Raw genomic sequence first — 56,797 nt, 5'->3', positions numbered from 1 at the left:
GACGGCTTCAGCCCCTCCGCACGCATCGCCCATTGCTGGAATGGCAGATAAGGCCTGTCGGACGGCGACACCGCGCGTGCCCCGAATCTTTCGGCCACCGCGCCGATCACTTCGCGAGACCATCTGTCGAGCGGATCGTCGATCGGCTGTGACTGTCTCTCCAGCCAGCGCAGGAAGTGCGGCCAAGGTGCGGCGCCCGCCTGCCCCACCAGCAGAACGGATCTGGCGGCAGCGCCGGAGAGACCGGAAGGTGTTTCCTCACCGCCCGCAAAATCGAAGCCGCCGCGAAGCATAAGGCCGTGGGCGGAAAGCGCAGCCGCGATGGTTTCGATCATGCTGCGCTCGGGATCATCCCTTCTTGTCCGGGTCGGAGAAGGCACTCCGCCAGACTTCCTTGTGGATGATGTTGGCGACTTTAGCCCCGCCTGATTCGGGCTCCTTTCAGGTGAAGGCGTCGGCCATCGACGCCTTCTTCCTGGCAATGAAGTCCTTCAGCCCGTCGTCGATACCCTGATCGAGATGCGGCGCCTCGTAGCTTTCCAGCCAGCGGCGGGCGAGCTCGTTGGCGCGCTGCGGCGCGGTTTTTTCGCCTTCCGCCAGCCATTGCTCGTAAGAATTGTTGTCGGCAATGTTGGAACGGTAGAACGCGGTCTGGAAATTGGCCTGGGTGTGGTCGCAGCCGAGATAGTGGCTGCCCGGGCCGACCTGGCGGATGGCATCCATCGCCTGGCCGTTTTCCGACAGGTCGACACCCTCGGAGAACTTCTGCGTCATGCCGAGCTGGTCGATGTCCATCATGAACTTTTCGTAGCAGGAGGCGAGACCGCCCTCGAGCCAGCCGGCCGAATGCAGCACGAAGTTGGTGCCGGCGAGGATCGTCGAGTTCAGCGTGTTGGCGCTCTCGTAGGCGGCCTGCGCATCGGGGATTTTTGAAGCACAGAGCGAACCGCCGGTGCGAAACGGCAGGCCGAGCCGACGGGCAAGCTGTGCGGCGCCATACGAGACCAGCGACGGCTCCGGCGTGCCGAAGGTCGGCGCGCCCGACTGCATCGAGATCGACGAGGCGAAGGTGCCGAACAGCACCGGCGCACCCGGCCGGATCAGCTGCGTGAACGACGCGCCGGCCAGCACTTCGGCCAAAACCTGCGTCAGTGTACCGGCGACCGTCACCGGGCTCATCGCACCGGCAAGGATGAACGGCGTGACGATGCAGGCTTGGTTGTGGCGCGAATAGACCTTCAGCGCTCCCAGCATGGTCTCGTCGAAAACCATCGGCGAGTTGGCGTTGATCAGGCTGGTCAGCACCGTGTTGTTCTCGACGAAATCGTCACCGAACACGATCTTGGCCATTGCCACCGTATCTTCAGCGCGCTCGGGCGCGGTCACCGAGCCCATGAACGGCTTGTCTGAATATTTGATATGGCTGTAGACCATGTCGAGATGGCGCTTGTTGACCGGCACGTCGACCGGCTCGCAGACCGTGCCGCCGGAATGGTGGATCGACGGCGCCATATAGGCGAGTTTCACGAAATTCCGGAAATCCTCGATCGTTGCATAGCGCCTGACGCCGTCGAGATCGCGCACGAAGGGCGGTCCATAGACCGGCGCGAACACTGTCGCGTTGCCGCCGATCTGCACCGAGCGCTCGCCGTTGCGGGCGTGCTGGGTATAGACGGACGGAGCGGTCTTCAACAGCGAGCGGCAGAGGCCCTTGGGGAAATGCACCCGCTCGCCCTTGACGTCGGCGCCCGCCTCTTTCCAAAGCTGCAGCGCCTCGGCGTCGTCGCGGAAGATGATGCCGATCTCCTCCAGCACGGTGTCGGTGTTCTTTTCGATCAGCGCCAGCCCTTCCTCGTCCAGCACTTCATAGACGTTGATCTTGCGCTTGATATAGGTGAGCTGTGTGCCGGGGCCGCCGCCCGAACGCGCAGCCCGTCGGGCTGCGGCGCCACCGCTGGCAGCGCGCCCGCGCCGTGCGTTTGACGCTTCCTGATCGACCGGCGCGTTCTCACTCATAATCGTTCTTCCCTGGCTTTCGTTCTGGCCTGATTTACTCCGGCCTGGCTCTTGCACCGGCCTGAAATCCGTTTGCGGCCGCATATTGCGGTCTCTGGCCGGATCGTAGCCATGCACCCTATTCGAAACGGCCCGCCAGCGCCAACGCCTGTCGCAAAATCGACAAGAATTCCAAGAGATTTACGGTCGCTTTCGTTTTGCGGGAAGTCGCAAATCAGCTATGGACAACCGGCCCGTGCGGGTTAGGTATTGACGCGATATTTTTAAGCTGCCGCAACAGTTGTAGCCGGCAAGGAGCCTGAGAAAAAATGGCCGACGACGAGATCATCCTTTCGGAACTCTCCGACGACGAGTTGGTGCAGCAGATGCACGACGATCTTTATGACGGGTTGAAGGAAGAAATCGAGGAAGGCACCAATATCCTTCTCGAGCGCGGCTGGGCGCCTTACAAGGTGTTAACCGAGGCTCTGGTCGAGGGCATGCGCATCGTCGGCGAGGACTTCCGCGACGGCATCCTGTTCGTTCCCGAAGTGCTGCTGTCGGCCAACGCGATGAAGGCCGGCATGTTCATCCTGCGTCCGCTGCTTGTCGCCACCGGCGCGCCGAAGCAGGGCAAGATGGTGATCGGCACCGTCAAGGGCGACATCCATGACATCGGCAAGAATCTGGTCGGCATGATGATGGAAGGCGCCGGCTTCGATGTCATCGACCTGGGCATCAACAATGCGGTCGAAAAATATCTCGATGCCATCGAAAAGCACCAGCCCGACATCATCGGCATGTCGGCGCTGCTGACGACGACCATGCCTTACATGAAAGTCGTCATCGATACGATGAAGGAAAAGGGCATTCGCGATGACTATGTCGTGCTGGTCGGCGGCGCACCGCTCAACGAGGAATTCGGCAAAGCCGTCGGCGCCGACGCCTATTGCCGCGACGCCGCGGTGGCGGTCGAGACCGCCAAGGACTTCATGAAGCGCAAGCACAACGTCCGCGCTTCGGCCTGAGCCAATAAGTCCGGCACCAACGAGAAAAGCCGCGCCTTGCAGTGCGGCTTTTTTATTCCCAAATGTTTAGAGCCGTGCGGATCAGGGTTTCTTGACGGTATCGTCAACAGCCTTCGCAGTGGATTTGATATCCTTACCGACGCCGCGCACCGTGTTGGCGCAGGCCGAAACAGCCAAGGCGCAGGCGAGAATAGCGATTGGCGCGACGCGGAACAATTTCATGAATGGTGTCTCCCTCAGGATATAAATTCGCTGGACAGCAACGAAGATGGATTAGACTGGTTCCATGACTACCGCGCGAAAACAACAATCCGATCAAGGCGACAGGCTGCTCGTCATCGCCTGCGGGATGATTGCGCGCGAAGTTTTGGCGGTCAAGGAGCAGCTCGGGCTCGACCATCTCGACCTGACCTGCCTGCCGGCGGAGTTCCATTTCTATCCGGACCGCATCGCGCCGGCCATGGACAAGGCTATCGAGAAGGCCAAGACCGACGGCTACAGCCACATATTCGTCGGCTATGCCGATTGCGGCACGGGTGGCTTGCTCGATCGGATCTGCGAGAAGCATGGCGTCGAGCGCATGGCCGGGCCGCATTGCTTTGCTTTCTACCAGGGCATGGATGCCTATGCGAAGGTCGCCGATGACGACATGATGTCGTTCTACATGACCGATTTCCTCTGCCGGCAATTCGATGCCTTCTTCATGAAGCCGCTCGGTCTGGACAAGCACCCGGAGCTGATCAAGGACTATTTCGGCAACTACGAGAAGCTGATCTATATCGCTCAGACCGACGACCCGGAACTCGACAAGGTCGCCGAAAAGGCGGCGAAAATGCTCGGCCTCGCCTATGAGCGGCGCTCGACCGGCTATGGTGACCTGACGAAGGAACTGGCCAGCGCTGCAATCCTGGCTTGACGATATTTCTAGGCAAAGCGTTCTTCAGCTTCAAGCCCGGCGAGCACATCTGCAAAGCTCGTCTTGCAGACGAAACCCAGCCGGTCCCTAGCCCGCGACGCATCATAGACCCGGTCGATCGACGAAAACATCGTCCAGCCTTTCTTCGTGTAGAGTGCCGGATAATCCGGAAAATAGCGCGCGACGACCGACGGCGCGTCGGCGATCAAGGCCGCGCAATCTTCGGGCTGGAAAGGCGTCGGTGCCGAGATGATGAAAGTCTCGAAGCCCAATTGCGGCCCTTTCTCCAGGGCAGCGATGTGGGCGTCGGCTGCGTCCTCCACCGTCAGCCGGCGGAACAACAGCTCATTGGCCTTGGTGTTGGCATCCGACTGTTCGATCACGTGCGCCGTGTCGTCCGCCTCGGGAAAAAACCGGGCGGTGCGCAACACGATCACCGGCAGGCCGAACTGCAAATGATAGAGCCGGCAGAGCTGTTCGGCTGAAAGCTTGGTGACGCCGTAGATGTTGCGCGGTTCAGGCGACATGTCTTCCGTCAGCCATGCCGCCTTGCGCGCCCCGCCGGTGAAGCCGGTGGTGCGTATGGACTCGGAAATCATCAGCGATGTCGTCGACGTAAACACGAAGCGCTGAACGCCAAAAGCTGCTGCCGCATCGAGCAGGTTGAGCGTGCCGCGCACATTCGTCTCGACGAAATCCTCGTTGCGATGACGTTCGATGTCAGGCTTGTGCAGCGCGCCGCTATGGATGATGGCCTCGATGCGGTTCTCCTCGACCGCCCTCATGACCAGGTCGCGATCGGCGACAGAGCCGACGATTCGCGTTTCCGAGGATGGGACGGGATCGAGGCCGGTGACGTCATGACCAAGAGCCCGCAGCCGCGGCGCCAAGGCGCTGCCCAGCCAACCGGACGATCCCGTCAGCAAGATCCGCATTCTTTCCACCTCGTTTCTGCTGTCGATGCTCAGCCACGGATGACAGAACGCGGCGAAACATTAAGGTATGCGCCAGACAAGAAAACAGCCTGCTCCAGCCATCAAAAGGGAAACGCCACCGATGATCGCTCGCCTCATGTTTGCCGCAGCAACTGTCCTCTGCTTGACGATGCCCGCGTTCGCCGATGGCGAGGTGCAGAAGCTGATAACGGCTGCCGACAAGGCGCGGCTCAACAAATATGGCGAGACGCGCAAGGCAGCGCTTGACGAGGCGAAGGCCGGCGATCCCGCCGAGGTCAAGCAGCTCGACGCCTTGCTGGCAAAGCCGCTGGTTCCCTTCTCTGACAAGGACCTGACCGGCAAATGGCAATGCCGCACCATCAAGGCCGGCGGATTGGGCCCGCTCGTCATCTATGGCTGGTTCAAATGCAAGGTGAGCGACGACGGTTCCGGCTGGAGACTGGAAAAGATCACCGGCTCGCAGCGCACCAAGGGCCGCTTCTTCGACGATGGCGAGAAACGCGCGATCTATCTCGGTTCCTTCCACGTCAACGACGATCCGGCAAAGCCCTACGGCAGCGGGCCGGAAAGCGATCAGGTCGGCTATGCCTTCCGCAACAGCGCCAGTGAATGGCGCATCGAGTTCCCGGCGCCCTATTACGAATCGAAGCTCGATATCCTCGAATTCAAGCGCTGAGCCCCGATCACCAGGGGTTAACCCGGTCAGCCTAGCATTCGCGCGCAAAGAACAGGTTCTTTGCGGGGGGTCGCAGAGCATGGCACTGTCGAAAACAAACCAACGGCCGATCGTCGTCGTCACCGAAGGCGGCCCGCATATCTGGGCGATCGTCAACGCCCTCGCCGATCAACTCGGCCCGGTCAGCGTCATCCTCGAAGCTCCTGAATCCAAAAAGCAATTGCTTCTCGCGCGGGCGCGGCGGCAAGGCTGGACCTCGGCCATCGGTCAACTCGGCACGATGGTGCTGACGCGCCTCGGCAAGCGCTTCTTCGCCGGCCACGCAGCACGGCTTGCCGCCGGGCAGAAGCTGCAAACCGAACCGAAGCCTGGGCAAAAGATCATTTATGTCTCGTCGGCCAACGCGCCGGAGTGCCTGCAGGCGATTGCGGAAATCCAGCCGGGTGTGGTGCTGCTCGCCGGCTGCCGCTTGCTGTCGCTGCAGACGCTGGCGAAAATCCCTTGCCCGGTCCTCAACTACCATGCCGGCATCGCCCCGAAATATCGTGGCATGAACGGCGGCTACTGGGCGCTGGCTTCAGGCGATGCGGAGAACTTCGGCACCACCGTGCATCTGGTCGACGCCGGCGTCGATACTGGCGGCGTGCTGCGGCAGACGCGTGGCAAACCGCAGCCGGGCGACACAATTTCAAGCTACGCGTTGCGGCAGGCGGCCTTCTCGCGCGACATCTGCGTCGAAGCGGTCAGGGATGCGCTGGCTGGCAAGGTCGGCACGGTGGATCCCGGCCTGCCTTCGAAACAATGGTATCATCCGACGGTATGGTTTTATCTCTGGACGGGGATAAGGAACGGCGTCTGGTGACGCGCCGATTTACCGGACAGCCACCCGCCACTAACATTGCATCATGAGCGACATCGACCACCGCACCATCATTGCCGGCCTTTCGGTCGAGGACCGTCGCGACCTCACCGCCAGGCTTGACCGGCCAGGCATTGTCCGGCTGGCGGTCCATGCCGGGCTGGTTATCCTGCTGGGCGCGCTGATCGCCGCCCGCATCCCGTTCTGGCCGCTGCTCGTCTTGCCGCAGGGAGTCCTGATCGTCTTCTTCTTCACGCCGTTGCACGAGACCATCCATGAAACCGCGTTCAGGACGGCGTGGCTCAATCGCGCTGTTGCTGCCGTGGCCGGCTTCCTGATCCTGCTGCCGCCGGCATGGTTCCGCTATTTCCATTTCGCCCATCACCGCCACACGCACGACCGGAGAAACGACCCCGAACTGATGGCGCCGAAGCCGGAGACCGTCAGCCAATATCTGCGCTATCTGTCCGGCAGCCCCTATTGGATCGCCATGGGCCGCGTGATCGTAACCAATGCGGCTGGCCGCAATCGCGACGGCTTCGTGCCGGAAAAGGGCCGCGGCAAGGTGGTTGCCGAAGCACGGCTGTTCCTGATCGGCTATGCGGCATTGCTGGCCGCATCGCTCGCCGCGCAGTCGGCGCTGCTGTTGTGGGTCTGGATCGTGCCGGTGCTGGTCGGACAGCCGTTTTTGCGTGCCTACCTGCTGGCCGAGCACGCGTTGTGCCCGCATGTCGCCAACATGCTCGAGAACACCCGCACCACCTTCACCACAAGGCTGGTGCGGTTCGTGGCTTGGAACATGCCGTACCATTCCGAGCACCATTCCTATCCGGCCGTTCCCTTCCACCGCCTGCCGCGCTTCCATGACATCGTCGCGGAGCATTTACGCACGACCGAACGAGGTTACGTGCGCTTCCACAGGAAGCTGGTCGGCAGCTACGATGGCCGCGCCGGCTGACCAGTGCTGGAAGAAACTCCGCTTTCAACCGCGGCCGTCGATTGCGTCGCTTTTGAAGGCCCCCGCGTCGTCCCATAACAAGCAGCCCAACAGCGCTTCCGGCAATGCTCGAAACCACTGCATTGGCCAAAAGATCGGAATCGATCTTCGGAGAGCACGATGCAGCGGAGTTAAATGGTAGAGCATCGTTTGTGCGTCCGATTGGACGCACGGCGCTCTGCAGGAGCAGGAAATTATGGCCGATCTGATCGTCGTCTACTGGCGCGACATCCCCGCCCAGGTCATCGTCAAGAAGGGCCGGCAGAACGCCAAGCGCGAACTGCCGCTGCGCTTCACCGAGGCGATCGACATGTGCGCCATGCGCACCGGCGCTGGCGGCACCGACGACTATCTTGCCGAATGGCGCAAGGCAGAACCCCTCCCGGTCAGTGACGATCTTGAAGCCGAGGCCGAGAAGGCTCTTCAGGAACTTGATGCGAAATACGACCGTGAGCGGCTGGTCGCTCTGGTCAAGGCGGGGGGCAAAGAAAATGTCTGATCCCCAATCAATGCCGGCGACGACGGCTCGAGCCGGCGTAACCCAGGCGACCATCGTCAAGAAGGCGGCGCCGAAATCCGACTACAAGCCGGCCGACGTGTCGCCACAGCGGCGTGTGCAGCGCTCTTTCGCGGTGCGCCTTTGGTCTGTGCGGCATTCGCGGCTGCTCGAATGGTTCTACGGCAAATTCGCCGACATGTTCCTGCTCCTCCATCCGCTGTGGAAGGGCATCGGCTACAGCCGTGTCGAAGGGCCCGTGAAATTCGTCGAAAAGCGCGTCAAGGGCTTCATGTTCGACTGCCGCATGTGCGGCCAGTGCATTCTTTCCTCGACCGGCATGTCGTGCCCGATGAACTGCCCCAAACAATTGCGCAACGGCCCTTGCGGCGGTGTCCGCGCCAACGGCAATTGCGAGGTCGAGCCTGATATGCCTTGCGTCTGGGTCAAAGCTTGGGAAGGCTCGCAGAACATGGCGCATGGCGACAAGATTTTTGACGTGCAGAAGCCGGTGGATCAGTCCTTGCGCGAAACCTCCGCCTGGCTGCGGGTCACCGCGCAGGCCGCGGCCGCCCGCAATGCGGCCCGGAATACTACGAAGACCGGAGCGTCGGCATGATCGGCCGTCAGCCAGACGAGAATCCGGCCGGCATCCATTTGCCGCTCGATCCCCTGCCCGGCCACACCTCGCGTGGCCGGCTGGAACGCGTCCTCAGGCGCGGCGAGTTCGCAGTGACGACCGAGCTCAATCCGCCTGACAGCGCCGATCCGGAAGACGTCTACAACCGCGCCAGGATTTTCGACGGTTGGGTCGACGCCATCAATGCCGTCGACGCTTCCGGCGCCAACTGCCACATGTCGTCGGTCGGCATCTGCGCGCTGCTGACCCGCATGGGCTATGCCCCGATCATGCAGATCGCCTGCCGCGACCGGAACCGCATCGCCATCCAGGGCGACGTGCTTGGGGGTGCTGCGATGGGCGTCGCCAACATGCTCTGCCTGACCGGCGATGGCGTGCAGGCCGGCGACCAGCCCGGCGCCAAGCCGGTGTTCGATCTCGACTGCATGTCGCTGCTCGAAACTTGCCGCGTTATGCGCGATAACGGCAAATTCCTGTCCGGCCGAAAACTCACGACGCCGCCGCAGCTTTTCCTTGGCGCGGCCATCAACCCGTTCGCGCCGCCGATCGATTTCCGGCCCTATCGGCTGGGCAAGAAGATCGCCGCCGGGGCACAATTCGTGCAGAGCCAGTACTGCTTCGACGTACCGATGTTCCGCACCTACATGCAGAAGGTCCGCGATCTCGGCTATACCGAGAAATGTTTCATCCTGTGCGGCGTCGGGCCGCTGGCCTCGGCCAAGACGGCCAAATGGATCCGCTCCAACGTACCGGGCATTCACATTCCCGATCAGATCGTCAAGCGCCTGGAAGGCGCCCAGGATCAGAAGAAGGAAGGCAAGCAGCTCTGCATCGACATTATCAATGAGGTGAAGGAAATTCCCGGTGTATCCGGCGTCCATGTGATGGCCTACCGCCAGGAAGAATACGTCGCCGAGATCGTCGACGAATCCGGCGTGCTGAAGGGTCGCCGGCCGTGGAAACGCGAAATCCGCCGCGACGACCAGCTCGTTGCCGACCGGCTCGACCACATACTGCATGACGACCTCACTGAAACCCAGGTCGACATGGTCAAGACCGCGCATTGACAGCGCGAATCGTCAGCATTCGCTTGATCAGAAACAGATAACGATATAAAGAACTCTTTATATCACGATGGAGAGATTTCATGACCCGCACCATCGTCGCCTCGGCGACACGAGAAATCATCATCGGCTTCGATCAGCCCTTCTGCGTGATCGGCGAGCGCATCAATCCGACCGGCCGCAAAAAACTGGCCGCCGAAATGATCGCCGGCAATTTTGAGACCGTCATCAAGGATGCGCTGGAGCAGGCCGCCTGCGGCGCGACCATGCTCGACGTCAATGCCGGCGTCACTGCAGTCGATCCCAACGCCACCGAGCCGGCGCTGCTGGTGCAGACGCTGGAGATCGTACAAGGCCTGGTCGACCTGCCGTTGTCGATCGACTCCTCCGTGACTGCGGCAATCGAAGCGGCGCTGAAGGTCGCCAAGGGCCGGCCGCTGGTCAATTCCGTCACCGGCGAGGAGGAAAAGCTCGAAGCCATCCTGCCGTTGATCAAGAAATACAACGTTCCCGTCGTCGCCATTTCCAACGACGAGACCGGTATTTCGATGGACCCCGATGTGCGCTTCGCCGTCGCCAAGAAGATCGTTCAGCGCTGTGCCGACTTCGGCATTCCGGCGCATGATGTGGTCGTCGACCCGCTGGTCATGCCGATCGGCGCGCTGGGCGATGCCGGCCGCCAGGTATTTGCCCTGCTACGCCGGCTGCGCGAGGAGCTCAAGGTCAACACCACCTGCGGCCTCTCCAACATCTCGTTCGGCCTGCCGCACCGTCATGGCATCAACGCCGCCTTCATCCCGATGGTGATCGGCGCCGGCATGACCTCGGCGATCATGAACCCGGTGCGGCCGCAGGAAATGGAAGCGGTGCGCGGCGCCAACGTGCTGAACGGCACCGACGAGAACTGCACCAACTGGATCAGGACCTATAAGGACTACAAGCCTGCTGAAGGCGGCCAGGCCGTTGCCGCCCGGACGCAGGTCAACGCGCCGGGCGATGGCAATGGCAATGGCGGACGCAGGCGCGGCGGCCGCGAAGCGCGTATGGCCCGGGGTTGAGCCAGGTCTTGGCCGACACGATATGGGGCCTAGGACTGGGGAGGAACCGAGACACAGCGGCATCGCTGCGGTGGCCAGGACCTGAGCTGCGTAGAAAGTAAAGTCTGGAACGTATGAACTCTCCCGTCAACATCACCGATCCGCTCGTGCTGTTCATGCCGTCGGGCAAGCGCGGGCGGTTTCCGGTCGGCACGCCGGTTCTGGATGCCGCGCGCCAGCTCGGTGTCTATGTCGAGAGCGTGTGCGGCGGGCGTGCCACTTGCGGGCGTTGCCAGATCGAGGTGCAGGAAGGCAATTTCGCCAAGCACAAGATCGTTTCCTCCAACGATCACCTCTCGCCCAAGGGCGCCAAGGAAGAGCGCTACGAGCGCGTACGCGGCCTGCCCGAGCGCCGCCGGCTGTCCTGCTCGGCGCAGATTCTCGGCGATCTCGTCGTCGACGTGCCGCAGGACACCGTCATCAACGCGCAGACCATCCGCAAGGACGCCGACACCAGGGTCATCGCCCGCGATGCGGCAATCCGCATGTGCTATGTCGAGATCGAAGAACCCGACATGCACAAGCCGCTCGGCGACCTCGACCGTCTGAAGATCGCGCTGATGAAGGACTGGGGCCTCAAGAGCCTCGATTTCGATTTCCATCTGTTGCCGCAGGTGCAAGGCATTTTGCGCAAAGGCAACTGGACCGCGACCGCCGCCATCCACAAGGACACCGACAGCGAGACCGCACGGGTCATCGCTTTGTGGCCCGGCCTCAAGAACGAGGCGTACGGACTTGCCTGCGATATCGGCTCGACCACGATCGCCATGCATCTGGTGTCGTTGCTGTCGGGCCGCGTCGCCGCCTCGTCGGGCACATCCAATCCGCAGATCCGCTTCGGCGAGGATCTGATGAGCCGTGTCTCGTATGTGATGATGAACCCGGACGGCCGCGAAGGCATGACGGTCGCCGTGCGCGAGGCCATTTCGGGGCTTGTGGACAAGGTCTGCACCGAAGGCAACGTCCAACGCAACGACATCCTGGATTCCGTGTTCGTCGGCAATCCGATCATGCACCATCTGTTCCTCGGCATCGATCCGACCGAGCTCGGCGGCGCCCCCTTCGCGCTAGCCGTCTCCGGCGCCGTGCACATCAAGGCATCGGATATCGGTTTGAAGCTCAACCAGGGCGCCAGGCTCTTTATGCTTCCTTGCATTGCCGGCCATGTCGGCGCGGACGCTGCCGCAGTGACGCTGTCGGAAGGGCCGCACCGCCAGGACGAGATGATGCTGATCGTCGATGTCGGCACCAATGCCGAGATCGTGCTCGGCAATCGCCAGCGGGTCGTGGCGGCCTCATCGCCAACTGGCCCGGCCTTCGAAGGTGCGGAAATCTCCGGTGGCCAGCGCGCCGCACCGGGTGCCATCGAGCGCGTCCGCATCGATCCTGAAACGCTGGAACCGAAATACCGCGTCATCGGCTCGGAACTCTGGTCCGACGAGCCGGGCTTCCTCGACAGCGTGCAGGCGACCGGCGTCACCGGTATTTGCGGCTCCGGCATCATCGAGGTGGTCGCCGAGATGTATCTCGCCGGCATCATCTCTGAGGACGGTGTCGTCGATGGATCGCTGAGCGCCCACTCGCCTCGCGTCGTCGCCAATGGCCGCACCTTCTCCTATGTGCTGAAGGAAGGCGAGCCCAAGATCACCATCACCCAGACCGACGTGCGCGCCATCCAGCTTGCCAAGGCCGCCCTTTATGCCGGCACCAAGCTTTTGATGGAAAAGCAGCACACCGATCATGTCGACCGCATCCACTTCGCCGGCGCATTCGGCTCGTTCATCGACCCGAAATACGCAATGGTGCTGGGCCTGATTCCGGATTGCGACCTCGACAAGGTCTCGGCCGTTGGCAATGCGGCCGGCGCCGGCGCCCGCATGGCGCTGTTGAACCGTGGCTATCGCCGCGAGATCGAGGAAACCGTTAGCAAGATCGAGAAGATCGAGACGGCGCTGGAGCCGAAATTCCAGGAACATTTCGTTTATGCCATGGCGCTCCCGAACAAGATCGACCCGTTTCCCAAGCTGTCGGCGGCGGTGAAACTGCCGCCGCGCAAGACGGTGAGTGAAGACGGCATTGCCGGCGACGCTGCCCCGCGGCGGCGTTCGCGCGAAGGCCACGCCGCGCGGCGCGGGCGGGGATGACTCGCCTCCGCTAGGCGGTCAGACCTTCCATTTTCATTTGTATGCAAATGTTTCCAGATCGCGCCGATCTGGAAACGAAAACGCGTTTTCGTGAAATCCGCCAGATACATAGGCGGAGCATTTAACCGGCATCGAACGGCAGGCGGAAACAGTTTTCGGCCACCGCAACGCTCCAAGGAGATCAAGATGTCGATGTTCGAAAGCCTCGGCCGCTATGGTGCGGCCTTCAAGAAAACACGCGAAGCGCGCAAGTCGCTGCGCATCCTCAACAGCTTGCCGCCTGAGATCCAAAAGGACATTGGCTGGCCGGTGTCGCCGCGTTCGAGCGAAAGGCAGCTTTCGGTCGGATGGGGCGTGCAGCGCGGATGAAATTCATCGACAAATGCAAGCTGCTCGCTATTCGCCGGAGCCGCTATGCGGCTCCGGCTGCACCCAGCAATTGGCTGCGCGCCGCGTTGCTGCCGCGGCGTTGAGCTGCGCCGGTAGGCCAGAGACTTCATGGCCGGACGCTTTGTCGACAGCTGGGATCAAACGACCGTGTTGAGATTGCATCAATCTTGACTTTTTTGGTGGCGACACAATCTTCGAAATAGTCGGGGGTTCTCTTAGTCGGCTCAGCCGAAGTCCGTGTATCTGCATGCCCAGTCTCAAAAGCCACGTCGTGTCGTTCGTCCTCAGGTACAGCCGCAAGAAGGCGTTTTCCAGCCCCGAGAACCTGCAGCGCTGGATCGCCTATGCGCGCAAGACGGAAAACCATCAGCCGCCTGCGTCGCTGCGGTCACGCCTGGAGATCACAACCCGCACGATCAACGGCTTTCCCGTCTACGAGATCGCTCCCCAGGCTGGTGAGCGGAGGCGGATTCTCTACCTGCACGGCGGCGCTTATGTCTTTGAAATCACACCCTATCATTGGCGGCTGATCGCCGACATGGCCGACCGCCTCGGGTTCGGTATCACTGTGCCGATCTATCCCATTGCTCCCGAACACGATTTCCACGCCATGTTTGGTATGGTCGGCGCTGTCTACCGCCAGATGTTCGGCGAAACCAGGGCGAATGATATCATCTTCATGGGCGATTCCGCCGGCGGAAACATGGCCGTCGTGCTGACGATGATGGCTGCGCAAAATGGCCTGCCCTTGCCATCACGCCACGTGCTGATTTCGCCCGGTCTCGACGTGTCGCTCGCCAACCCAGAAATGTATGAGGCCGAACGCAACGATCCGTGGCTGGGCATTGCCGGCGGCCGCGAGGCGATCCGGCTTTACAGCGCCGGCATAGATCCCACCGACTGGCGCATCAGCCCGGTTTACGGCGACCTGTCGGTGCTGCCCAAAACGCTGCTGCTGACCGGTTCACGCGATCTGCTCACCCCCGACAATCTGATCTTCGCGGAAAAGGCACGCGCGGCCGGCGTCGAAATTGAGGTCGTCCACGAGCAAGGCATGTTCCATGTCTGGCCGTTGATCGACATGCCGGAGGCGCGACGCGCGCGGGACAGCATAGTGGCCTTCTTGACCAACGAAACTGACAGTTATCATGCCAAGGCAGGAGAGTTGTGGCTGCAAAGGGCAGACCGCGACGGAACCCCTCGCGATCTGGTTGCGCCGCTCAGGTCGTAGTTTGGCTCAGAACTTCCCAGTTTCCCTGAACATCTCAAACGTCGCGCGGATATGGTCGGCGACTGCCTTCACCGGCGCGCTGGCGTCCGGCGTCACCACCATGGCCAGATTGTAGGTGCCGATGTCAGGCATGCCGTCCTTCGGGCACAACTCGACCATGTCGCTGCCGAGGAAGGATTTCGGCAGCGGCGCCACTGCAAGATCCGCCATGATCGCGGCGCGCTGGCCGGCCGTGTGTGCGCTCATATAGGCGATACGGTAGTTGCGGCCCTCGCGGCCAAGCGCCTCCAATGCCCCTGCCCGCCAGGCACACCCCTCTTCCCACAATGAGACCGGCAGCGGCTCACGCAGATGCGCGCAACCGCCCTTGGCACCGGCCCAGACGATCGGCTCGGTGAGCAGCACTTCGGCGCCAATCGCGCTGGTCTTGTAGGAGTTGGTGAGCAACGTGATGTCGAGCGCCCGGTCGTCCATGCGCCGGCGCAGATTGACGCTCTGGTCGATGGTGACGTCGACCGCGATCGATGGATGCGATTGCGCGAACCGCTTCAGCACATGCGGCAGTACACGTTCGCCGTAATCGTCCGGCGAGCCGAGCCGCACCACCCCGACAATGTCTGGAATGATGAACTTCGACACCACCTCGCGATTGATCGACAGCAGCCGGCGCGCATAGCCGAGCAGCATCTCGCCATCGGTGGTCAGCGTCACCGAACGGGCGTCGCGCGCGAACACCGAACGGCCGAGAATGTCCTCCAGCTTCTTGATCTGCATCGAGACGGCCGACGGCGTGCGGAAGACCGCATTGGCCGCAGTGGTGAAGCTGCCGGTCTCGGCGATTGCGACGAAAGTGCGCAGAACATCGAGATCGAGCAGCGGCAGCGGATGATTGAGTGGGGCGTTCATGGCAAGCGACCTTCAATTTTTCTGATGCAAACCATCATTCCATTTCGTTTGATTGAACATCAGTTTGGGAGGATAGTCAACTCCATCGAAGGCAGGACGCATCGAAGTGGTCCCGAAACAACCATGACACGGACCTGCAATCGACACGAAATGAAGCTGAAACAAACCCGGTGTACCGCCTGACGCTGCAAGTGCCGGGACAACCCGGCCCAACGCGAAGGAGAATGAGATGTCTATCCTGTCATCCATCGGTCGGATCGCGACCGAGTTCAGCGAGGCCCGTGCCCGCTACCAGACGGAACGCGCCATCCGCGCGCTGCCGATTGAACTGCAGAAGGATATCGGCTGGCCTGAAGCTGCCGATGCCAAGGCCGGCACTCGCCATGGTGTGGGATCCTGGGCTGGAGCAAAGTAAACCGTGTGTATCAACAGCTGAAGGCCTGCCGCGCAGATCAGCCCGGCAGGCCTTTTTGTTTGTACTCCAATGATTTTCCCGAGCCATGTCGCCGTCGCATGCCGCATATGAGCAAGTCGCATAGCAGCCCGCACTGGCAATCAACACATTGTAAATAATCGAAAATCCTGGGCAGAATGCCCAAATTTGTCGCATTCCGTGTCGCTTTTCATATCAAGTGCTTCGCTTTTGCGATTTAGTTTCCCCTCACGTAAGCCTATATCATCATCAACAAACGAGCTGCCCCACTCCATCAAGCGAAGGCGACCCGTCTGAGCAACCGAATGGAGATGATCATGAAGCTTTTTGCCCGCCTCTTTGCCCGTCGCGAAATGAACCTGACGACCGCGCTCGAGCGCCAGCGCCTGGCCAACACCATGCCTGGCCAGACCGGTGCCATGGCTGCCGCGCGCCTCGGCTTCGTCGCCTGAGACGCGGCAATCCCGGCGGAAGCAGCCTAGTGCTGCTTCGAAGTCGATCCAGCGCCGCTTCGGTTTTGCCGAGGCGGCGTTTTCGTGTGCGCAGACTGCGTAGGCTCGTTTGCTCGATCCGGCGGCATGTCGCGTCCTTCGCCGCATAGCGATTGCCCATTTGCGACCCGTGTCGCAAATAAAGTCGCTCCGTTGCCATCTAGCCAATTGACAGGAAACGTCTTTCCTGATGTCGCTATGCTAATCGCGACATCCTGTTCGCGCCATTGCAGCGTGAGGATCTACCCGTGAACGTCGTAAAGCACCCGATCCGGCGATCGTTCGTATTCTTCCTGGTCCCCGATTTCACCATGATCGCCTTCGCGACGGCGCTCGATCCGTTGCGTTCGGCCAACCGCATGCTCGGCTATGAAGCCTATCGCTGGCGGCTCGCCAGCATCGACGGCAAGCCGGTGCGCGCCTCGAACGGCGTCGAATGCGCCGTCAACACCTCGCTGGAGGAAGAGCGCAAGAAAATGTCCGGACCGGACCGGCCGAACATGGCCATCGTCTGCAGCGGCATCAATGTCGAACGCTACCAGAACAAATCGGCCTTTGCCTGGTTGCGCGAGGAGTACAATCGCGGCGTTGCCGTCGGCGGCCTGTGCACCGGCGCGCATATCCTGGCCGCCGCAGGCCTGCTGTCCAACAAGCGCTGCGCCATCCATTGGGAGAACCTGCCGGGCTTTTCCGAGGCGTTCCCCAAGGCCAATGTCTTCGCCGACCTCTTCGAGATCGACCAGAACATCTACACCTGCGCCGGCGGCACCGCCGCGCTCGACATGATGCTGAAGCTGATCGGCGACGATTTCGACGAAAGCCTCGTCAACCGCGTCTGCGAGCAGGTGCTGACTGATCGCGTGCGCAGCCCGACCGACCGCCAGCGCCTGCCGCTGCGCGCCCGCCTTGGCGTGCAGAATTCCAAGGTTCTGACCATTATCGAGCTGATGGAAGCCAATCTCTCCGAGCCGCTCTCGCTGATCGAGGTCGCTGACCATGTCGACCTGTCGCGCCGGCAGATTGAGCGCCTGTTCCGCACCGAGATGGGGCGCTCCCCTGCCCGTTACTATCTGGAGATCCGCCTCGACCGCGCCCGGCACCTGCTGATCCAGTCGTCGTTGCCGGTGGTCGAAGTGGCGGTCGCCTGCGGCTTTGTTTCCGCCTCGCATTTCTCCAAATGCTATCGCGAGTTGTACGCCCGCTCGCCGCAACAGGAACGCGTCGACCGCAAGCAGCTTCTGGCGGCTTGATCCAGCACGTTTCGCGGGCGCGGCCGAAATTGTCATGACATTGTCTGGCGTGGTATCCTTCAATCGAGAGGTACCAATGACGACCAGAACCACCAGATCGGAAAAACTGGACTTGCGCCTTACCTCCCAGGCAAAGCGTACACTCGCAACCGCCGCCGCGACCGAACGCCGTTCGCTCAGCGATTTCGTGCTTGAAAGCGCGCTTGCGCGAGCCGAAGAAACATTAGCCGACCGGCGCAGCTTTCATCTAGACGCCGAAAAATGGGTCGCGTTCATGGCAGCGCTCGACGCGCCAACGCGTGATCTCCCCCGCCTCAAGCGCTTATTGAACGAACCAAGCATCTTTTCCGGTCGCGATCCAGCGTGAGCGAATTCCAGATCGAGAAACTGGCCCGCAAGCATTTGGTGGACAGTTCGACTGCGGTGAAGAACCGCTCAATCGCTTTCTCGTACGCTATGCATTCCAAAACCAGCAAGCCAATGCATCGCAGACCTACATTGGTCTCTCTGGCGAAGATGTGATCGGCCTTTACACCCTGGTCGTTGGTGAAGTTAAATACGAGGGTGCGCCCGAGCGATCGACGAAAGGTCTCGCCCGCCATCCGGTGCCTGTAATGCTGCTGGCGCGTCTTGCGGTCGGTCTGGACTGGCAAGGCAAAGGCGTCGGCGGCGGACTGTTGCGCGATGCCGTCCTGCGCAGTTTGCAGGCGGCCGATATTGCAGGTATCCGCGCGGTCGTCGTCCACGCCAAGAACGACGGCGCCCGCACGTTTTACGAACGCTACGGATTCGCGCAATCGCCGACGGACCCGCTGCATCTTTACGTGCTTATCAAGGACTTACGAAGTCTCTGAGCCGTTCAGGCGCCTTGCTGACCCGACTATATCTGCGCCGTGCGCATCGCCTCGACGCGGATATCTTCCGTCAGCCGCGCCTTCAGTGCCGAAAACTCCGGGCTGGTCTTCAGCGTGTAGTGGCGCGGATGCGGCAGGTCGACGGCAACGTCCGATTTGATGCGGCCCGGCCGTGCCGTCATCACGACCACGCGCGAAGCCATGAAGATCGCCTCCTCTATGTCGTGGGTGACGAACAGCACCGTTTTTTGCCGGCGCTCCCAGATGCCGAGAAGCAGTTCCTGCATCAGCCCGCGGGTCTGGTTGTCGAGTGCGCCGAACGGCTCGTCGAGCAGCAGGATCTCCGGATCGTTGGCCAGTGCCCGGGCAATCGCGGTGCGCTGCTGCATGCCGCCGGAAAGCTGCTTCGGCCAGTGGTTTTCAAAACCTCGCAGCCCGACGAGATCGACGTAAGAAGCGACGATTTCGCTGCGCTCGTGCTCGGCCATTCCACGTTCGCGCAGGCCGAAGGCGATGTTCTCGGCGACCGTCAGCCACGGAAACAGCGTATAGGACTGGAAAACCATGCCGCGGTCTGGACCGGGCCGGTCCACCACCCTGCCGTCGAGCAGAACACGTCCCCCACTCGGCGCTTCGAGGCCGGCGACGATCCTGAGCAGCGTCGACTTTCCACAGCCGGATGGCCCCAGGATGGTGATGAAGTCGTTGGCGGCGACCGCCAGATCGATCGGCATCAGCGCCTTGATCGGCTGCCCACCGCCGACACCGGCGAAGGTGCGCGAGACGCCTTCGATGAGCAGCTTGCTCACGCCAGGCTCCATGGAAACAGCCAACGGTTGAGCGCCTTGAAGGCGAAATCGGACAACAGCCCGATCAGGCCGATGACGATGATGCCGAAGATGATCTGCCCTGTCGCCAGCCGCGACTGGCTGTTGATGATCATGTAGCCGATGCCCGACGACGAGCCGATCAGCTCGGCGACGATGACATAGGTCCAGGCCCAGCCGAGCACCAGCCGCAGGGTCTCGGCAATCTCCGGCGCATTGGCCGGCATGATCACGCGCCGCACGATGCCGTTGTCGGACGAGCCAAGCGTGTAGGCCGCCTCGACCAGGTCGCGCCGTGTGCCGCCGACCTTGACCGCGATGATCAGGATGATCTGGAACACCGAGCCGACGAAGATCACCAGCAGTTTTTCGAGCTCGCCAACGCCCGCCCACAGGATGAGCAGCGGGATGAAGGCCGATGCCGGCAGATAGCGGGCGAAGGAGACGAACGGCTCCAGGAACGCCTCCACGGGCTTCCATGCACCCATCACGATGCCGAGCGGCACGGCAACGATGGCCGCCATCAGGAACCCGCCGAAGACGCGCCAGATGGTGATGAGGATGTCGAGCCAGAAGCGGTCCTCGACCAGCAGCCGCCAACCGTCTCTCACCATCGACAGCGGATCGGCAAGGAAAATGCGATTGACGTGGCCGCCAAGCGTGATCCACGCCCAGAACGCCACGAACAGCACGAAGAACGAAATGCCGAGCACGGTTCGAATGCCCGGCGAGACCGGATGCAAGGGGCGCGGCATCTTCGACCGTCCTCTGATCTGAATGAAAAAGCGGCGGCGCACGCGCCGCCGCCGGGCGACAATCCTGCCGGTTAGTCGGCGACGGCGCTGGTGTCGGCCAATGTCGAGACGTCAGGCGCTTCCTTGATTAAACCCATCTGCAGCAGAAGCTCGCCGGCGGTCTTGGAAAAGTCCTGGAATTCCTTGGTGAAGAACTGCTTGTTTTCAGCCTTGTCGGCCCATTTCAGGTATTTGGCCGACTCTTCGAATTCCTTGGCCGACTGCTTCACGTCGGCACCCATCGTCTCATAGGATTTCGCCGGATCGCTCTTGATCAGGTCGAGTGCCTCGAAATAGCTGTCGGCAAGCGCCTTGCCCACATCCGGATTGGCCTTGAGGAACTCCGGCGTGCAGCCGACCGTATCGAGCACCATCGGATAGTCGAGAGTGGTCACAAGGATATGGCCCTGGTCGGACTTTTCGCGCACCGCCGAGATGAACGGCTCATAGGTGACCGCCGCATCGTTCTGGCCGGCGAGAAACGCCTGCGCCGCCGCATCCGGCTCCAGGTTGACGACCGTCACGTCCTTGGTCGACATGCCGTTCTTGTTGAGCACCCAGGCCAGCATGAAATAGGGCGAGGTGCCCGGCGCCGAAGACGCGACCGACTTACCTTTGAGATCGGCGACGGTGTTGATGTCGTTGCGGGCGACGATGCCGTCGGCGCCGTAGGATTTGTCGAGCTGGAATATCTGCTTGGTCGTCACGCCATTGGCGTTCCAGACCAGCCAGGTCTCGACCGTGGTGGCGGCGCATTGCAGGTCGCCGCTGGCGATGGCGAGCGGCCGGCTGGCTTGCGGCACCTTCTTCAAGGTGACGTCGAGGCCGTGCTTTTCGAAGATGCCGGCCTGCTTGGCGAGCGTCAGCGGCGCAAAGCCGGTCCATCCACTGATGCCGATGCTGACCGATGTGGCGGCCATCGCCGGCGCGGACAATCCGACGGCAAGCGTCAAGCTTGCGGCAAGAATTCCGATCCTGTTCATGTCGGTTCCCCTTTTATGTGTTCGGATGGGGAATTGTGTCACAGACGCCCGCAGGCTTGTCAATGAAGCAGATGCTGCACTGCGGTATGTCACCATCGACAGCAAACTCCGCCATCAGCGGCTGTTGTACATCCAGCTGCGGTCGCGCCACATTTTTTCGCCGACCAGACAGTCGGTGACGGGGATGTCCTGTACCAGCACCAATGGCGGATGCGCCGCCTCTTCCGCCGCTCGCTCCGACGAGGCCGGACCGGCAAGCTCCAGCACCAGCTTGCGGCGGATGGCCTCCGGAAACTGCGTCCAGTCATTGACCGGGATCATGAAGGATCCCGGCCCGCCGATGACACAGTCGCTGTAGTAGCGGTCGAGATTGTTGACATCGTAAGCGCTGCTGAACCCGCCCCTGGTCATCAGCGGCAGGCCGTTGACGGTGATGCCTTGCTTGATCACGGCGTCGCGGGTGATATCGACAGGTGCGCCCTGGTTGTTGGGGCCGTCACCCGAAATGTCGATCACCCGCTTGACGCCCTGGAAGCCGCTTTCAGCAAAGAGATCGCTGGCGAATTCCAGCGCGCCGGAGATCGAGGTGCGCCTGGCACTGGCCGGCGGATGAGCGGAAAGCTGCGCTGCCAGCCGCTCGGCGTCGGCACGATTGGCGATCACCGTCCACGGCACGACGACCTGCTGCCAGGTCGCGCCAGCCCATTCGACATAGGTGACGGCAATCTTGCCATGAGCGCCTTCGCCGATTGCCTGCAAGACATCGTCATGCGTCAGCGCCGCCGCATAGCCATGACGCTGGATTTCGAGCTCGTCCGGCGACATGGACAGCGAAACGTCGACTGCCAGCACCAGTTCGACGTCGACCGGCTCGGCGGCGCGGGAGTTTGCAGTCAGCCATAGCACCGACGCCAGCGCGGCGGCACCCGAGACGAGATGTCTTGCACGGGCAAAACCAGACATGACGCACGGTAAGCGAAAATCGCCGATCGACAAAGAGAAAAGCCCGGTGGAGAGCCGGGCTCATTCGGTCACATTTTTGCGAACCGCCGGAAAACGAATTTCATTTGTGGATGCGGTGCCCGCCCCGTCCCCGCCACTCCACGGCCTTCTCGACATCCGTCTCGGAGGATGGGTCCGGCTTCGGTTTTCTAGCGCCGACCCCGCGCGCTGCCCTCCAGTTCGGCTTGAATGACGGCGGAAGCCACAACAGAATACCTGCAACCGCGGCAGGCAAGATGATCGCAAAACGCAGAATTGAAAGTACGATGCCGCAGATGCCGACGATCTGCGCGGCCCGGCGGACGCCGAAGCGTCTCAGGAACAAATGTCTTGCAATCACGCCGCCATCCAGATCGTAGGCGGGCAGGATGTTGAGAATGATAAGTGACACGTTCAACAATGCGCCAATCCAAAGCGTCCATTCCAGAGGACCGGCCGATCTTGACGGCAGCCACCCGAATGGCCTTTCGGGCGCAACTGGGATGAGTTCTCCAAAAACCAGATAATAGGCCGCATCGAAAAACGCGGCGAGCGCGACGTTCGCCAGGGGACCCGCTATCGCAATCCGCGCCCAGGCAGGCGATGGCGCTGCGGCGCGTTTGAAACGCGTGAGCCCGCCGAAGAGATATAATTCTATCCTGTCGGTGGCGACGCCTTGTCGGCGTCCGATCCAGGCGTGTGCCAGTTCGTGCAGAAATATCGACGCAAACAGAAGCGCTGCAAAGATAGAGGTATGGATCAGTGCATCCTTGGGTCGGCTCGCCCACTCGTTCAGGAAGGGCAGCACAATGGGAATTGCGAAGGTCCAGCTGACGCGAACCGGGATATTCCGGTTCAGCTGAAACACAAGCGCATCGTTTTTTCTGTCCCAGCCGATCCGCCGCAAAGGCACCCCCCAATCGCAGCGCGACGGTAAGCGAGAATCATCGCTCCACAAAGCGAAAAGCCCGACGATGAATCGGGCTTCTGCATTCAGGTCCTGCTGGCACTGCTCTGCTTGCCTGTGTGGAGAATCGGCAGGCAAGCAACGCTTAGCTGCGCGGATTGAGGTTCTCCGGGTCGTAGAGCGGCCTGTAGCCGACGGCGGCCACTTCGACCGGGTACTTCTCGCCGAAATATTCGACGCTCAGCTTGCGGCCCTCCTGGCAACACGCCCAGGGCAGGTAGGCGAGCGCGATGTTCTTGCCGAGGGTCGGACCATAAGCCACCGAGGTCGTGAAGGAGCGGCGGCCGAGCTCGTCGACGAGCGTCTCACCGGTTTGCGGGTCCATCACCGGCATCGTGCCAACCGGATAGCGGGGAACACCATTCGAATCTGTATTGTCCGTCATGATAAGCGTGCAAAGCATGGCCGGCTGATGCACCCGGGCGCGATATTCCAGATGCTTTGCCTTGCCGCAGAAATCGGCCTCCTTGACTTTCGGACGGGCAAGGTCGGCTTCCAGCAGATTGTATTCGGTCAAGAGGTCCGCATTCTGCAGGCGCAGGCTCTTCTCCATGCGGCGGCTGTTGGCATAGGTCTCGACGCCAAAGGCCATCACGCCGGTCGACCGCAGCGCGTCCCAGACAGCCAGGCCGTCCTCGTAGCGCATATGCAGTTCCCAGCCTTGCTCGCCGACATAGGAGATGCGGAAGGCGGTCACGTCCTTGCCGGCGATCCTGACGGGCTTGATCGCGGCAAAGGGAAAATTCTCAGGCGTCAGTCCGTCGGGGTTTTCCACGACCTTGCCTAATGTTGCCCGCGCGTTCGGACCCCAGATGCCGACGGTCACATATCTCTCGTTCACATCGGTGACGGTAACGTCGAAGCCTTTGTCCTCTGCCGTCCGGCGCATGTACTGGAAGTCGCGCGGCCCGGCATCAGCGCCGTCGATGACGCGGCAGCGGTCGGCCATGCGGATGACGGTCAGGTCGGCGCGCACCATGCCTTCCTCGTCGAGGAAATGGGTATAGATGCCCTTGCCGATATTGCCGTCACCGCCGATCTTTGCCGCGCACAGCCATTCCATCAGCGCGACATGATCCGGGCCTTCCACGTCGTACATGGCGAAATGCGACAGGTTGACGATGCCGCAATCCTCGCTCATCGCGAGATGCTCGGCGTTCGAGACGCGCCAGAAGTGGCGGTTATCCCATTCGTTTTGGCGCACCGGCACCCGGTTGCCGTATTTCTCGAGCAGATGCTCGTTGGCGGCGTAGCCATGGGCGCGCTCCCAGCCGCCGAGCTCCATGAAATAGCCGCCGAGTTCCTTCTCGCGCTCCCAGAAGGGCGAGCGGCGGACATTGCGAGCCTTGGAGAACGGCTCGCGCGGATGGACCGCCGGGTTGTAGACCTTCATCGCGGTTTCGGTGCAGCGATCCCAGATGAACTGTTCTTTCGTCTGGTGCGGATAGAAACGCGAATAGTCGATGGCGTGGTGGTCGATCGCCGTGCGGCCATCCGTCATCCAGTCGGCGATGAGCTTGCCCATGCCGGGGCCGTCCTTGACCCAGATCGCCACGGCATACCAGAGGCCCCTCACCTTCTGGCTTTCGCCCATCGAGGGGCCGCCGTCCGCCGTCACCTGCAACAGGCCGTTGAAGGAATGGCTCTCATTGTAGCCCAGCTCGCCCAGGATCGGCGTCAGTTCCATGGCGCGCTCGAGCGGCGCCAGGATTTGTTCCATGTCGAGATCGCGTTGCGACGGCGAAAGCCGCGCCTCGTTTTTCTCGAGAATATCGCGCGGATGGCAAAGGCGCGGATTGGTCTCTTCGTAATAACCCCATTCGATCTGCCCGCCTTCGGCGGTCTTGGGGTCGCCGGTATCGCGCATGTAAGCCGAGTTGCCCTGGTCGCGCAGCAGCGGCCAGCCGATCTCCTTGCCGGTGCCGGCGAACTCAGTGTACGGCCCGAAGAAGGTAAGCGGATGGTCAATCGGCATGACCGGCAGGTCCTCGCCCGCCATTTCCGCGATCAGCCGTCCCCAGATGCCGGTGCAGACCACGACATAGTCGGCCTCGATGGTGCCGCGGTCGGTCACCACGCCCTTGATGCGGCCGTTCTCGATGACGAGCGACCTGGCCGACGTATTGGCAAACGCCCTGAGTTTGCCGGAAGCTTCCGCCTGGTCGACAAGCTTGCCGGCGACGGTCTGCGAGCGCGGGATGACGAGGCCGGCGTCGGGATCCCACAGGCCGCCCTGTACCATCTGTTCTTCGATCAGCGGGAATTTTTCCTTGATCTCGGCGGGATCGATCAGGCGGGCGCGTGTGCCGAAGGCCTTCGCCGAGGCGATCTTGCGCTTGATCTCCGCCATGCGGGCGTCGTCGCCGACGCGGGCGACCTCGAGGCCGCCGATGCGCGCGTAGTGACCCATCTTTTCGTAGAAATCGATGGAATAGAGCGTCGTCCAGCACGACAGGAAATCATGGCTGGTCGTGTAGCAGAAGTCGGAGGCATGCGCCGTCGAGCCGATATCCGTCGGGATGCCCGATTTGTCGATGCCGACAATATCGTCCCATCCGCGCTCGATCAGGTGATGGGCGACCGATGCGCCGACGATGCCGCCCAGCCCGACGATGACGACCTTCGCCTTTTCCGGAAACCCTGCCATTGCCCGCGACTCCAAGATGCTATTGCGAGCAGACTATAGGGCGGCGCGGCGCCGCGCTTGCAGCCTGTTTGCGACATCGCCAAAAAAGCCCGCGCCACCAGCCCGTCGAATGCAGTTAGACCGAAGGCGCTGCTAGAGCCCGTCCTGCGCAGCTTCGAAGAAAAGTGCATACCTTCATCGCCGATTACCGGAAGCAAATAAAAGGCCGGGCGTTTGCCCGGCCTTCAAAAATCATGGCGTCGACTTTACTTGATGCGCGCGACGCCGCCCGAGATCTCAATCGTCTCCGAACCGGTCAGCGCCTCGAGGTCGCCATTCGGCAAGGTAACAAAACAGCCGCTCGGGCAAAATTCCACGGTTTCGCCAGCCGCCAGCGCCAACTCGGTCTTGCCGCCGCCTTCCGTCACGATCAGCGTGCGGGTCTCGGCGTCCTTGTTGACCGCGCTGGCGGCATGGGCCGAACCGCCCACGGCCAGAAAAGCGATGGCGGCGACGAGAGACTTCCACATTTTGCAGTATCGGTGTTGCCACCGCCTCTGTTGCATTTCGCAAGGCATTCTCGCCGTTTGCAGGTGAGCTTATATGCAATGCAAGCTGAACGGCAACTGAATGCCGCATTCATGCCGCAATTGGTTTCCGAAGGCTTGAAGGCAAGCTCCAATCAGCTAGTCAGGATCGGGCTTCCGTACCTTGCGTCCCGACTTGGCGAGACGTTTCGCCTCGACCGCCGCTAGGGCTTTTGCTTGTTCCCGCTCGGCGAATTCGACTTCGATCTTGTCGTCGTCGATCGGCCACGCTTCGTGCTTCTTGGTCTCGACGACGGCGCGCGGCGTCGACGGAATTTCGATATGCTGGTCGGCGAACACATCGAAGATTGCAAAGCGGATGTCGTTCTGGACGATATTGCCGCTAAGAACGTCTGCCAGGAACACGCGAATCTCGAATTCGAGCGCGGCGGGGCCGAAATTGGAAAACAGCACGAAGGGTTCGGGGTTTTTCAGCACCAGCGGATGACTGCGCGCGATCTCCAACAGGACGCCATGCACGTGCTTGATGTCGCTGCCATAGGCAACGCCGACCTTGATATCGATGCGGCCGAGCTTGTTGCGGTGCGTCCAGTTGCCGACCGCATTGTTGATCAAGTTTGAATTGGGCAGGATCACCGACTGCCGCTGGAACGTTTCGATCTCGGTGGCCCGCACGCTGATCTTCTTGACCGTGCCGCTGATGTCACCGGCGACGATCCAGTCGCCGACCTTGAACGGCCGCTCGGCCAAAAGGATCAGGCCCGAGACGAAGTTGGAGACGACATTCTGCAGGCCAAAGCCGATGCCGAGAGACAGGGCGCCTGCGACCAACGCGAGATTGGAGAGGTCGATACCGGCCGCCGAGATGCCGACCAGTGCCGCGACCGCGACGCCGGCATAGCCGACCGCCAGCCGGATCGAATTGCGCACACCGGTGTCGACCCGGCCGCGCGCCATCACCGAACCGTCGAGCCAGCCCTGGAACCAGCGCGTCAGGAAATAGCCGATGATGAAGACGACGACGCCAGTGAGGATGCCGGTGACCGAGATCGTCACCGAGCCTATGGTGAGGCCCGTCGCCAGCTTGTAGGCCCAGGCCTGGATGTCGCCGGGCTGGAAGCCCCACATCAACAGGATCAGCGGCAGGAACACCAGCACGATCATGATGTTGATGGCGGCGCTGACGACAAGCCCGAGCTGGTCGAGCGCGGTCTCTTCGTAGCTTGAATTGGCCGCTAGCCAGCGCCCGATCGAAGTGTTGGCGAAACCGCCTTCCTCGCCGATCGCCCGCGCCGACAGGAAGCCGATATAGGCGGTGACCAGGATAGTGCCGGTAACCACGACCTGCACCGAGACGAAAATAGCAAGGCCGATAAAGCCGAGCAGCGCCGACGCTATGGTGAATAGCCCTAGCGCGACGGCGGTGTAGCGCAGCCATGCCGGCCACGGGCGCCAGCTCCCGTCGGCAGCCTTGAACGGTTTCAGCAGCCCCATCAGGATCAGGATGACGCCGACGCTGATGGTGGCGACAAAGCTTCTGGCGATGGTCAGCGATAGCGGCGAGCCCATCTTGTCGTTGACGACCGACAGGAAATAATTGATGCCGATGGCGACGGCCATGGCAGTCGTCAGCCGCACCAGCCAGCGCGCCGGGCCGGTTTCGACAGGGATCAGACGCCAGTTCGGCAATCGCGGTTCCAGCGCCGCATTGGTCAGCCGGTTGACGCAGAACACCACCGCGATAACGGCAACCAGCGAATTCAGGAAGATGCCGATGTCGCCGCGCAAGACATTGTAATAATTGAAGAAGAAGACCGTCGAGATAAGGAAGGCGCCAACCGCCAGCGACGGCAGCAATGTCGACCAGAACGCCACCGACAGGCGGCTGAGATAGGATGGATCCTCGACGGAAGGATCGGCTTCGAAGACGCGGCCGAACAGGCGCCGCCCGCCGACAAAAAGCACGGCGGCCAGCGCAAGCGCCATCAACGTCGCGGCAAGAATGGCCTGGAACTTGAACTTGAAGGCGAAGCTCAGCCAGGACGACACCGCTTTGTAGAAACTGGTAAATTCGTCGTTGGCATCGGAGATGACCTCCGGGCTCAATGCATCGGACAGCACGTAGCGCTTGGTGAGCTGATTGCGGAACAGCTCGCTGCGCATGTTGCCGATCTTCTCGATCAGCCCGCTGATGCGGATCGACAGGTTCTGCGCGCTGGCAATGACGGCGTTGATCTCGGCTTTTTCGGAAGCCAGCGCCTGGCGTTCACCGGTCACGATGTCGGGCTCGGCCGGCTGGCCCGCGGCCGGCGGAGGTCCCAGCGTCTCGATCCGATCGTTGATATCGCCGAGACGCGAGCGGAACGCCAGCGCGCTGGTGAGCGCCGCCCGCGACAGATCCTCCAATTGCAGGCGGATTTCCACGAGGGTGGCATCGTCTTGGCCGTCCTGCTGTATCTTCTTCTCGAGATCGTCGGTTTTGGCCGTCAGGCTCTGGATGACCTTCTGCTGGTCTGTGACCAGCCCGGCGGCACCCTGCCCGAGCGCCTGCGCCATCGCGTCGAACGACGGCGGCGCCAAGACAACAAGCGCAAGAATCAGGACCAGGCGGAGTAAACGAAAGAACATGATTTTTCTGGCGACTCGCGGACGGCAGCGGCAGTTTTGAAGCACGTCCTTGATAAAGACGCTCATATCACGGGGCAAGTCATCCCAGGCGGCTCGTTTTCGAAGTCCGCCAATCGAAGTCGGCCAATCCAATCGAAGTCGGCCAATCCAGTCGAAGTCGGCCAATCCAGTCGAAGTCGGGGAGTCGAAAAGCGATGGCGCAATCTTGGCTTTGCGTTGGCGGCCTGCTCTATAGTCTGCCGCAAAGCCTGAAATGGATGACAATAAGAATGGCGGAATATTCGGCCTTTTCGCTTCTCAAGAACGCGCTGACCGGAAACAAGGACTGGAGGCCGGCCTGGCGCAAGCCCGACCCGAAGGCGTCCTACGACGTGATCGTCATCGGCGGCGGCGGCCATGGCCTGTCGACCGCCTACTACCTAGCCAAGGAGCACGGCATCACCAATGTCGCGGTGCTGGAGAAGGGCTGGCTCGGTTCCGGCAATGTCGGCCGCAACACCACGGCGGTCCGTTCCAACTATCTCCTGCCGGCCAACACGCGCTTTTACGAGCATTCGATGAAGCTGTGGGAGAACCTGGCCCATGACCTCAACTACAACGTCATGTTCTCGCAGCGCGGCTGCCTGAACCTCGCCCACACACCTGCTCAGCTCGACGACTATGCCCGGCGCGGAAACGCCATGCGCCATCTCGGCGTTGACGCCGAACTGATGACCACGGCCGAAATCGCGCGCCTGGTGCCGGCGCTCGACGTCTCAGCCACCGCGCGTTTCCCGATCGTCGGTGGCCTGATGCAGCGGCGCGCCGGCACCGCCCGCCACGACGCCGTCGCCTGGGGCTATGCGCGCGGCGCAGATCGCCGCGGCGTCGACATCATCGAAAATTGCGAGGTCACCGGCTTCCTGCGCGACGGCGACCGCATCACCGGCGTCACGACAACGCGCGGCGAAATCCGCGCAAAAAAGGTAGCGGTCGCGGTTGCCGGCAGCACCGGGCGGGTCATTCGGCTTGCCGGCATCGAGACGATGCCGATCGAGAGCCACGTGCTGCAGGCCTTCGTCACGGAATCGCTAAAGCCGTTCATCGATACGGTCCTGACCTTCGGCATGGGCCATTTCTATATGTCGCAATCTGACAAGGGCGGCCTTGTCTATGGCGGCGATCTCGACGGCTACAACAGCTACGCCCAACGCGGCAGCCTGCCGATCGTCGATGAGGTGATGAGCGAGATGCTGGCGCTGTTCCCTGGGCTGGCCCGTGTCCGCATGCTGCGCTCATGGGGCGGCGTCTGCGACATGTCGATGGACGGCTCGCCAATCATCACCACCGGTCCGCTGCCGGGCATGTATCTCAACTGCGGCTGGTGCTATGGCGGCTTCAAGGCGACGCCGGCTTCCGGCTGGTGCTTTGCCTGGACCATTGCCAAGGACGAGCCGCACGGTCTCAACGCGGCCTTCACGCTCGACCGCTTCTACCGTGGCCTGGTGATCGACGACAAGGGCCAGGGCGCCACGCCCCGGCTGCATTAGGTTAGAGATCCATGCTCATCACCTGCCCCTATTGCGGCCCGCGCGACGTGATCGAATTCACCTATCAGGGCGACGGCAATCGCCAGCGCCCACAGCCCGCCTCGCAGAACCTCGACGCCTGGAACGCCTATGTCTACGACCGGCTTAATCCAGCCGGCGACCACAATGAGATCTGGCAGCATTCCGGCGGCTGCCGCGCCCATCTCAGGGTCGTGCGCAACACGCTGACGCACGAGATCTCCAGCACCGCGTTCGCGCGCGGCGACCACAACTCGGTTGCGCGGCACCGGGCCGAGGACAAGCCATGAGCCCGCGCCGTACAGAGGCCGGGGGCCGCATCGACCGGCTGCGGACCATCCGTTTCACCTTCGACGGCGCGCCTTATACCGGCCATGCCAGCGACACGCTGGCTTCGGCGCTGCTGGCCAACGGCGTCACCCTGTTTGGGCGTTCGTTCAAATATCACCGCCCGCGCGGTGTGCTGACCGCCAGCGTCGAGGAACCGAACGCGCTGGTCACAGTGTTGAGGGGCGAGGTTCGCGAGCCGAACATCCCCGCCACAATGGTCGAGATTTATGACGGACTGGCCGCAATCAGCCAGAACCGCTTCCCTTCGCTTGCCTGGGACGTCAGTGCCGTGAACCAGCTCGGCGGCAAGCTTTTGTCGGCCGGCTTCTACTACAAGACCTTCATGGGACCGGTGATCGGTCCGCTGAAGGGCACTCGCTTCTGGATGTTCTGTGAGCATTTCATCCGCCGTGCCGCCGGCCTGGGCAAGGCAGGCACGGCTCCCGATACGGCGCGCTACGAACGCATGAACGCGTTTTGCGATGTGCTGGTAGTCGGCTCCGGCCCGGCGGGGCTGATGGCCGCCAGGGCGGCTGCCGATCAGGGTGCACGCGTCATCCTGGCCGAGCTCGAGCCGCATTTCGGCGGCTCGGCCAATTGGTCGGGCGAGACGATCGATGGCATGCCGGCCGCCGACTGGGCAGCGCGCGCCGCTGGCCAGCTCGAAGGCCGTGACAATGTCCGCCTGCTGCCGCGCACCACCGTCTGGGGCTATTATGACGGCAACACGCTTGCCGCGCTCGAACGTGTCACCGACCACAAGGAAACGCCCGGCAAGGGCGAATCGCGCCATCGCTACTGGACGATCCGCGCCAAGTCGGTGGTGCTGGCCACCGGATCCCTGGAGCGTCCGCTGGTCTTTCCAGGCAATGATCGGCCAGGCGTAATGCTGGCGCATGCTGCCGAGCGTTATGCCATTGAATATGGCGTGCTGCCCGGCGACAGGATCGGGCTGTTCACCAACAATGACAGCGCCTATCGCGCGGCCCTCGCGCTGAAGAAGGCCGGCGCCGTGGTGGTCGCCATCATCGACGTGCGCCCTGAGCTTTCGAGCGAAATGCGCAGGCTGGCCGGCGAGACCGAGGCCGAGATCCTTTCTGGCCACGCGGTGATCGCCACCGAGGGCGGCAAGGCGCTTTCCGGCTTCAAGGTGCAGCGCTTCGACATGGTCAACGGCGCGCTTTCCGGCGATGCGCGCAGCATCCACGCCGATTGCCTATTGATGTCCGGCGGCTGGTCGCCGACCATTCATCTGGCCAGCCAGGCCGGAGCCAAAGCGGAATGGAACGAAGCGTTGCAAGCGTTCCTGCCGCCCAAGCCGACGACACGGCAATGGATCGGCGCCGGCGCCTTCACCGGCAGTTTCTCCACCGCCGAGGCGATCGCCGAAGGTCGCGCCGCCGGTCTTTCCGCTGCGGGCGCAACCGCCACGCCGGCGGCCTTGCCTGCCGTCGAGGCAGCACCTGGCGATCCCGATCCGGCGCCGGTGTTCGAGATCAAGGCCGAAGGAAAAAGCTTCGTCGACTTCCAGCATGACGTGACGGCGGATGACGTGCGGCTGGCGCATCGCGAAGGCTTCGTCTCGGTCGAGCATCTGAAGCGCTACACCACGCTCGGCATGGCAACCGACCAGGGCAAGAGCTCCAACATACCCGGCCTCGCCATCATGGCCGAGGCGCTGGGCAAGCCGATCCCAGAGGTCGGCACGACGCGCTTTCGCCCGCCCTTTTCGGCGGTGTCGATCGGCTCGCTAGCCGCCGAACGCTTCGGCGATCTGAAGCCCGAGCGGCTGACGCCGATGCATGACTGGCACGTCGCCAATGGCGCCACCATGTATTCCGCCGGCCTGTGGTATCGGCCGATGATCTACGGCCATCCCGGCGAGACGATCGAGCAGGCCTATGTGCGCGAAGCGAGAGGCACGCGCGAGAGCGCCGGCATCGTCGATGTCTCGACATTGGGCAAGATCGCGGTGCAAGGCCCCGACGCGGCGGAATTCCTCGACCGCGTATACACCAACATGTTTTCGACGCTGGCCGTCGGCAAGGCGCGCTACGGGCTGATGCTGCGCGAGGACGGTCTCGCCTTTGACGACGGCACCACGTGGCGCCTCGGCGAGCAGGATTTCCTGATGACCACCACCACCGCCAATGCCGGCAAGGTGATGCAGCATCTGGAATATTTCCTCGACGTGATCTGGCCGGCGCTGAAGGTCCACGTCACCTCGGTGACCGACCAATGGGCCGGTGCCGCCATCGGTGGGCCGAAGGCAAGGCAGATACTGGCTGCTTGCGTCAGCGGCACCGCCGTCGACAATGCCGCCCTGCCCTTCATGGGCATCGTCCACGGCGAAATCGCCGCCGTGCCGGTGATGATCTGCCGGCTGTCCTTCTCCGGCGAAATGGCCTTCGAGGTCTATTCCGGCGCCGGCTACGGCACCCATGTCTGGGAGGCGCTGATCGAAGCCGGCAAGCCGTTCGGGCTGGTGACCTACGGGCTAGAGGCGCTGGGCACCATGCGCATCGAGAAAGGCCACGTCACCGGTGCCGAGATCGACGGCCGTACCACGGCACGCGACCTGCACCTCGACTGGATGCTGTCGAAGAAGAAGCCGTTCATCGGTTCGGCGATGATGGACCGCGAGGGGCTGATCGCGCCCGACCGCCTGGAACTCGTCGGTATTGTTTCGCTCGACAACCAGCCGCTCAATGGCGGCGCACACATCGTCGAGGAGCTTGACGAAGCCAATCCGCACGGCTCGCTTGGCCACATCACCGCCTGCTGCTATTCGCCGGCGCTGGGCAAATATATCGCGCTTGCCCTGGTCAAGGGCGGCAAGGCGCGGCGAGGCTCGCGCGCTTATGTCTCGGACCCGCTGCGCAACCGGTTCGGGCCGGTCGAGATCGTCTCCAACCATTTCTTCGATCCGGACGGGAGCCGCATGCATGGTTGAGCGCCAATCACCACTTGAGCCGGTGCTGCATCCAGGCTCGCATGGCAATTTCGAGCACGGTGTCGAAATCATCCTCTCCGAAACCAGGCCGGGTTCGATCCTGCAGCTCGCCGCCTGGCCCGGCGAGGAGAAGAAGTTGATGGCCGGCATCCATGCGGTCACCGGCCTGGCTTTGCCCGACGGCGCCGGTGGCGGCGTGACGAACGGCGCCAGGTCGGTGTTCGGCTTTGCGCCGGGAAAGTTCACTGTGGTCGATGAAGCCGAGGGATTGGCGCCGGCCTTTGCCAGTGTCGTCACTTCGGCCATCGGTACGGTGACCGACCTTTCGCACGGCCGCACCGCGATCCGTATCGCCGGGCCGAAGGCCGAGTGGGTGCTGGCGAAATTCTTCGCCATCGACTTCGCGCTGCCGGCCTTCCCGATCGGCGCCGGCCGCTCGACCATGCATCACGACATCTTCGCGCAGATCCAGCGCACCGGCGCCGATCAGTTCGACATCTATGTGTTCCGCTCGTTTGCCCGCTCGTTCTGGAAAGCGCTCTGCCATGCGAGCGAGGAAGTCGGCTACGAAGTGCAGTAGAGCCGGACGGCGCTTCACGTCACTCCGCGAACGTCACCCACTCTTCCAGCGGCGCGCGGTCGGTGCGGAAGGCATTTTCGGGCTTGGACGTATCCTCATGGCCGAGCGCCATGCCGCAGACGACGATCTCCTCGTCGGGAATGTTGAGCACCGGCCTGATCTGCCGGTGATAGGGCGCGAAGGCGGCTTGCGGACAGGTGTGCAGGCCCCTGCCCCGCGCGGCGACCATGATGTTTTGCAGGAACATGCCGTAGTCGATCCACGACCCTTTGTTCAGCCGCCGGTCGACGGTGAAGATCATGCCGACCGGCGCGTCGAAGAAGACGAAGTTGCGGTCGTGCTGCGCACGCATCCTGTCGACCTCGCGCCGGCCGATGCCGAGCACGCCGTAGAGGCCGAAGCCGTTGGCCCGCCGTCGCGTCAGATAGGGTTCGAAGAACTGGTCGGGATAGTAGCGGTACTCGTCCCACTCGGCCTTTTCGGCGCGGATGCCCGAGCTGAGGATGGCGTCGGTGATGCGCTGCTTGACCTCGCCCTTGGTCACATAGACCTTCCAGGGTTGCATATTGGTGCCTGAGGGCGCGCGCGCGGCAACGGCGAGAATATCGCGGATGGTCTCGTCGTCGACCATATCGGGCAAGAAGGCGCGTACCGACCGCCGCGAGGTGATCGCGTCATCGACGATCGCCGCCGCAATCCGGGAGTTGTTTTCCAGCATGGGCCGTCCTTTTGCGTATGATCCCGAACCCGATTTTCCGGAAGGATCATGCGCCGACTAGAAGTGATGGAGCATCCTTGCGCGTCTTTTTGAACGCCCGATAGCCTACCCGCCTCGACCGGACGCCCCACTCGCCGCTCGTGCGCCGAGCCTTTGCCCGAACCGTCAAAATGGCGCAAGTAAATCTTGTGGTTTCGTGAAAATCCTCTTGATTTTTTCATGAACCCGCCATCAAGTGAAATTTGCTGGGAATTTTTCACCGAGACAGGGATGGCTTTGCCCTCAACCGCCGCCAGATCGGAACAGGACAGCGGCGAACGGCTGCTGGCCGGCGACATCCGCGCGTTGCGCAAGGCGCGCGGCCTGACGCTTGCTGAAATCGCACTGAAGCTCGGCCGTTCCGTCGGCTGGGTCAGCCAGGTCGAGCGCGGTCTGTCGGTCCCGTCGCTCGGCGATCTCAGGGCCTTCGCCGAATTGTTCGGCGTGCCGGTCAGCCTGTTCTTCAGCCATGACGTACCTGTCGAGACCGAGCGCGGCGTGGTCGTGCGCGCCGGCAACCGGCGCACGCTTGGCACAAGCGATTCTGGCCTGGTGGAGGAGCTTCTGTCGCCCGATCTCGGCGGTAGCTTCGAGATGCTGCGTTCGGTCTTCGCCCCGGGTGCCGAGCTGAAGACCGAGTCGCGCCGGCCGACCGAGGAAGCCGGCTACGTCGCTTCCGGCAGTTTCGACATCGAAATTGCCGGCGTCTGGCACCGGCTCGGCGAAGGCGATTCCTTCCGCTTCGACGGCAAGCCGTTCCGCTGGCGCAATCCTGGAGCCGAGCCGGCTGTCGTCATCTGGGTGGTTTCGCCGCCCGTCTATTGAACGAATGCATGTCGCCCAAAAGTGCGTGGCGGTTTTGGGACAACGACATGCATCAAAACAAATAGTCGGAGAAGAACATGGCCGGTTTGCCGACCACGGCACGCGTTGTGATCATCGGAGGTGGTGCCGTCGGCGCCTCCTCGCTCTACCATCTCGCCAAGGCGGGCTGGACCGACTGCGTGCTTCTGGAGAAGAACGAGCTGACCTCCGGCTCGACCTGGCATGCCGCCGGCAACGTGCCGACTTTCTCCTCGTCATGGTCGCTGATGAACATGCAGCGTTATTCGACCGAACTATATCGCCGGCTGGCCGACGAGGTCGGCTATCCCATGAACTACCACGTCACCGGTTCCCTGCGTCTTGCCCATACGATCGAGCGCATGCAGGAATTCCAGCGCGCCAAGGGCATGGGCCGCTACCAGAGCATGGATATCGACGTGGTCGGGCTCGACGAGATCAAGCGCCGTTACCCCTTCATCGAGACGCATGAGCTGAAAGGCGCGCTCTACGATCCGAATGATGGCGATATCGACCCCGCGCAGTTGACCCAGGCACTGGCCAAGGGCGCGCGCGACATGGGCGCGAAGATCATCCGCTTCTGTCCGGTCACCGGCGTGAGCCGCGACAATCACGAGTGGGTGGTCGAGACGGCGCAAGGCGAGATCCGCTGCGAGATCGTCGTCAACGCCGCCGGCTACCGCGCCGCCGAGGTCGGCAGGATGTTCGGCCGCGAGGTGCCAATGATGGTGATGAGCCATCAATATATCCTGTTCGAGGAAATCCCCGAACTGGCGGCGTGGTCGAAGGAACAGGGCAAGAAGCTGCCGCTGCTGCGCGACGTCGATACGTCCTACTATCTGCGCCAGGAAAAGAACGGCATGAACCTCGGCCCCTATGAGCGCAATTGCCGCGCCCACTGGGTCGGCCACAACGACCCAATGCCCGACGACTTTTCGTTCCAGCTGTTTCCCGACGATCTCGACCGGCTGGAACATTACCTGGCCGATGCTGTCGCCCGCGTGCCGATCCTCGGCACCGCCGGCCTGTCCAAGGTCATCAACGGGCCGATCCCCTATGCGCCGGACGGCAACCCGCTGATCGGCCCGATGCCCGGCGTGCCCAACGCCTTCGAGGCCTGCGTCTTCACCTTCGGCATCGCCCAGGGCGGCGGCGCCGGCAAGGTGCTGGCCGAATGGGTGACCGAGGGCCAGACCGAATGGGACATGTGGTCGTGCGATCCGCGCCGTTTCACCGCCTTTGCCTCGGCCCCGGATTATTGCGTCGCCAAGGGCATGGAGATCTATGGCAACGAATATGCCATCCAGTTCCCGCGCCATGCCTGGCCGGCCGGGCGCGACCGCAAGCTGTCGCCGCTCCACGACCGCATCAAGGCACTCGGCGCCCGGTTCGACGCCTATAATGGCTGGGAACGCGCCACCTGGTATGCGAAGCCAGGCGACGACATCTCCGAACAATCCACGCTGACATTCCGCCGCGACGGGCCGTGGCAGCATCGTGTGCGCGAGGAATGCCTCGCCGTCCGCGATGCCGCCGGCATTCTGGACCTGCCGGGGTTTTCCCGTTTCAATCTCGACGGTCCGGGTGCCGCCGAATGGCTGAGCCTCCAGGTGACAGGCCTGGTTCCGAAACCCGGCCGCATCGGCCTCGTCTATTTTGCCGACGACAAGGGCCGCATCGTCACCGAAATGTCGGTGGTCCGCCACGACGAGAACCTGATGACGCTGATCACCGCCGCTGTGGCTCAGTGGCATGATTTCGAATGGCTGAAATCGCGCATCCCGAAGGACGCCACATTCAAGCTGGTCGACCGGACGGAGGAATACTCCACCCAGATCCTCGCCGGCCCCAACTCGCGAAAAATCCTCGCCGAACTCTGCGCGGCCGACCTCACCCTGCCCTGGCTGACGCATCAGGAAACCAGTATCGCCGGACGTTGGGCAAAGCTGGTGCGCGTGTCCTTCGCGGGCGAGCTCGGCTGGGAAATCCACAGCAAGGTCGACGATACCGCAGCCATCTTCGACGCCGTCTGGGCGGCTGGGAGGAGGCATAGACTAAAACCGTTCGGCATGTACGCGCTGGATTCGCTCCGGCTCGAAAAAGGTTACCGCACCTGGAAGGGTGACCTGTCGACCGACTATTCGATCCTGCAGGGCGGGCTGGAGCGCTTCGTCAGATGGGATAAGCCCGACTTCCGCGGCAAGGCGGCGCTGCAGAACGAGAAGCAGCAGGGCATCAAGAAGCGCTTCGTCACGCTGGTCGTCGAAAACCCCGGCGATTGCGACGCGCCCACCATGTCGACGCTTTGGCATGACGGCGGGATCGTCGGCGAGACGACGTCCGGCGGCTGGGGTCATCGCATCGACAAGTCGATCGCGCTCGGCATGCTGCGCGCCGACCTCACCGAGCCGGGAACCGCGGTCGAGGTCGAGATCTTCGGCGAACGCTTCAGGGCGGTCGTGCAGAAGGATGAGCCGTTATGGGATCCAAAGAACGAGAGGCTCAGAGCATGAAGAAAGTGATCCTCACCGATGGCGGCATGGGCCAAGAGCTGGTCCGCCGTAGCAGTTCCGAGCCGACGCCGCTGTGGTCGGCCAGGGTGCTGATCGACGAACCGGATCTGGTGCGCGACCTGCATGCGGAATTCATCCGCGCCGGCGCCCGCGTCATCACCATCAACACCTATTCAGCCACGCCGGAGCGGCTGGTACGCGAAGGCGCGGAAGAGCTGTTCAAGCCGCTGCAGAAGCGCGGCATCGAACTGGCAAGGCAAGCCCGCGACCAGGCCGGCGACGCGGCGATTGCCGGCTGCCTGTCGCCGCTGTTCGGCAGCTATGCGCCGGCGCTGACGATATCCTTCCAGGATACGCTCGACATCTATCGCCGTATCGTTGCCGAGCAGGCGGACGGCGTCGATCTGTTTCTGTGCGAAACCATGGCGTCGGCCGAAGAGGCGCGCGCCGCCGTCACCGCGGCGTCGGAAAGCGGCAAGCCCGTATGGGTGTCGTGGACGCTTGCCGACCACGGCACGCCGCGCCTGCGCAGCGGCGAAGCCATTGCGGCGGCGTCGGGCGCTCTTGCCGGCCTGCCCGTCGCGGCCCGGCTGATCAATTGCTGCCGGCCCGAAGCGATCGCTGCAGCGCTGCCCGAACTGATCGCTCTCGGCGGTCCGGTCGGCGCTTATGCCAACGGCTTCACCTCGATTGAGGCGCTCAAGCATGGCGGTACGGTGGAAGTGCTGCACGCCCGCCACGACCTTGATCCGGATGCCTATGCCGGCCAGGCGGTCGGTTGGGTCGAGGCCGGCGCCGGCATCGTCGGCGGCTGCTGCGAAGTCGGACCGGCCCACATCGCCGCGCTGCGCGACCGGCTCGAACAGGCCGGTTATGAAATTTCGGGAGCAGCATAATGCCCAGGCCATCATCGCGCATTTCCGGCATCGTGCCTTCGGGCAAGGATGGCTGGGAGGTTCATTCCGCTGCCTGGGCGCGCAAGCAGGCCGGCGAGGACATCATCATGCTGTCGGTCGGCGACCATGATTTCGACACGCCGAGCGAGACGATCGAAGCCTGCGTGACGGCGGTTCGCGCCAGCAATCACCACTACACCCCGCTTGCCGGCGTTTCGCGCCTGCGCAAGGCGATGGCGGCGGCCTCGACGCGGTGCACCGGGGTTGCGACAAATCCCGACCAGGTCATCGCCACCCCGGGCGGGCAGGCCGCGCTTTACGCGGCCATACAAGCGGTTCTCGACCAGGGCGACCATGCCATCGTCGTCGCGCCCTATTACGCCACCTATCCCAACACCTTCAGTGCGGCGGGCGCCGAGTTCAGCGTCGTCGAGACCCCCGCCGAGGATGGCTTTCAGCCGCGCGCCGCCGATATCCGCGCTGCCCTTCGGCCGAACACCCGCGCCATCCTGATCAACACGCCCAACAATCCCACGGGCGCCGTCTATTCGCGCGAGCGCCTGGAAGAGCTGGCGCAGATCTGCCGCGAACATGACCTCTGGCTGCTGTCGGACGAGGTCTACTGGACGCTGGGCGGCGGCGAGCACGTCTCACCACGCTCGCTGCCCTGCATGGCGGAACGCACGCTGGTCATCAATTCGATGTCCAAGAGCCACGGCATGACCGGCTGGCGCATGGGCTGGCTGACCGGGCCGGAATCAATGGTCTCGCTGTTGACCGACCTCAATCTGGTGATGACCTACGGCCTGCCGGCCTTCATCAGCCTCGCCTGCGCCGAGGCGCTCGAAAATGGCTACGGCGTCAAGGAAATCGCCGAGCGCTACGCCGCGAGGCGCACCGTCGTCCTCGATGCCATGCGCGGTATGAACAACATCACCGTGCGCGGCTCCGAAGGCGGCATGTACGTCATGCTCGACATATCGGCGATCGAGCCGGACGACGAAAAATTCGCCTGGGCCTTCCTCGACCAGGAAAATGTCGGCGTCATGCCCGGCTCAAGCTTCGGCGAGGCCGCCGCCGGCCACATCCGCTTCAGCCTCTGCCAGCCTGAGCCGGTACTGATGGAGGCTGCCACGCGCCTGCGCCGCTTCGCCTCCAGCTATGGTCGCGAGGCCGCATGAACGCCTCGCCCACCAAAACCATTCCGACCAAGGCCATTCCTCCCAAAGCGAGGGCGGTCATCATCGGTGGCGGCGTCTCCGGCTGCTCGGTCGCCTATCATCTGGCCAAGCTCGGCTGGACCGATATCGTGCTGCTCGAGCGCAAGCAGCTGACGTCGGGCACGACATGGCACGCCGCCGGCCTGATCGGCCAGCTGCGCGGCTCGCAGAACATGACGCGGCTGGCGAAGTACTCGGCCGACCTCTACGTCAAGCTGGAGGCCGAGACCGATGTCGGCACCGGCATGCGCCAGGTCGGCTCGATCACGGTGGCGCTGACCGAGGAGCGCAAGCACGAGATCTATCGGCAGGCATCTCTCGCCCGCGCCTTCGATATCGACGTGCGCGAGATTTCGCCCAACGAAGTCAAGCAGATGTACCCGCATCTCAATGTTTCCGATGTGGTCGGCGCCGTGCATCTGCCGCTCGACGGTCAGTGCGACCCGGCCAATATCGCCATGGCGTTGGCCAAGGGCGCGCGCCAGCGCGGTGCGACGATCGTCGAGAACGTCAAGGTGACCAAGGTGCATACCAGGGCCGGCCGCGTCACCGGCGTTTCCTGGGCGCAGCGCGACGAGCAAGGCCTGATCGAGGCCGATATCGTCGTCAACTGCGCCGGCATGTGGGCACGCGAACTTGGCGCCCGGAACGGCGTCACCATCCCGTTGCACGCCTGCGAACATTTCTATCTCGTCACGGAACCGATCCCCGGGCTTTCCCGCTTGCCGGTGCTGCGCGTGCCGGACGAGTGCGCCTACTACAAGGAAGATGCCGGCAAGATGATGCTCGGCGCTTTCGAGCCGGTGGCGAAGCCTTGGGGCATGAACGGCATAAGCGAGGATTTCTGCTTCGACCAGTTGCCGCAGGACATGGACCATTTCGAGCCGATCCTGGAAATGGGCGTCAACCGCATGCCGATGCTGGCCACCGCCGGCATCCACACCTTCTTCAACGGCCCCGAGAGTTTTACCCCCGACGACCGCTATTATCTCGGCGAGGCGCCGGAGCTTTCCGGCTATTGGATGGCGACCGGCTACAATTCGATCGGCATCGTCTCCTCCGGCGGCGCCGGCATGGCGCTGGCGCAATGGATCAATGACGGCGAGGCGCCCTTCGACCTCTGGGAGGTCGACATCCGCCGCGCCCAGCCGTTCCAGAAGAACCGCCGCTATCTCAAGGAGCGCGTCTCCGAAACGCTCGGCCTGCTCTACGCCGATCATTTCCCCTACCGGCAGATGGCGACCTCGCGGAACATAAGGCGCTCGCCGCTGCACGAACATCTGAAGGCAAGCGGCGCGGTGTTCGGCGAGGTCGCCGGTTGGGAGCGCGCGAACTGGTTCGCTAGGCCCGGCCAGGAGCGCGAATACCGCTATTCCTGGAAGCGGCAGAACTGGTTCGACAACCAGCGCGAGGAACATCTTGCGATCAGGAACGGCGTCGGCCTGTTCGACATGACTTCGTTCGGCAAGATCCGTGTCGAAGGCCGCGATGCCTGCGCCTTCCTGCAAAGGCTCTGCGCCAACGACGTGGACGTGGCGCCGGGCAAGATCGTCTACACCCAGATGCTCAACCAGCGCGGCGGCATCGAGAGCGACCTCACCGTCTCGCGACTGTCCGAAACCGCCTTCTTCCTCGTCGTGCCCGGCGCCACGCTGCAACGCGACCTGGCCTGGCTGAGAAAACATCTTGCCGACGAGTTCGTCGTCATCACCGATGTGACCGCTGCCGAAGCGGTGCTTTGCCTGATGGGCCCGGATTCGAGGAAGCTGATCCAAAAGGTCAGCCCGAATGATTTCTCTAATAACAACAATCCGTTCGGCACGTTTCAGGAGATCGAGATCGGCATGGGCCTGGCCCGCGCTCACCGCGTCACCTATGTCGGCGAACTCGGCTGGGAGCTTTATGTCTCGACCGACCAGGCTGCCCATGTCTTCGAGGCGATCGCGGAGGCAGGCACCGATGTCGGGCTAAAACTATGCGGCCTGCACACGCTGGATTCCTGCCGCATCGAGAAGGCGTTCCGGCATTTCGGCCACGACATCAACGACGAGGACAATGTGCTGGAGGCCGGCCTTGGCTTCGCAGTGAAGACGGCCAAGGGCGATTTTCTTGGCCGCGATGCCGTGCTGAGGAAGAAAGAAAGCGGATTGAACCGGCGGCTGGTGCAGTTCCGCCTGAACGACCCCGAGCCCCTGCTCTTCCACAATGAGGCGATCCTGCGCGACGGCACGATCGTCGGCCCGATCACCTCGGGCAATTACGGCCATCATCTCGGCGGTGCGATCGGGCTTGGCTACGTGCCGTGCCAGGGCGAAAGCGAGGCGGACGTGCTGGCGTCGTCCTACGAAATCGAGATCGCCGGCGAGCGCTTTGCGGCGGAAGCGTCGCTTAAGCCGATGTACGATCCGAAATCGGAACGGGTGCGGATGTAACTCTTTTCCTTCTCCCCTTGTGGGAGAAGGAAAAGTCCCCTCCCGTGTCAGAACGCGTCCATCCTGGCCGCGACCTTCGCGATGAACCTCGTCCGCTTCTCGTCGGTCGACAGGTTCATCGAGTATTGCGCGAGGTAGGAAACCGACCCGCCGGGCTTGATCGTCGCACGCAGCACCCGCTTGACCAGCTTGCGCGGCGGGTCACCCATCAGCATGGCGCGGAACCGGCTGCCGCCATAGGTCGTGACCGCGACCACCTTGCGAATATTGTGCAGTGACGGCTGCACCTTGCCGTCGACCAGCTTGAACGACACGCCGGGCAGGAAGACGCGATCGAAAAAGCCTTTCAGAATGGCCGGATAGCCGAAGTTCCACACCGGAAACGACAGCACCAGCGCCTCGGCCCGCAGAAGGCGCTCGATATAGGCTGACGCCGGATCGCCGTCGCTGCGTTCGTCGTGATAGGACAGCCGTTCGGCCCGCGTCAGCCTGGGATCGAAACCCTCGGCATAGAGATCGCAGTCGTCGACGACATGGCCGGCGGCCTTCAGCCGCTCGATGATCGTCCGGTGCAGATCGGCGTTGAAGCTGGTCTCCACAGGATGAGCATAGAGGACGAGGACGTTCACAGGAGAACATCTCGCAAGTCGGCACCAAGCACCCCCCTCTGCCCTGCCGGGCATCTCCCCCTCAAGTGGGGAGATCGGCTGTCAGTATCGCTTTCGCCAGTTGACGACTTTGGAAGATGGTCGAGACGATGGAACTGCCAATCTCCCCCCTTGAGGGGGAGATGCCAAGTGGTGGCAAAGAGGGCAGGCCAGAGGGGGGTACAGCGCCACACGCCCGTCATCGTCTCAAACCGCCTTCTCCAGTCCCTTGAACAGGAACGACTTGCCCGAGCGATAGTCATAGTCCGGGTTCTCCCAGGCGATCATCTTGCCGGGATTGAGCAGGCCTTGCGGGTCGGTCTCGCGTTTGAAGGCGAGCTGCACCTCGTCGGTGCGCTTCATGCCGCCTTCTTCCAGCGTGTAGCGGTGCGGGTTGAAGATCCAGCAGCCATTGTCCTCGTGGATGCGGATGATCTCGTCGAGCCGCTCCGCCGTGGTGAAGCGGACCAGCGGCAGCCCTGCGATGCCGATGGCGCCGTCGAAGCGGATGAATTCGAGATGCGCCGGCACCTCGTCGCCGAAGCGGTCGACCATCGCCTTGACGTGGCCGAGGTGGTCCGGCGACGGATAGCGGGTCTGCAGATAGGTGATCGTCGGGTCGACCCGGATGGCACGCAGCGTCGTGTGATTCCAGGTCAGCTCATAGGCCGGCGGCAGCCCCTTGAGATCGGCCTCCTTGTCGGCGCGAAAGACGATCTCGCCCTTACTGCGCGCCGTGAAGGCGAGGAAGGCATCCATCGCATGCGGCGCGATCATCAAGACGACGATGCTTTGGCCGCGCCGGAAAAACCGCTGGTGGCGCTTGAAGTAATCGTAGGGGATGGGTGCTGCGATCGGTGTGATCAGTTTCGCCAATATGCCGTCCTGGATGGCGAGATCGTTGCCGAAGCCGACCGCATCCATGAAATCGTCGAAGCCGACGATGACGTCGATCCAGTCATAGCTGGCAGTCAGCGGCATCTCGACTTCGGTGATGATGCCGTTGGTGCCGTAGGCGTGCATGACCTTCAGCACGTCCTCGCCGGTGAGCTCCATGACCCGCGGCTCAGCCTCCATCGTCACGGTCCTCAGCCGGATGACGTTGCCGAGGTCGCGCAGTCCGCCCCAGCGGATCGAGCCGATGCCGCCGGAGCCGCCGGCGACGAAGCCGCCGATCGATGCGGTGTTGTAGGTCGATGGCGACATGCGGAGCTCCTGGCCGGAATGCGCCCGCGTCGCTCTGTCGATGTCGGCGAGCACGGCGCCGGGGCCGGTGACGACACGGCCCGGCGCGATCGTCTTGACCGCGTTCATCTCGGCGAGATTGAGCACGACGCCGCCGGACAGCGGCATCGCCTGCCCGTAATTGCCGGTGCCACTGCCGCGCGGCGTCACCGGGACGCCGTGCCGGTGGCAGGCGGCGAGAATGCGGACGACCTCGTCTTCGGTTTTCGGCGTCACGATCAGGTCGCCGGTGACGTGCTCGAGCTGCTGCTTCAGCACCGGGCTGTACCAGTAGAAGTCACGGCTTTTCTGCTGGACGATCGCCGGATGGTCATCGACCTTGAGGCCGTCCAGGTCGCGCTTGAGCGCCGCAATATCCATCATTCCACCATCAAATCATCGAGTTCGGCATAATCGGGCAGCTGGCGCTCGATCGCCTGGCCGTCGCGCACCACGATGCGGTCCGATTCGGGTCGCGACAGCAATTCCGTCCAGCTTCGCCCCCTGAAGACGACGAAATCGGCCGGCGCTCCGGCGGCAAGCGTGCCAACACCGTCGAGCCGCATCACCTTGGCCGGCGTCGCGGTCACCGCTTGCGGCCAGTCGGCGACGGGGTGGTCGAGATGCAGGATGCGCGTCGCCATGCGATAGACCTCCAGCATGTCGAGATCGCCATAGGCGTAGAACGGGTCGCGCGTATTGTCGGAGGCGACGGCGACGGCAATGCCGCGCGCCTTCATCTCGTGCAGCAGCGTCACCCCGCGCCAGCGCGGCGTTGTCCTGTCGCCGCGCCGGTCCTGCAGATAGAGATTGCACATCGGCAGCGACACCACCGCCAGGCCGGCCTTGGCGACCTTGTCCAGCGTGTCGAGCACGTCGAGGTCGGGCTGGCGCGCCAGCGAGCAGCAATGGCCGACCAGGATGTTCCCGTCAAAACCGTTCCAAAGGGCTGCTTCGGCGATTTTCTTCAGCGAGATCGCCGAGACATCGTCGGTCTCGTCGGCGTGGAAATCGAGGTCGAGGCCATGCTTGATCGCCTGCGCGAACACCTGGTCGAGCAATTCTTCGAGATCCGGCACCATGTAGGTGACGACGCCGAGGACACCCTTGGCGGCAGCCACCCGTTTGGCCAGCCTCTCGAACCATTTCCTGTCGCGCACGCCCTCGATGCCGAGCAGGCAGGCCGCCTGCAGCTCGATGCGGCCGCGCCATTTCTCCCGCATTGTCTCGAACACCGGCCAGGAGATCTCTTCCTGCGGCGCAACGCTGTCGAGATGCGTGCGCAGCGCTTTGGTGCCATGCGCGTAGGCGCAGCGCAGCGAAAAATCCATGCGGCGGGCGACGTCGTCGGCGCTCCAGCGCGCCGCGCGGTCGGCGCCGGTGGCGTTCAAAGCGGCCATGAAGGTGCCGTCCGGGTTGGGCTTTCGGGGCCAGATGTGGCCCTTGTCGATATGGGTGTGGCAGTCGACAAAGCACGGCAGCACGATGCGGCCGCCGAGATCGGTGGCGTCCGCCGGTGCTGCCGATCGCCGATGCGCCGCAATGCTGAAAATCCTGCCGTCGGCGACCGCGACATCTGCGAGTGCAAAACCGTCGGCGTCGGAAGGAGCGGCAAGGCCGAGCGTCAGGGAGGCGTGAAGCCGGACCTTGGAGAGGACGAATTGGCCGGATTTGGGGATCATCGCAGAGGTCATCGCTGCCCCTCATCCGGCTGCCGCCACCTTCTCCCCGTATAGAGACGGGGAGAAGGGGCTGACCGCGACCGCGGCGCACTTTCAGCAACGCTGGTGATGGGCGAGATCGTCGAGGAAGGCGTCCTTCTCCCCGTCACTATACGGGGAGAAGTGCCCGGCAGGGCGATGAGGGGCAGCGCTGACGCCGGGATGGGCGACAGGCAGCTTTTGCCTACAAAACACGGTACCATCACCGCTCCTGCCTCAGCGCGCTCTCGTGCCAGCGCCGCAAAATGAGATGCGAAATCAGCGACAGCACCAGGAAGATCAGGATGCCGGTGAGCGAGATCAGGATCAGCGCCGCGAACAGTCTTGGTGCGTTGAGCCGGTAGCCGGCCTCGATGATGCGCGAGGCGAGGCCGGACGACTGGCCGGTGGCGCCGGCGACGAACTCTGCCACCACCGCGCCGATCAGCGACAGGCCGCCGGCGATCTTCAGCCCGCCGAGGAAATAAGGCATCGCCGCCGGCAGCCGCAGATAGCGCAATTGCTGCCAGCGGGTCGCACCGTTGAGCTTGAACATGTCGCGCAGATTGCGGTCGACGGAATTGAGGCCGAGCGTGGTGTTGGAGAGGATCGGGAAGAAGGCGACGATCCAGGCGCAAAGCAAAAGCTTCGTCGTCTGGTTGTCGACATAGATATTGATCAGCGGAAAGATCGCGACGATCGGCGTCACCTGCAGCACGATGGCGAAGGGAAAGAACGACATCTCCACCCATTTCGATTGAGCGAACAGCACTGCCAGCCCGACACCGCCGACCACGGCGAGAAGCAGGCTCAAGAAGGTGATCCGGAGCGTCACCAGCAGCGACGAGAACAGCAGCCCGGCATCGTCGTGCAGCGTTTGCAGCACCACGCCGGGGCGCGGCAGTATGTATTTCGGAATGTCGTTCCAGACACAGATGCGGTCCCACAGCCAGATGGCCAGGATCATGATCGCCAGCGGCAGCAGCCATCTGCCGATGCGCTCGAAGCGCTCCTGGCGGACGCGGCGCGCCTCCTCCGGGTCGAGCGCCAAGACTGGTTCTTCAATGGCCGTCATGATGCGGTCCGGCAGTTGAGTTGATGGCGCCGATCAGCACGTCGGATGCCTGGCGGCAGAGCGCGGCATAGTCGGGCGAGGTGCGAAACGCCTCGTCGCGCGGATAGGGCGCGTCGACGGCAAGCTCGGCAAACACCCGGCCCGGCCGCGCCGCCATGACGACGACGCGGTTGGAGAGGAATACGCTTTCGAAGACGCTGTGGGTGACGAAAACGACGGTAAAACGCTCATCCTGCCATAGCTCCAGAAGATCGTTGTTGAGCTTGAAGCGGGTGATCTCGTCGAGTGCGGCGAACGGCTCGTCCATCAACAGAATGCGCGGCTTGGTCACCATGGCGCGGGCGATCGAGACGCGCATTTTCATGCCGCCTGACAGTTCGCGCGGCACGGCCTTCTCGAAGCCGGTCAGGTGAACCCGCGCCAGCATCTCCATCACCGCCGGCGCCGCCTTGGCCCGCGACACACCCTTCAGACGCAACGGCAGCCAGACATTGTCGAAGACGTCGGCCCAGGGCAGCAGCGTCGGCTCCTGGAAGACGAAGCCGATATTCGAACGCTCGAGGGCGCCGCTGCCGCGCCAGTCGAGCACGCCCGAGGTCGGCGTCGACAGGCCGGCAATCAGCCGCAGCGCCGTCGATTTGCCGCAGCCCGACGGCCCGAGCAGGCTGAGGAAATCGCCCTCCCGGATCGTCAGCTCGACATTGCTGAGCGCGGTGACGCCGTTGGAAAAAACCTTGCCGACGCCACGCAGCGCCAACAGCGTCGGCTCCGATACACTTCCTGGCTGTTGCGCCACTTTCTCCAGCTTCACGGCCTACTTCTTCAGGTCGAGCCCGACGCTCTTGTTGACGAAGGCCAGCGTGTAGGCCTTCTTGATGTCGATACCCGCCGGCGCGACCTTGGCCTTCACCATCTTGTCGTAAAAACTCTGGATGCGCGCGTCGCTCATGGCGCCGATGCCGAGCTTTTCGCTGTCGCCGGAATCGACCACGCCGAACTTCTTCAGCTGCTCGATCGAGAAAGCGATCTGCTCATCCGTCATGTCCGGATTTTCCTTCTTGATCATCTCGTTGGCGGCCTTGTTGTCGCCGTAGAGATAATTGTACCAGCCTTTGGCCGAGCCATCGACGAAGCACTGGACCACCTCGGGCCGCTTGTCGACCGTCTCCTGCATGGTCTCGACCGTCGTTGCATATGTGTCCCAGCCATAGTCGGCCAGCAGGAACTGGTTCGGCGTGAAACCGCCTTGCTTCTGGACGGCGAATGGCTCCGAGGTGACGTAACCCTGCTGGATCGACTTCTTGTTGGCGATGAACGGCGCCGGGTTGAAGGTGTAGGGCGCGCGCTTGGCGGCGTCGAAGCCGAGGTCGGTGACCATCCACTGGAAGAAGGTCTGCGCACCTTCGTCGCCGAGGATGTACTGGTCGGCGTTCTTCAGGTCTTCCCATTTGTCCAGCCCCTGCCCGGGATGGGACATGATGACCTGCGGGTCCTTCTGGAAGTCGGCCGCCACGACGCGCATCGGTATGCCTTGCTGCACGGCATCGAAGGCCGACAGCAGATTGCCGCCCATGTAAAAATCGATCTTGCCGGCCAGCAGCAGCGGCCGGCCGCTGACCTGTGGGCCGCCCTGCATGATCGTCACGTCGATGCCGCAGGCGGCATAGGTGCCGTCCACCACGGCCTGATAATAACCCCCATGCTCCGGCTCAGCCAGCCAGTTGGTGCCGAAGGTGACTTTTTCGTTCGCTGCCGCGGCAAGCGTGCCTGCGCCAAGCAGCACGATCGCGCACGTCGAAATCTTGAGTTTTCCGTACATCCACACCACCCTTTGTTCGCTCCGGCGCGTCACGCGCCGGGCTCGACACCATTGTTTCAAGAAGCAAGACACATGCCACCGGCGCGTTGCGCCGGGACCGCCCGCTTGTGCAATGCCCGCCTGAGCAATGGCGGCGCGAAGGCCGGACGGGTCATGCTGTACGAAAGGCATCGTGCCTATTTTTTGATCGCCTGTCCACAATCGCCCTCGTGACATGCGCCGCCATCTTGATGCCCGCATCGATCCGGCCTTAGAGCGACGTGCGTCCACTTGGACGCACAAAGTACGCTCTAAAGCTTTGAATCTTCGCATCGTGCTTTCCGAAAATCGATCCCGATTTTTGGGCCGATGCGATAGGCTGCCGTGAACGGAGATTGCCATGTTCAAATTTCTCACGCCGAAGTCGATCAAGCCGCCCTTCGCCCGCTACAGCCATGGCGTCGAACTGCCGCCCGGCAAGCGGCTGGTGCTGTGTTCGGGCCAGGTCGCAATCACCCCGGACGACCAGATCCCCGAGGAGGCCGGCGCACAGGCCGAGCTTTGTTTCCGGAACATATCGGCGATTCTCGGCGAGGCCGGGCTCGGCCTGTCCGACATCGTCCGCATCAACACCTACGTCACCGACCGCGCCTTCCTGCGGCCCTATATGGAGGTTCGCGACCGGCTGTTCGCCAGCCCGGCGCCGGCCTCGACGCTGATGATCGTGTCCGGTTTTGCCCGGCCGGAATTCAAGGTCGAGATCGAGGTGATTGCGGCGGGATGATCGACAGCCGATCGTTCCCGCGTTAGGTCTGGGCTTGTCGGTTCAAGAGGGCATGACATGACCGCTGCAAAAAAACGCGTATGGTGGGGTGACTACCGGACCACCGAATACGCGACCGTCGATCCTGAGGCGACCATTGCCGTTCTGCCGCTGGCGGCGATCGAGCAGCACGGCCCGCATCTGCCGGTCTCGACCGACACCTCGATCATGAACGGCATGCTGGAAACGGTGATCGCGCGCCTGCCCGGCGATCTCGACATCCGCATCCTGCCGGTCCAGGCGGTAGGCAAGTCGAACGAGCATTTGCATGCGCCGGGCACCCTCACCCTGCCGGCGACGACCTTGGTCGAGGCGTGGACCGAACTTGGCCTGTCGGTCGCGCGCGCCGGCGTCCGAAAACTGATTGTCGTCAACTCGCATGGCGGCAATGAGGAGATCATGGGCATCGTCACCCGCGAATTGCGCGTGCGGGCAAAGATGCTGGCGGTAAAGACCAGCTGGCAGCGTTTTGGCCGGCCGGCCGGCATGTACACCGAGCTCGAGGACCGCCACGGCATTCATGGCGGCGACGTCGAGACCTCGCTGATGCTGCATTTCCGGCCCGACCTCGTCGACATGGCCAAGGCCGACAATTTCGTGTCCAAGGTCGCCCGCGCCGAAAAGGAATTTTCGCTGCTGCGCCACACCGGAACGCACGCCTTCGCCTGGATCGCCAGCGATCTCAACCCGAATGGCGTCGTCGGCGACGCCAGCATTGCCACCGCCGAAAAAGGCCGGCTCACCGCCGAGCATCAGGCCGACGGCTTCATCGGCCTGCTGAGGGACGTGGGCAAGGCAAAGCTGGCGGATTGGTTGGCGTAGGTGTTTGATCCCACCAGCTCAGGCCTCGCCCACGAGGGGCGATTCCATTCGCGCGCGAGGATCCTCACTTCACCTCTTGAAGCGGCGACACCGTGTCGTCCAGTATCTTCACCATCAAGGTGTTGGCGGTCGCCTGGCCGTCGAGCGCGAGAGTCAGGTTGGTCCATATGACCAGGGTCACGTCATTGGCCGGATCGTAGCCCATGAAGGACTGGTAACCGGGCATCTCGCCTTCGTGATAGTAGATTTCGTTAGGCCCGAAGGTCAGCGTTAGGATGCCATAGCCGTATTTTTGCATGGCGGGTTCGCCCGGCTCCGGCGCCTCAGGGCTTGCAAGCCACTGCCGCTGGAAGTCGGCATTGAAGAGCTTGCCCCCGACCAGCGCGCGCATCCAGGTCGCGAGGTCATCCGCGGTGGAGATGACTCCGCCAGCCGCAAAGTAGGCGGACGGGTTCTGCCATGTGTCGTCGTTGGGCTTGAGCGTTCCCGCCCTGGCCGCAGCCTGGAGGTCGTCCGGATAGGGCGCGTCAGCCAGGGCGTACGAAGTACTGCCGTAGAGATAGCCGTTTGAGTATGGCTCGGGGATGGCGTTCGACGTGCTCGGCGGCAAAGCGGTGTTCTTCATGCCGAGCGGCCCGAACAGGCGGTCCCGGAAGATGGTCGAGAGCGGCTTGCCGTCGATCTTCTCGGCAACAAGGCCGAGCAGATAGTAGTTGGTGTTGTTGTACTCGAATTCGGCACCCGGCGCGAAGTCCGGCGGCCGTTTGAACGCCATGCCGAGTACTTCATCAGCGGTCCATACCCTGTAAGGATACTTGTCCAGGCTTTCGGCAAGTTCCGGCGCATTGGTGAAGTTAGGGAGGCCGCTCCGCATTGTTATGAGCTGCCGAATGGTTATCTCGTCGCCGTTGGGAACGCGCTGGACGTATTTCGAGATCAGATCGGCGAAGCTCAGTTTCCCTTCCTGCACCAGTTGCACGATGACAGCGGCGGTCATCGTCTTGGTGTTCGAGGCCGCACGGAAGTGGGTATCGGCGCGCGGCGGGTTCGTGGCACCCAGTTCAGTCGTACCGTAGCCGAAGACGAGGTTGCCCCGCGGAGTCTTGAGCAAAACCATGGCGCCGGGCAGCATAAGTTCCTTGGCCAAACCCTCGACAGTGGCTTGGAGCGCTGCCAGGTCGATCGACTTGAGAGCCGGCATGGACGCGGCCATGGCGCTGCCTGTCGCGCAGACCACGCCAACAACGATGGCCAAAATTCTCCCGATCATCATTCGCCCCTTGGCCGTGTGCTAGAACTCCTGCGCACTTTTCCTGGAATTTGTTTTTAGGCTCAGATTTTCAACGCAAACGGGGTGCCCTCAAACGCTTCGGCGCCACGCCCGATCGCCTCGATGGCGCGGCTCATGCGGCCGTTGCGCTCGAGCAGTGCGTCGGCAATTGCGATCAGCCGCGGATTGGGCGTCGCGGTGGGCGACAGCCTGCGCAGCGTCTCGGCCAACTCGGCCTCGTCGCGCTTCGGCGCCAGCGCTGCCGCGATGATATAGGCCGAGGCGGTCGAGCGGCTGATGCCGGCATAGCAATGCACCACCAGCGGCCGCGACCGATCCCATTGGCGGGCGAAATCGAGCAGGTTCAGGACATGCTCCTCGCCCGGCATGGTCATGCCCTCCTGCGCTACCGCAATGTCGTGCATGACCAGATGCAGATGGTTTTCCCTGGTGATCGAGGCCGGGCGCACCACTTCCGTTCCGGCGGCAAGCAGCGATAGCAGCCGCTCGGCCCCGGTCCTTGCCACCGTTTCCTCGATTTTTGCCAGGGAACAAACATGGATCATCGCGAAGTCTCCTTGGCCCCATCGTCGCGCCGCGAGGCCCAGCCGGCAAGTGCCGATTCGAGCCGCCGCCATTCTTCGTCGGCTCCCGGCAGGCCGGCGCGCAGCACATCCGGACGATCTGCGAAATGCCGAAGCAGGATGCCGCGCTGGCCGAGCGCCGAAAACAGGCCGGCGGCGTTCGCCAGCCTGAGATAGCGGAACAGCGTGGTGCCACCGGCGACAGGCACGCCGAAGCGGCCGAACAGCGTATCGAGCCGTGCGGCATCCTCGGCCAGACGGCGCCGCATCCCGGCCTGCCAGCCGGTATCGGCAAGCGCCCTTATGCCATATTCGAGCGCCGGCCCGGCAACTGCCCATGGCCCGAATTGCGCCTCCAGCCGCTCGACCGTCAACGCATCGGCCAGCGCAAAGCCAAGTCGCAGGCCGGCCAGGCCGAAGAACTTGCCGAACGAACGCAGCACGACGATGCCGCCCTGGTCGACGTCGCCGGCCAGGCTTTCGCTGCGCGGGACGACATCCATGAAGGCCTCGTCCACGACCAGCAGCCCACCTCTGGCGCGTAATGTCCCGGCAAGCTGAAGCAATCTTTCGCGCTCGACGACGCGCCCGTCCGGGTTGTTGGGATTGACGACGACGGCAAGGTCGGCCGCCGCCAGGGCTTCGAAATCATCGACTTCAGCCGCCGCATGGCCGGCGATCGCCGCTGCCCGCCGATGCTCGGCATAAGTCGGCCCGAGCACCAGCGCCGTGCCCGGGCTGACCAGGGAAGCGACGCGCGGCAACAGGATCTGCGTGCCGGGCGCCGCTGCGACATTCGTCGCCGCCGGGGCGCCATAGGCGCTTGCCGCGAGTTCAGCCAAGTCGCGGCTGCGGGCTGTTTCCGGCAATCGCGACAGGGCGGTGGCGGGCAAATCGAAAAGCGGGTAGGAGTGCGGATTGATCCCGGTCGAGAGGTCGACGAAAGGCAGCGGCGCGCGAGGGAAAAGCGCCCTCGCCCGGCCAAGGCTTCCGCCGTGGTCCACTGCCGCCGTCACTCCATCAAGAGACTTCATGCCGATCCTGATCACTTTCCTGTCGCTGGCCATCGAACTTGTACTCGGCTACCCGGCCCGGCTCTTCGATGCCATTGGCCATCCCGTCACCTGGTTCGGCAGGCTGATATCCTTTCTCGACCGCAGGCTCAACCGCGCCACTGATTCCGACGCCCACCGTCGCCGCTGGGGCGTCTTCGCGCTGCTGGTGATCGTGCTGGTGCCGGCCGCCCTCGCCCTCTGGCTCGAAACCTTGCTTTGGAGCATTCCCCTCGGCTTGTTGGTCACCGCAATCCTGGCGACGTCGCTGCTGTCGCAGAAGAGCCTGGCCGAGCATGTCGAAGCGGTCGCCGACGCACTCGACAGCGGCGGACTGGATATGGGCCGCATTGCCGTCTCGCGGATCGTCGGTCGCGACCCGGAAAAGCTCGACAGGGCCGCTGTCTGCCGCGCCGCGATCGAAAGCCTGGCCGAAAATTTCTCCGACGGCGTCGTCGCGCCGGCCTTCTGGCTCGGTATTGGCGGGCTCGCCGGCGGCGTCGCCTACAAGGCCGCCAACACCGCCGATTCGATGATCGGCCATCGCACCCCGCGCCACGAAGCCTTCGGCTGGGCGGCTGCGCGCTTCGACGATTGGATCAATCTGCCGGCGTCGCGGCTGACGGCGCTGCTGATCGTACTCGCCGCTTTCCTGGTCAAGGGCGCCGACGCCAAGGGCGCCTGGCACGCCGTGCGGCGCGATGCGAAAAAACACCGCTCACCCAATGCCGGCTGGCCGGAAGCAGCGATGGCCGGCGCGCTCGGCCTGGCGCTCGCCGGCCCCCGCTCCTACGACGGCGTCATGGTCGAAGACGCGTTGATGGGCGAAGGCGGCCGGCACGATGATGTCGAGAGCACCGACATCCGACGGGCGCTGAAACTCTACCGGATCGCCGACTTTCTGCTGATCGCGCTGTTCGGCGTGATCGCGGTGATCGTCATCGCCGCGTGAACGTCCGAATGGGTCGAAAAACCCGACCTACCAGGTAACACGGACTTCCTTTGCGCTCGGATCGGCTTCCACGCCAAACCTTTTGATCGCGTACCCACCGGCAGCTACGGGAGAAGATTTCAATAAGGGTTCGACTACGACAAAAAGTCGTTCAGCGTTTGGCCCATACATGTAGAGGATGCATTCGCCTTCACCAAACAAGTCACCGTCAAACTCGCCGACCGATGCATCCTCGATAGCTTTCTCTAGCCGATTCTCGAGCGCATAAATGGATTCGCGTTCGTCAGCGGCACCAAACTGACCATCATTGAGAATAAGATAGACGATTACCGCCTGGTCCACGAACAATCTCCAGCTTCGCAAGCGACCAGAACTCTATCCCTGACATCCGGCGGCACTGAAACTCTACCGGATCGCCGACTTTCTGCTGATCGCACTGTTTGGGGTAATCTCGACGGTCGTAATTCTGTTGTGATCTTCGCCCGATCCCAGGCGAAACAAAAAACCCACCATGCGGCGGGTCGTTGGAGCCAATCAGCACCATACCGAACTTACTAGCATAGCTGCCGGCACAAAGCAAGAACAAAATAGGGCGCCTTCAGCCTTGAAGGTTCGCAGCTTAGTTCCAGCTTGGGTTCCTCGCCCCACGAAAGTGGGGAGAGGTGGCTCGGCGAAGCCGAGACGGAGAGGGGAACCGCGCTCTACGAAAGCCCCCTCTCCGGCCGCTTCGCGGCCACCTCTCCCCCGCTTCGCGGCGGGCGAGGAACCCAAATCTTGAGAGGTCGAGACACCGCGCCTCTGCCTCCCCAGCAACCCCCTCAGAACTCGATCCCCTGCTGCGCCTTCACGCCGGCGGAGAAGTGGTGCTTGGTCACGCCCATCTCGGTGACCAGATCGGCCGCCTCGACCAATACCGGTTTGGCGTTGCGGCCGGTGACGACGACATGCAGGCCTTCGCGACGCGCCTTCAGCGCCGCTACCACCTTTTCGACGTCGAGATAGTCGTAACGCAGCGCGATGTTCAGCTCGTCGAGCACCACGAGGCTGATCGACGGCTTGGCCATCAGCTCCAGCGCTTTCGCCCAGGCAGCCTCGGCCGCCGCGATGTCGCGCTTCAGGTCCTGTGTCTCCCAGGTAAAGCCCTCGCCCATGGCGTGCCAGACGACACGGTCGCCGAAGGCGGCAAAGGCGTCTTTCTCGCCGGTATGCCACTTGCCCTTGATGAACTGAACGACGCCGACGCGCTTGCCATAGCCGAGCATCCTGAGCGCCAGCCCAAAGGCGGCCGTGGTCTTGCCCTTGCCCGGTCCGGTGTTGACGATCAGCAGCCCCTTCTCGACCGTCTTGGCCGCGACCTCGGCATCCTGCACCGCCTTGCGCTTGGCCATCTTGGCGCGGTGGCGTTCCTCGTCCTTGGGATCGATGGTATCAGCCATGTCATTTCACCTTGAGCGGCAGCCCCGCCACCATCAAAAGCACGGTGCCGGCAACAGCCGCGACGTCCTGGTTCAGCCGGCCGGCGGCGTCGCGAAACCGTCTTGCCAGCGCATTGTCCGGCACGATGCCCTGGCCGACCTCGTTGGACACCACGAACCACGGCCCACGCGGCCGCGACAGCACATCGGCCAGCCTCCGGCATTCGGCCTCGACATCATGGTCGGCCAGCATATGGTTGGTCAGCCACAGCGTCAGGCAATCGATCAGCACCGGCTGGCCGTCAGGCAGCGCTCCGATCGCGCCAGCAAGGTCGAGCGGCGCATCGATGGTCGTCCAGCCGGCGCCGCGGCGCGAGCGGTGCAGCGCGATGCGCTGGCGCATCTCGTCGTCATAGGCTTGCGCCGTGGCGATATAGCTCCAAGGCGGCGGGCCGACCGTCACCAGGCTCTCGGCATGGGCGCGGATGGAGGCGGGCCCCCCGCCCCAGAACACGGGGAGGGCCCCCCCCGCCCCGGGCGGCCAAACGTTGGCGCCGGCTTGTGGGCCGGGCCCGGAGCCCTCCGCG

The 56,797-nt window shown here is 63.0% G+C and carries 55 protein-coding genes (1 of these 55 cut by a window edge); 29 read left to right on the top strand and 26 right to left on the bottom strand.

Features of this window, described 5'->3' with window-relative positions; translation table 11 throughout:
- A protein-coding gene (locus NKI59_RS26970) for a hypothetical protein (RefSeq protein ID WP_352707868.1) crosses the window boundary here: on the bottom strand, positions 1–335 show its start. It extends 337 nt beyond the left edge of the window; 335 of the gene's 672 nt are visible here — the first part of the coding sequence; its start codon is at positions 333–335; the stop codon falls past the left edge of the window.
- A 106-nt stretch (positions 336–441) separates the two neighbouring features.
- Positions 442–2,016 carry a trimethylamine methyltransferase family protein gene (locus tag NKI59_RS26965; protein WP_352452099.1) on the bottom strand — a complete coding sequence of 525 codons (1,575 nt, stop codon included), beginning with the start codon at positions 2,014–2,016 and terminating at the stop codon, positions 442–444.
- Between the two features lie 308 nt (positions 2,017–2,324).
- Between NKI59_RS26965 and NKI59_RS26960 the strand changes: the two genes are divergently transcribed.
- A complete protein-coding gene (locus NKI59_RS26960; protein ID WP_023676506.1) occupies positions 2,325–3,023 on the top strand; it encodes a cobalamin B12-binding domain-containing protein in 699 nt (232 codons plus the stop codon).
- An 81-nt stretch (positions 3,024–3,104) separates the two neighbouring features.
- On the opposite strand, the gene NKI59_RS26955 is transcribed toward NKI59_RS26960, so the two are convergent.
- The gene (locus tag NKI59_RS26955; protein WP_023676507.1) at positions 3,105–3,245 is read right to left on the bottom strand and encodes an entericidin A/B family lipoprotein; all 141 of its coding nucleotides are present in this window, start codon (positions 3,243–3,245) and stop codon (positions 3,105–3,107) included.
- A 64-nt stretch (positions 3,246–3,309) separates the two neighbouring features.
- On the opposite strand from NKI59_RS26955, the gene NKI59_RS26950 reads away from it, so the two are divergent.
- Positions 3,310–3,939 (top strand): DUF1638 domain-containing protein, encoded by a 630-nt coding sequence (locus NKI59_RS26950; protein ID WP_352707867.1) that lies wholly within the window; start codon positions 3,310–3,312, stop codon positions 3,937–3,939.
- 8 nt (positions 3,940–3,947) lie between these two features.
- Here NKI59_RS26950 and NKI59_RS26945 read toward each other — a convergent pair whose 3' ends face one another.
- Complete coding sequence (locus NKI59_RS26945) at positions 3,948–4,874, bottom strand: NAD-dependent epimerase/dehydratase family protein (RefSeq protein ID WP_352707866.1); 927 nt, start codon at positions 4,872–4,874, stop codon at positions 3,948–3,950.
- A gap of 121 nt (positions 4,875–4,995) precedes the next feature.
- On the opposite strand from NKI59_RS26945, the gene NKI59_RS26940 reads away from it, so the two are divergent.
- From NKI59_RS26940 to NKI59_RS26895, 10 genes are all read left to right on the top strand, one after another.
- A complete protein-coding gene (locus NKI59_RS26940) occupies positions 4,996–5,571 on the top strand; it encodes a DUF4893 domain-containing protein (RefSeq protein ID WP_352452102.1) in 576 nt (191 codons plus the stop codon).
- Positions 5,572–5,650: 79 nt separating this feature from the next.
- Positions 5,651–6,433, top strand: coding sequence for a formyl transferase (locus NKI59_RS26935; RefSeq protein WP_352452103.1), 783 nt, complete (start codon positions 5,651–5,653; stop codon positions 6,431–6,433).
- 43 nt (positions 6,434–6,476) lie between these two features.
- Positions 6,477–7,388 (top strand): fatty acid desaturase, encoded by a 912-nt coding sequence (locus NKI59_RS26930; RefSeq protein WP_352707865.1) that lies wholly within the window; start codon positions 6,477–6,479, stop codon positions 7,386–7,388.
- A 235-nt stretch (positions 7,389–7,623) separates the two neighbouring features.
- Positions 7,624–7,926 (top strand): virulence factor, encoded by a 303-nt coding sequence (locus NKI59_RS26925; protein WP_352452105.1) that lies wholly within the window; start codon positions 7,624–7,626, stop codon positions 7,924–7,926.
- Positions 7,919–8,542, top strand: coding sequence for a methylenetetrahydrofolate reductase C-terminal domain-containing protein (locus NKI59_RS26920; RefSeq protein ID WP_352707864.1), 624 nt, complete (start codon positions 7,919–7,921; stop codon positions 8,540–8,542). Before NKI59_RS26925 ends, NKI59_RS26920 begins: the two co-directional genes overlap by 8 nt.
- Positions 8,539–9,630, top strand: a complete 1,092-nt coding sequence (locus NKI59_RS26915; RefSeq protein WP_023676515.1) for a methylenetetrahydrofolate reductase — start codon at positions 8,539–8,541, stop codon at positions 9,628–9,630. The genes NKI59_RS26920 and NKI59_RS26915 overlap by 4 nt, the downstream gene beginning before the upstream one ends.
- An 80-nt stretch (positions 9,631–9,710) precedes the next feature.
- Positions 9,711–10,685 carry a methyltetrahydrofolate cobalamin methyltransferase gene (locus NKI59_RS26910; protein ID WP_023676516.1) on the top strand — a complete coding sequence of 325 codons (975 nt, stop codon included), beginning with the start codon at positions 9,711–9,713 and terminating at the stop codon, positions 10,683–10,685.
- A 113-nt stretch (positions 10,686–10,798) separates the two neighbouring features.
- On the top strand, positions 10,799–12,868 hold the full coding sequence (locus NKI59_RS26905) for an ASKHA domain-containing protein (protein WP_352707863.1): 2,070 nt from the start codon (positions 10,799–10,801) through the stop codon (positions 12,866–12,868).
- 186 nt (positions 12,869–13,054) lie between these two features.
- Positions 13,055–13,237, top strand: coding sequence for a hypothetical protein (locus tag NKI59_RS26900; RefSeq protein WP_352617602.1), 183 nt, complete (start codon positions 13,055–13,057; stop codon positions 13,235–13,237).
- A 268-nt stretch (positions 13,238–13,505) separates the two neighbouring features.
- Positions 13,506–14,489 carry an alpha/beta hydrolase gene (locus NKI59_RS26895; protein WP_352707862.1) on the top strand — a complete coding sequence of 328 codons (984 nt, stop codon included), beginning with the start codon at positions 13,506–13,508 and terminating at the stop codon, positions 14,487–14,489.
- Positions 14,490–14,495: 6 nt separating this feature from the next.
- Here the strand turns inward: NKI59_RS26895 and NKI59_RS26890 are convergent, their stop codons facing one another.
- Positions 14,496–15,395, bottom strand: a complete 900-nt coding sequence (locus NKI59_RS26890; RefSeq protein ID WP_023676521.1) for a LysR substrate-binding domain-containing protein — start codon at positions 15,393–15,395, stop codon at positions 14,496–14,498.
- 229 nt (positions 15,396–15,624) lie between these two features.
- On the opposite strand from NKI59_RS26890, the gene NKI59_RS26885 reads away from it, so the two are divergent.
- The 5 genes from NKI59_RS26885 (at position 15,625) to NKI59_RS26865 (ending at position 18,423) form a co-directional block, all read left to right on the top strand.
- A complete protein-coding gene (locus NKI59_RS26885) occupies positions 15,625–15,810 on the top strand; it encodes a hypothetical protein (RefSeq protein ID WP_352452109.1) in 186 nt (61 codons plus the stop codon).
- Positions 15,811–16,145: 335 nt separating this feature from the next.
- A complete protein-coding gene (locus NKI59_RS26880) occupies positions 16,146–16,280 on the top strand; it encodes a hypothetical protein (RefSeq protein ID WP_013894968.1) in 135 nt (44 codons plus the stop codon).
- A gap of 350 nt (positions 16,281–16,630) precedes the next feature.
- The gene (locus tag NKI59_RS26875; RefSeq protein WP_348625928.1) at positions 16,631–17,569 is read left to right on the top strand and encodes a GlxA family transcriptional regulator; all 939 of its coding nucleotides are present in this window, start codon (positions 16,631–16,633) and stop codon (positions 17,567–17,569) included.
- A gap of 76 nt (positions 17,570–17,645) precedes the next feature.
- Positions 17,646–17,936 (top strand): type II toxin-antitoxin system TacA family antitoxin, encoded by a 291-nt coding sequence (locus tag NKI59_RS26870; RefSeq protein ID WP_352707861.1) that lies wholly within the window; start codon positions 17,646–17,648, stop codon positions 17,934–17,936.
- Positions 17,926–18,423, top strand: coding sequence for a GNAT family N-acetyltransferase (locus NKI59_RS26865; RefSeq protein WP_352707889.1), 498 nt, complete (start codon positions 17,926–17,928; stop codon positions 18,421–18,423). The genes NKI59_RS26870 and NKI59_RS26865 overlap by 11 nt, the downstream gene beginning before the upstream one ends.
- 26 nt (positions 18,424–18,449) lie before the next feature.
- On the opposite strand, the gene NKI59_RS26860 is transcribed toward NKI59_RS26865, so the two are convergent.
- From NKI59_RS26860 to NKI59_RS26825, 8 genes are all read right to left on the bottom strand, one after another.
- Complete coding sequence (locus NKI59_RS26860) at positions 18,450–19,232, bottom strand: ABC transporter ATP-binding protein (RefSeq protein WP_352707860.1); 783 nt, start codon at positions 19,230–19,232, stop codon at positions 18,450–18,452.
- A complete protein-coding gene (locus NKI59_RS26855) occupies positions 19,229–20,005 on the bottom strand; it encodes an ABC transporter permease (RefSeq protein ID WP_023676527.1) in 777 nt (258 codons plus the stop codon). Before NKI59_RS26855 ends, NKI59_RS26860 begins: the two co-directional genes overlap by 4 nt.
- A 71-nt stretch (positions 20,006–20,076) precedes the next feature.
- Positions 20,077–21,027: an ABC transporter substrate-binding protein gene (locus NKI59_RS26850; protein ID WP_352707859.1), complete on the bottom strand. Its 951-nt coding sequence runs from the start codon at positions 21,025–21,027 to the stop codon at positions 20,077–20,079.
- A gap of 114 nt (positions 21,028–21,141) precedes the next feature.
- Positions 21,142–21,990 (bottom strand): DUF1194 domain-containing protein, encoded by an 849-nt coding sequence (locus NKI59_RS26845; RefSeq protein ID WP_352707858.1) that lies wholly within the window; start codon positions 21,988–21,990, stop codon positions 21,142–21,144.
- Positions 21,991–22,090: 100 nt separating this feature from the next.
- A complete protein-coding gene (locus NKI59_RS26840) occupies positions 22,091–23,053 on the bottom strand; it encodes a site-2 protease family protein (RefSeq protein WP_352568955.1) in 963 nt (320 codons plus the stop codon).
- Positions 23,054–23,060: 7 nt separating this feature from the next.
- On the bottom strand, positions 23,061–25,622 hold the full coding sequence (locus NKI59_RS26835) for a GcvT family protein (protein ID WP_352707857.1): 2,562 nt from the start codon (positions 25,620–25,622) through the stop codon (positions 23,061–23,063).
- A gap of 245 nt (positions 25,623–25,867) precedes the next feature.
- Positions 25,868–26,131, bottom strand: a complete 264-nt coding sequence (locus NKI59_RS26830) for a hypothetical protein (RefSeq protein ID WP_023676533.1) — start codon at positions 26,129–26,131, stop codon at positions 25,868–25,870.
- A 156-nt stretch (positions 26,132–26,287) separates the two neighbouring features.
- Positions 26,288–28,777, bottom strand: a complete 2,490-nt coding sequence (locus tag NKI59_RS26825; protein WP_352707856.1) for a mechanosensitive ion channel family protein — start codon at positions 28,775–28,777, stop codon at positions 26,288–26,290.
- A gap of 269 nt (positions 28,778–29,046) precedes the next feature.
- On the opposite strand from NKI59_RS26825, the gene NKI59_RS26820 reads away from it, so the two are divergent.
- The 4 genes from NKI59_RS26820 to NKI59_RS26805 are packed head-to-tail and all read left to right on the top strand — an operon-like array spanning position 29,047 to position 34,187.
- Entirely contained in the window at positions 29,047–30,306 is a 1,260-nt protein-coding gene (locus NKI59_RS26820) for a sarcosine oxidase subunit beta (protein ID WP_352707888.1), read from the top strand.
- A gap of 11 nt (positions 30,307–30,317) precedes the next feature.
- Entirely contained in the window at positions 30,318–30,614 is a 297-nt protein-coding gene (locus NKI59_RS26815) for a sarcosine oxidase subunit delta (protein WP_023676536.1), read from the top strand.
- Positions 30,611–33,607, top strand: a complete 2,997-nt coding sequence (locus NKI59_RS26810; protein ID WP_352707855.1) for a sarcosine oxidase subunit alpha — start codon at positions 30,611–30,613, stop codon at positions 33,605–33,607. Before NKI59_RS26815 ends, NKI59_RS26810 begins: the two co-directional genes overlap by 4 nt.
- On the top strand, positions 33,600–34,187 hold the full coding sequence (locus NKI59_RS26805) for a sarcosine oxidase subunit gamma (RefSeq protein WP_023676538.1): 588 nt from the start codon (positions 33,600–33,602) through the stop codon (positions 34,185–34,187). The genes NKI59_RS26810 and NKI59_RS26805 overlap by 8 nt, the downstream gene beginning before the upstream one ends.
- 19 nt (positions 34,188–34,206) lie before the next feature.
- Here the strand turns inward: NKI59_RS26805 and NKI59_RS26800 are convergent, their stop codons facing one another.
- Positions 34,207–34,905 (bottom strand): nitroreductase, encoded by a 699-nt coding sequence (locus tag NKI59_RS26800; protein WP_352452121.1) that lies wholly within the window; start codon positions 34,903–34,905, stop codon positions 34,207–34,209.
- A gap of 270 nt (positions 34,906–35,175) precedes the next feature.
- Here NKI59_RS26800 and NKI59_RS26795 point away from each other — a divergent pair, with 270 nt between their 5' ends.
- From NKI59_RS26795 to NKI59_RS26775, 5 genes are all read left to right on the top strand, one after another.
- Positions 35,176–35,769, top strand: a complete 594-nt coding sequence (locus NKI59_RS26795) for a helix-turn-helix domain-containing protein (protein ID WP_352707854.1) — start codon at positions 35,176–35,178, stop codon at positions 35,767–35,769.
- A 77-nt stretch (positions 35,770–35,846) separates the two neighbouring features.
- Entirely contained in the window at positions 35,847–38,300 is a 2,454-nt protein-coding gene (locus NKI59_RS26790) for a GcvT family protein (RefSeq protein ID WP_352707853.1), read from the top strand.
- On the top strand, positions 38,297–39,196 hold the full coding sequence (locus NKI59_RS26785) for a homocysteine S-methyltransferase family protein (RefSeq protein WP_352707852.1): 900 nt from the start codon (positions 38,297–38,299) through the stop codon (positions 39,194–39,196). The genes NKI59_RS26790 and NKI59_RS26785 overlap by 4 nt, the downstream gene beginning before the upstream one ends.
- Positions 39,196–40,377: a pyridoxal phosphate-dependent aminotransferase gene (locus tag NKI59_RS26780; RefSeq protein ID WP_352452125.1), complete on the top strand. Its 1,182-nt coding sequence runs from the start codon at positions 39,196–39,198 to the stop codon at positions 40,375–40,377. The genes NKI59_RS26785 and NKI59_RS26780 overlap by 1 nt, the downstream gene beginning before the upstream one ends.
- Positions 40,374–42,848 carry a GcvT family protein gene (locus tag NKI59_RS26775; RefSeq protein WP_352707851.1) on the top strand — a complete coding sequence of 825 codons (2,475 nt, stop codon included), beginning with the start codon at positions 40,374–40,376 and terminating at the stop codon, positions 42,846–42,848. Before NKI59_RS26780 ends, NKI59_RS26775 begins: the two co-directional genes overlap by 4 nt.
- A 47-nt stretch (positions 42,849–42,895) precedes the next feature.
- Here NKI59_RS26775 and NKI59_RS26770 read toward each other — a convergent pair whose 3' ends face one another.
- From NKI59_RS26770 to NKI59_RS26745, 6 genes are all read right to left on the bottom strand, one after another.
- Positions 42,896–43,477 carry an NAD(P)H-dependent oxidoreductase gene (locus tag NKI59_RS26770; protein WP_352452127.1) on the bottom strand — a complete coding sequence of 194 codons (582 nt, stop codon included), beginning with the start codon at positions 43,475–43,477 and terminating at the stop codon, positions 42,896–42,898.
- 225 nt (positions 43,478–43,702) lie between these two features.
- Positions 43,703–45,100, bottom strand: coding sequence for an FAD-binding oxidoreductase (locus NKI59_RS26765; protein WP_352707887.1), 1,398 nt, complete (start codon positions 45,098–45,100; stop codon positions 43,703–43,705).
- Positions 45,100–46,401 carry a cytosine deaminase gene (locus tag NKI59_RS26760; protein WP_352707886.1) on the bottom strand — a complete coding sequence of 434 codons (1,302 nt, stop codon included), beginning with the start codon at positions 46,399–46,401 and terminating at the stop codon, positions 45,100–45,102. Before NKI59_RS26760 ends, NKI59_RS26765 begins: the two co-directional genes overlap by 1 nt.
- Before the next feature lie 241 nt (positions 46,402–46,642).
- A complete protein-coding gene (locus NKI59_RS26755; RefSeq protein ID WP_352490743.1) occupies positions 46,643–47,494 on the bottom strand; it encodes an ABC transporter permease in 852 nt (283 codons plus the stop codon).
- Positions 47,481–48,305, bottom strand: a complete 825-nt coding sequence (locus tag NKI59_RS26750) for an ABC transporter ATP-binding protein (RefSeq protein ID WP_352452129.1) — start codon at positions 48,303–48,305, stop codon at positions 47,481–47,483. Before NKI59_RS26750 ends, NKI59_RS26755 begins: the two co-directional genes overlap by 14 nt.
- 3 nt (positions 48,306–48,308) lie before the next feature.
- Positions 48,309–49,313, bottom strand: coding sequence for an ABC transporter substrate-binding protein (locus NKI59_RS26745; protein ID WP_352707850.1), 1,005 nt, complete (start codon positions 49,311–49,313; stop codon positions 48,309–48,311).
- A 379-nt stretch (positions 49,314–49,692) separates the two neighbouring features.
- Here NKI59_RS26745 and NKI59_RS26740 point away from each other — a divergent pair, with 379 nt between their 5' ends.
- Both NKI59_RS26740 and NKI59_RS26735 read left to right on the top strand, forming a co-directional pair.
- Positions 49,693–50,076 carry a RidA family protein gene (locus NKI59_RS26740; RefSeq protein ID WP_352617542.1) on the top strand — a complete coding sequence of 128 codons (384 nt, stop codon included), beginning with the start codon at positions 49,693–49,695 and terminating at the stop codon, positions 50,074–50,076.
- Between the two features lie 57 nt (positions 50,077–50,133).
- Positions 50,134–50,937 (top strand): creatininase family protein, encoded by an 804-nt coding sequence (locus tag NKI59_RS26735; protein ID WP_352692731.1) that lies wholly within the window; start codon positions 50,134–50,136, stop codon positions 50,935–50,937.
- Positions 50,938–51,001: 64 nt separating this feature from the next.
- Here the strand turns inward: NKI59_RS26735 and NKI59_RS26730 are convergent, their stop codons facing one another.
- From NKI59_RS26730 to cobD, 3 genes are all read right to left on the bottom strand, one after another.
- On the bottom strand, positions 51,002–52,138 hold the full coding sequence (locus NKI59_RS26730; RefSeq protein ID WP_352707885.1) for a serine hydrolase domain-containing protein: 1,137 nt from the start codon (positions 52,136–52,138) through the stop codon (positions 51,002–51,004).
- A 131-nt stretch (positions 52,139–52,269) separates the two neighbouring features.
- Positions 52,270–52,773, bottom strand: a complete 504-nt coding sequence (locus tag NKI59_RS26725; protein WP_352707849.1) for a tyrosine phosphatase family protein — start codon at positions 52,771–52,773, stop codon at positions 52,270–52,272.
- The gene (gene cobD, locus NKI59_RS26720) at positions 52,770–53,825 is read right to left on the bottom strand and encodes a threonine-phosphate decarboxylase CobD (protein WP_352707848.1); all 1,056 of its coding nucleotides are present in this window, start codon (positions 53,823–53,825) and stop codon (positions 52,770–52,772) included. Before cobD ends, NKI59_RS26725 begins: the two co-directional genes overlap by 4 nt.
- On the opposite strand from cobD, the gene cbiB reads away from it, so the two are divergent.
- The gene (gene cbiB / locus NKI59_RS26715) at positions 53,824–54,795 is read left to right on the top strand and encodes an adenosylcobinamide-phosphate synthase CbiB (protein ID WP_352707847.1); all 972 of its coding nucleotides are present in this window, start codon (positions 53,824–53,826) and stop codon (positions 54,793–54,795) included. The genes cobD and cbiB overlap by 2 nt on opposite strands.
- Before the next feature lie 27 nt (positions 54,796–54,822).
- On the opposite strand, the gene NKI59_RS26710 is transcribed toward cbiB, so the two are convergent.
- The 3 genes from NKI59_RS26710 to cobU form a co-directional block, all read right to left on the bottom strand.
- Positions 54,823–55,137 carry a hypothetical protein gene (locus NKI59_RS26710; RefSeq protein ID WP_051406122.1) on the bottom strand — a complete coding sequence of 105 codons (315 nt, stop codon included), beginning with the start codon at positions 55,135–55,137 and terminating at the stop codon, positions 54,823–54,825.
- Positions 55,138–55,613: 476 nt separating this feature from the next.
- Complete coding sequence (gene cobO, locus NKI59_RS26705) at positions 55,614–56,231, bottom strand: cob(I)yrinic acid a,c-diamide adenosyltransferase (RefSeq protein ID WP_352707846.1); 618 nt, start codon at positions 56,229–56,231, stop codon at positions 55,614–55,616.
- Between the two features lies 1 nt (position 56,232).
- On the bottom strand, positions 56,233–56,724 hold the full coding sequence (gene cobU / locus NKI59_RS26700; protein ID WP_352707884.1) for a bifunctional adenosylcobinamide kinase/adenosylcobinamide-phosphate guanylyltransferase: 492 nt from the start codon (positions 56,722–56,724) through the stop codon (positions 56,233–56,235).
- Between the last annotated feature and the right edge of the window lie 73 nt (positions 56,725–56,797).

It is taken from the genome of Mesorhizobium sp. M0598 (assembly GCF_040320865.1).
GTDB lineage: Bacteria > Pseudomonadota > Alphaproteobacteria > Rhizobiales > Rhizobiaceae > Mesorhizobium.
The sequence above is the reverse complement of the archived record's forward strand: the minus strand, read 5'-3'. Positions and strand labels throughout refer to the sequence as shown.

Coding starts and splice junctions, on each gene's coding strand:
- NKI59_RS26930 (WP_352707865.1), top strand. CDS start 6,477: ATGAGCGACATCGACCACCGCACCATCATTGCCGGCCTTTCGGTCGAG.
- NKI59_RS26880 (WP_013894968.1), top strand. CDS start 16,146: ATGAAGCTTTTTGCCCGCCTCTTTGCCCGTCGCGAAATGAACCTGACG.
- NKI59_RS26950 (WP_352707867.1), top strand. CDS start 3,310: ATGACTACCGCGCGAAAACAACAATCCGATCAAGGCGACAGGCTGCTC.
- NKI59_RS26855 (WP_023676527.1), bottom strand. CDS start 20,005: ATGCCGCGCCCCTTGCATCCGGTCTCGCCGGGCATTCGAACCGTGCTC.
- NKI59_RS26925 (WP_352452105.1), top strand. CDS start 7,624: ATGGCCGATCTGATCGTCGTCTACTGGCGCGACATCCCCGCCCAGGTC.
- NKI59_RS26800 (WP_352452121.1), bottom strand. CDS start 34,905: ATGCTGGAAAACAACTCCCGGATTGCGGCGGCGATCGTCGATGACGCG.
- NKI59_RS26875 (WP_348625928.1), top strand. CDS start 16,631: ATGATCGCCTTCGCGACGGCGCTCGATCCGTTGCGTTCGGCCAACCGC.
- NKI59_RS26820 (WP_352707888.1), top strand. CDS start 29,047: ATGGCGGAATATTCGGCCTTTTCGCTTCTCAAGAACGCGCTGACCGGA.
- NKI59_RS26735 (WP_352692731.1), top strand. CDS start 50,134: ATGACCGCTGCAAAAAAACGCGTATGGTGGGGTGACTACCGGACCACC.
- NKI59_RS26945 (WP_352707866.1), bottom strand. CDS start 4,874: ATGCGGATCTTGCTGACGGGATCGTCCGGTTGGCTGGGCAGCGCCTTG.
- NKI59_RS26810 (WP_352707855.1), top strand. CDS start 30,611: ATGAGCCCGCGCCGTACAGAGGCCGGGGGCCGCATCGACCGGCTGCGG.
- NKI59_RS26965 (WP_352452099.1), bottom strand. CDS start 2,016: ATGAGTGAGAACGCGCCGGTCGATCAGGAAGCGTCAAACGCACGGCGC.
- NKI59_RS26940 (WP_352452102.1), top strand. CDS start 4,996: ATGATCGCTCGCCTCATGTTTGCCGCAGCAACTGTCCTCTGCTTGACG.
- NKI59_RS26795 (WP_352707854.1), top strand. CDS start 35,176: ATGGCTTTGCCCTCAACCGCCGCCAGATCGGAACAGGACAGCGGCGAA.
- NKI59_RS26920 (WP_352707864.1), top strand. CDS start 7,919: ATGTCTGATCCCCAATCAATGCCGGCGACGACGGCTCGAGCCGGCGTA.
- NKI59_RS26765 (WP_352707887.1), bottom strand. CDS start 45,100: ATGGATATTGCGGCGCTCAAGCGCGACCTGGACGGCCTCAAGGTCGAT.
- NKI59_RS26910 (WP_023676516.1), top strand. CDS start 9,711: ATGACCCGCACCATCGTCGCCTCGGCGACACGAGAAATCATCATCGGC.
- NKI59_RS26955 (WP_023676507.1), bottom strand. CDS start 3,245: ATGAAATTGTTCCGCGTCGCGCCAATCGCTATTCTCGCCTGCGCCTTG.
- NKI59_RS26745 (WP_352707850.1), bottom strand. CDS start 49,313: ATGTACGGAAAACTCAAGATTTCGACGTGCGCGATCGTGCTGCTTGGC.
- NKI59_RS26785 (WP_352707852.1), top strand. CDS start 38,297: ATGAAGAAAGTGATCCTCACCGATGGCGGCATGGGCCAAGAGCTGGTC.
- cobD (WP_352707848.1), bottom strand. CDS start 53,825: ATGAAGTCTCTTGATGGAGTGACGGCGGCAGTGGACCACGGCGGAAGC.
- NKI59_RS26845 (WP_352707858.1), bottom strand. CDS start 21,990: ATGTCTGGTTTTGCCCGTGCAAGACATCTCGTCTCGGGTGCCGCCGCG.
- NKI59_RS26790 (WP_352707853.1), top strand. CDS start 35,847: ATGGCCGGTTTGCCGACCACGGCACGCGTTGTGATCATCGGAGGTGGT.
- NKI59_RS26895 (WP_352707862.1), top strand. CDS start 13,506: ATGCCCAGTCTCAAAAGCCACGTCGTGTCGTTCGTCCTCAGGTACAGC.
- NKI59_RS26760 (WP_352707886.1), bottom strand. CDS start 46,401: ATGATCCCCAAATCCGGCCAATTCGTCCTCTCCAAGGTCCGGCTTCAC.
- NKI59_RS26815 (WP_023676536.1), top strand. CDS start 30,318: ATGCTCATCACCTGCCCCTATTGCGGCCCGCGCGACGTGATCGAATTC.
- NKI59_RS26725 (WP_352707849.1), bottom strand. CDS start 52,773: ATGATCCATGTTTGTTCCCTGGCAAAAATCGAGGAAACGGTGGCAAGG.
- NKI59_RS26870 (WP_352707861.1), top strand. CDS start 17,646: ATGACGACCAGAACCACCAGATCGGAAAAACTGGACTTGCGCCTTACC.
- NKI59_RS26905 (WP_352707863.1), top strand. CDS start 10,799: ATGAACTCTCCCGTCAACATCACCGATCCGCTCGTGCTGTTCATGCCG.
- cbiB (WP_352707847.1), top strand. CDS start 53,824: ATGCCGATCCTGATCACTTTCCTGTCGCTGGCCATCGAACTTGTACTC.
- NKI59_RS26835 (WP_352707857.1), bottom strand. CDS start 25,622: ATGGCAGGGTTTCCGGAAAAGGCGAAGGTCGTCATCGTCGGGCTGGGC.
- NKI59_RS26740 (WP_352617542.1), top strand. CDS start 49,693: ATGTTCAAATTTCTCACGCCGAAGTCGATCAAGCCGCCCTTCGCCCGC.
- NKI59_RS26885 (WP_352452109.1), top strand. CDS start 15,625: ATGTCTATCCTGTCATCCATCGGTCGGATCGCGACCGAGTTCAGCGAG.
- cobO (WP_352707846.1), bottom strand. CDS start 56,231: ATGGCTGATACCATCGATCCCAAGGACGAGGAACGCCACCGCGCCAAG.
- NKI59_RS26830 (WP_023676533.1), bottom strand. CDS start 26,131: ATGTGGAAGTCTCTCGTCGCCGCCATCGCTTTTCTGGCCGTGGGCGGT.
- NKI59_RS26730 (WP_352707885.1), bottom strand. CDS start 52,138: ATGCCGGCTCTCAAGTCGATCGACCTGGCAGCGCTCCAAGCCACTGTC.
- NKI59_RS26890 (WP_023676521.1), bottom strand. CDS start 15,395: ATGAACGCCCCACTCAATCATCCGCTGCCGCTGCTCGATCTCGATGTT.
- NKI59_RS26915 (WP_023676515.1), top strand. CDS start 8,539: ATGATCGGCCGTCAGCCAGACGAGAATCCGGCCGGCATCCATTTGCCG.
- NKI59_RS26935 (WP_352452103.1), top strand. CDS start 5,651: ATGGCACTGTCGAAAACAAACCAACGGCCGATCGTCGTCGTCACCGAA.
- NKI59_RS26780 (WP_352452125.1), top strand. CDS start 39,196: ATGCCCAGGCCATCATCGCGCATTTCCGGCATCGTGCCTTCGGGCAAG.
- NKI59_RS26755 (WP_352490743.1), bottom strand. CDS start 47,494: ATGACGGCCATTGAAGAACCAGTCTTGGCGCTCGACCCGGAGGAGGCG.
- NKI59_RS26825 (WP_352707856.1), bottom strand. CDS start 28,777: ATGTTCTTTCGTTTACTCCGCCTGGTCCTGATTCTTGCGCTTGTTGTC.
- NKI59_RS26960 (WP_023676506.1), top strand. CDS start 2,325: ATGGCCGACGACGAGATCATCCTTTCGGAACTCTCCGACGACGAGTTG.
- NKI59_RS26850 (WP_352707859.1), bottom strand. CDS start 21,027: ATGAACAGGATCGGAATTCTTGCCGCAAGCTTGACGCTTGCCGTCGGA.
- NKI59_RS26900 (WP_352617602.1), top strand. CDS start 13,055: ATGTCGATGTTCGAAAGCCTCGGCCGCTATGGTGCGGCCTTCAAGAAA.
- NKI59_RS26805 (WP_023676538.1), top strand. CDS start 33,600: ATGGTTGAGCGCCAATCACCACTTGAGCCGGTGCTGCATCCAGGCTCG.
- NKI59_RS26775 (WP_352707851.1), top strand. CDS start 40,374: ATGAACGCCTCGCCCACCAAAACCATTCCGACCAAGGCCATTCCTCCC.